The sequence below is a fragment of the Streptomyces sp. NPDC052107 genome, assembly GCF_040680215.1.
Taxonomy (GTDB): Bacteria; Actinomycetota; Actinomycetes; order Streptomycetales; family Streptomycetaceae; genus Streptomyces.
Map to the genome: position 1 here is coordinate 1 of NZ_JBFAWG010000041.1, position 57671 is coordinate 57671.

The window sequence follows — 57671 nt, forward strand, 5'->3', positions numbered from 1 at the left end:
CCCACAGTACTTCCTTACGCCCACCACGATGGCCGGTATCCATGGGGATCCGGGCCTTCGACTGCAGTAGCGGGGACAGGATTTGAACCTGCGACCTCTGGGTTATGAGCCCAGCGAGCTACCGAGCTGCTCCACCCCGCGCCGTTGCACGTCAACCGTACCACGACGCGAGGTGCCCTTGATCAAGTGCCCTTCTTGCCGGTGCCCTTGTCGGCGTTCTTGCCGCTGCCGGACTGACCGGCCTTGGCCTCCGCGTCCTGCGCCCGCTGCAACGCGTCCTTCAGGTCCTTCTGGGCCTTGGCGTACGCGGCCCAGTCCGGTCCGTTCGGCTCCTGCAGGGCCTTCTGCCCGGCGTCGTACGCCTTCTGGGCGTCGTCCAGGGCCTGCTGGACGGTCGGATTGGAGGACGTGGGCGGATTGGTGGTGCCGGTGTCCGGCGGGGTGGTCGAACCCTGCACCCCGAACACCTTGTTGAGCGCCTCGTCCAGGGTGTTCTCGAATGCCGTCTTGCCGTTGTAGGTGACCAGGACCTTGCGCAGCAAGGGGTACTTGAGCTCACCACCGCGGACGTAGACGGGCTCCGCGTACAGCAGTCCGCCGTCCAGCGGCACGGCCAGCAGATTGCCGTACTCGACCTTCGAATGTCCGCGGCTGAGCAGGCTGATGGTCTCCGCGATGTCCTGTTCGGAGTTGAACTTGCTCTGGACCTGTTTGGGACCGTCGATGGTCGTGCTCGTCGGCAGCTTCAGAATGCGGATCTTGCCGTAGTCGCCGCTGCGCGGATCGGAGTCCACCGCCATGAAGGCACTGAGGTTGTCGCGTCCGTTCGGTGTGAACGTCGTCGTCAGGGAGAACGCCTGACTGCTCTGGTCCGGCATCTTCATGCTCAGGTAGTACGGCGGCACCGCGCTGCCCGAGTCGTTGGTCGGGTCGTCGGGGACCTGCCACACCTCGCTGCCGCTGAGGAACGTCTGCGCGTCCGTCACGTGGTACCGCGAGAGCAGCTCGCGCTGCACCTTGAACAGGTCCTGCGGATAGCGCAGATGGGCCATCAGGTCCGCGGAGATGGCGATGCGCGGCTGCACCGTGCCGGGGAAGGCCTTCATCCAGGTCTTCAGCACCGGGTCCCCGGTGTCCCACTGGTAGAGCTTGACCTCGCCGGTGTACGCGTCGACGGTCGCCTTCACCGAGTTGCGGATGTAGTTGACCTGGTTCTGCTGGGCCACCACCGCGCGGTTGTTGTTGGCGGCGGTCAGCGAGTCGGCCGTCGTGTCCCCGAGGGTCGTGCGGGAGGAGTACGGGAAGCCGTTCGACGTCGTGTACGCGTCGACGATCCACTGGATACGGCCGTCGACGACCGCCGGGTAGGCGTCGCCGTCGATGGTCAGCCACGGCGCGACCGCCTCGACGCGCTCCTTGGGCGTGCGGTTGTACAGGATCCGCGAGCCCTTGCCGATCGCGCCCGAGTAGAGGATCTGGGGTTCGTTGAACGCCACCGCGTACGCGGCCCGGTTGACCGGGTTGTCGAGGTTGACCCCGCTCTTGCCGGTGTAGCTGGTGGTCTTCTCACCGCTGTCGTCGGAGTAGTCGACCTCCTTCTGGGGGCCGCCGACGATCGAGTAGGTGGTGGTCTTCTCGCCGTAGTAGATCCGCTGCTGGTACCGGGGCAGGTCGCCCTTGGACGGCAGGTCGGACTCGGTGAAGACCGGCTCGCCGTCGGTGGCCTCGGTGCCCTTGGCGGCGACCACGCCGTAGCCGTGCGTGTACCGGAAGTGGTCGTTGATCCAGTTGTTCTTCGGGACCCCGTCCAGGTTGAGCTCGCGCAGGCCGAGGACCGTGTCCTGCTCCTTGCCGTCCTTGGTGGGGTACCGGTCGACGTCCAGGTTGGTCGGGAACCCGTAGTAGTTCCGCATCTGCTGCAGCTGCTGGAACGTCGGCGAGACGATGTTCGGGTCCATGATGCGGATGCTGGCCGCGTCGTCCGCGTCGCCCCGCAGCCTGGTCTTGTCCGGGGTCGTGGACTTGCCGGCGTACTCGGTGACCTTGGTGTCGTCGATGCCGTACGCCTCGCGGGTCGCCTTGAGGTTCTTCTGGACGTACGGGGCTTCCTTGGCCTGCTCGTTGGGCTGGACCTGGAACTTCTGCACGATCGCCGGGTACAGCCCGCCGATCAGGATCGCCGAGAGGACCATCAGGCCGAAGCCGATGACCGGCAGCTGCCAGGTGCGCCGCCACAGCGTGGCGAAGAACAGCAGCGCGCAGATGACGGCGATGCAGAACAGGATGGTCTTCGCCGGCAGATACGCGTTGGCGTCGACATAGCGCAGACCGGTCCAGTTGCCGGTCGCCTTGAAGTCGCTGGACTTGACCGCGAGGCCGTACCGGTCGAGCCAGTACGCGACCGCCTTCAGGGCGACGAAGATGCCGAGCAGCACCGACAGATGCCCGGTCGCGGCGCCGGTGGCCCGCGCACCGGGGCTGGTGACGCGCAGCCCGCCGTACAGGTAGTGCGTGAGCGCGGCGGCGATCAGGCACAGGATGGCGGCGGCGAAGCCGAAGCCGAGCAGAAAGCGGTACCAGGGCAGATCGAAGGCGTAGAAGGAGACGTCGAGGTGGAACTGGGGATCCTTCTGGTGGAAGGGCACGCCGTTGACCCACATCAGCCAGGTCCGCCACTGGCCGGCCGCGGAGGCGCCGGCGATCAGCCCGACGAGCGCGGTGACGGCGAGCAGCAGCCACTTCTTGTACGGCGCGATGCCCATCCGGTAGCGGTCGAGGCTCTGCTGTTCCATGGACATGGCGCTCAGCGGGGGCCGCAGGCGGTGCGCCAGCCAGATGTTGACCCCCACCGCGACCGACATCAGCAGACCGAAGACGAAGAAGAGGCCGATCTTGGTCCACAGCATGGTCGTGAACACCGACGAGTAGTGCACCGACCGGTACCACAGCCAGTCCGTCCAGAAGCCCGCGAACATGGTGAACGCCATGCCGAGGACGGCCAGGACGCCCAGCGTCATGAGCAGGGTCCGGACACCCCGGGACGGTCGTCCCGCTCTGATCCGCGGCCCCGTCGGGCCTCCGCCGCGGTCCGGCATCTGGAAAGCCAAGGTGCGCACCTCGAAGTTCGCTGTCGATCCGTCAGGCCCTCGTGTTCGCGGACCCGCCGTGGCCCCCCGTGATCGCGGACCCACACCTATGCAACTTACTCACGCATTCCTCGGTTCCCGATTCGTCCGGGGAACGAGGCAGGATTGTGACCATGTCCAACACTCCCATGGCAGCGAGCCCGCTCACCCGGGCCGTACTCGAGATCGACGAGTACGTCTCCGGCCTCGGCTGGGACCAGCCCGCTCGCCTCTTCGCCCTTGTCGACACCGCACGGCTACGGGCCCAGGAACCCGCGCTCGCGGCCCAGCTGGGCCTTGAGGACGAGACCGCCTCCACCGGTCTCACCCCGATCGAGCAGGACGAGATCCCGTCCGGCAAGCCGCTGGACGAGTTCCTCGGCACCATCGCCTGGCCCGACGCGGTGGTCGGCTGCGCGCTCTCGGTGGAGCGCATGATGCTGCCGCCGTCCGCCGAGGCTCAGGTCCCGAAGAACCTGAGCGAGGCCAAGCTGGCCCAGTGGGTGGCCGACCACCCCGAGCGCCAGGAGGTGCGCATGACGGTCGCGGTGCTGCGCGACGGTGGCCGCGAGTCGGCGCTGCGGCTGCGTGAGAAGGACTCCTCGACGGAGGTCCTGACCGGCCCGGACCTGGTGCCAGGCCTGGCCGCGGCCCTGGCGGCGACGTTCGAGGACTGATCCCGTCCGGTTCGGTACGGCGCTGGGGGCGCCCCCGCCTCAGGGGGCGCCCCCAGCCGTGTCACGGGCCGGTCAGCTCTTGGTGCACTGGGGCAGGGCGGCGGTGTTCCCGGTGCGGATGTCCTTCAGCGCGCCGAGCGCGTCGCCGATGTTCCTCACCTTGACCAGGGTGAGCCCGCCCGGGGTGTCCTTGGCGGCGGCCGCGCAGTTGTCGGCGGGTGTCAGGAAGTACCGGGCTCCCTTCTCGCGCGCGCCGACGGTCTTCATCTCGACGCCGCCGATCGGCCCGACGGTGCCGTTGTCGTCGATGGTGCCGGTGCCGGCGACGAACTTGCCGCCGGTCAGGCTGCCCGGGGTCAGCTTGTCGTAGATGCCGAGGGCGAACATCAGACCGGCGCTGGGCCCGCCGACGTCGGCGAGCTTGATGTCGATGCCGAAGGGGAACGTGTGGTCGGTCCCGGCCGAGATCCCGACGATGGCCCGCTTGGCGCCGCTGTCGTCGGAGGTGGCCGTGGTGATGGTGACGTCCTGCGTCTTCGTCGCCGTCTTGTGCGCCTTCTCGGCGGCGGCCTGCTCCTTGACGGGGACGACGGTGAAGACGACGTTCTGCCCGGGCTTGTGCTTGGTGACGAGCTTGGCGACGTCGGAGGGCTGCTTCACGGCCGTGGCGTCGACGGCCTTGATCACGTCACCGGCGTGCAGCCTGCCCTCGGCGGGCGAGTCCTTGACGACGGTGGAGACGATCACCCAGGACTTCACCGGGATGCCCAGTTCCTTCAGGGCGGCGACCTTGGCGCTCTCCTGGGACTGGCTGAACTCCTCGGCGTTCTGCTGCGAGGACTGCTGCTCGGTCGTCCCGTTCGGGTAGAGCGTGTCGTGCGGGACGACCTTGGCGTCGTGGTCCAGCCAGCCGTAGACGGCCTCCACCAGGTTCATCCGGAAGTCCGCGCTGGTGACCCGGACGGTCGTCATGTTCAGGTTGCCGCTGGTCTTGTACGTGTCGTGCCCGGTGATCTGCAGCACCGGCTCGCCGTCGTGGTCCCCGAGCGTGTTCACGGTCGGGCCGGGAGACATCTCCGAGTACGGCACGGGGATGAGCACTCCCGCGCACAGGAGCGCGATCAGCATCAGGGTGGAGGCGAGCATCGTCGCGGTGCGGCGTGGCATGCCACGACAGTACGGGACGCCTCTGTCAGCGCACCGTCAGGGCACCCGGTCATGCACTGCCGGCACCCGTGTGGGATCTCTCCATGGCCTCGCGGAACCGGGCATAGCCGTCCAGTTCCGGGCCGTCGCCGCGCACCTTACGAGTCCGACTGGCCCAACTGCCCCACAGCCCGCCGCCGACCGCGGCCACAAGCGGAATCAGCAGCCAGACAAGCGCCCCCATGCCGACCTCCCAACGCCATGAGCGTCCGCAACTGACTGATCAGCAGATTAACCATCCGCACTGACAACGCTCACGCGAGGGTGCCGGTTACGCAACACGGGGTAGTCCGTGTGCTCCGAGTGACGTCGCTCAGCAGGCGCCGACCCACTCCTCCGTACCGTCGGAGAATTTCTGGTGCTTCCAGATGGGCACTTCGTGCTTGAGGTCGTCGATCAGCTTCCGGCAGGCGTCGAAGGCCTCGGCCCGGTGCGGACAGGCGACGCCGACGACCACGGCGAGATCCCCGACCCGCAGGTCCCCCACCCGGTGCACGGCGGCCAGCGCCCGCACCGGATACTCGGCGACCACCTTCTCGGCGATCCGCCGCATCTCGGCCTCGGCGCCGGGGTGGCAGGAGTACCCGAGGGCGTCCACGTCCGCACCCCCGTCGTGGTTGCGTACGGTCCCCACGAACAGGGCGATGCCCCCGGCCGCGTCGTCCCCGACGGCCTGGAACACCTCGTCCACGGAGAGCGCGGTCTCCCGGACACCGATCAACTTGATGGGATCCTGCGCCGCCTGCTCACCGGGGTGCTCGTTCGCGTGTGCCATGCCCCCATCGTGCCGCACGTCTGTGACACCGGGGAATACGAGATTCACCAGGTACGCGCGCGGGGCGTTTTGGAGGCTTGCACGACGCGGCTGCGTGCACGAAGCCCGGCCCGCGCGACCCAGGCCCGGTCAGGCCCGCCGCCGGGCCTTCCGAGCCCGCCGTACGACAGCCGCCGCGCCCAGCAGAGCCACCGTCGCTCCCGCGGCACCCGCGGCCGTCGCGTCCTTGCGCCCGAGCCGCCGCCCGGCCACCGTGTGCCGCCCGGAGACCTCCTCCAGCAGCTCCGCGAGCACCTCCTCGTTGGCCCACCGCGGCCGCCATCCGGCGTCGTGCAGCCGGCTCCCGCTGATCACCCACGGGTACATCGTGTACGCCAGATCCCCCGCCGGGGACGGCGTGAGCCCGATCCGGTGCAGCCGGGCCGCCGCGCCGAGCGCGACCGCCGACGGCAGCTCCATGCGCCGGATCCCGCTCAGCTCCTCGACCTCCTCCTGCTCCAGCCACCCGTCGCAGCCGACGGCCAGTTCCCCGTCGACCTTCTCCAGCACGGCGTACTCCAGGGCGCTGCACAGGTCCTCGACGTGGCAGAACTGCCACGCGGGCCGCGACCCGGCGACCACGAGCAGCCGCGGCGACTCGAAGTACCGGGTCAGCGCGGTGTCGGTACCCCCGACCAGCACCGCGGGCCGTACGACGGTGACGTTCAGGCCCGGATGCGCCCGCGGCGCACGCCGGGCCAGCCGCTCGATCTCCAGCAGGTCCCCCACGCCGGTGGCCTCGGCTGTCGCGCGCAGTTCGGCGTCCTCCGAAAGGGGCAGCTCGTTGTCCGGCAGCGCGCCGTAGACCATCGCCGAGGTGCACAGCACGACCCGGTGCACGCCAGCCGCCGCGGCGGCCGTCAGGACGGTCTGCGTCCCCCGGACGTTGTAAGCGGTGCGAGCGGCCGGATCGGTCTCCAGGTCCAGGTCGAGCGCGAGGTGGACGACCACGTCGGCGCCCCGCAGCTTGTCCGCGATGGCGGGGTCGCGCACGTCGAGGATGTGCCAGGTGGCGGCGGCGCACTCGCCGCGCCGCTCGTCGATGGCGACGACCTGCTTGATCTCCTCGGAGGCCGCGAGCCGCTCGGTGAGCAGGGCACCGACCCCGGTGGCGGCGCCGGTGACCGCCACGACGGGTCCGCGCAGGGCGGGAGGGGTTGATGGGTTTCGCGCTGCGCGAACCTGTGGATCTGGGGAACTCACCGGGCGTCTCCAGCGGTTGTCTTCAGTACGAGCGCGCGTGAGCGTGCGTACCAGGTGCATCCATCCTGCCGCAGGCCTGCCGTGGGCGAAGCATCGAGGCCCGATCGGGTCCGGGTGTCTACGCTGGGTGGTGTTGTCGGGCAGCCGCGCCGCCGGAGAGAAGCCGGTGGCCTTACCAGCCGAGGAATCCCGTGAGTGACACCCCATTCGGTTTCGGCCTTCCGCCGGAGGAGCCGGAAGACGGCGACGAGGGCAAGAAGAAGGACCAGCAGAGCGGTGGTGGGCAGGGACCGGCCAACCCGTTCGGCTTCGGCGGCCTGCCCGGAGCCGGAGGCTTTGGCGGCCCCGGCGCCGACAACCCGCTCGCAGCGATGTTCGGGTCCCTGAATCCCACCGATCTGGGCGCCGCGTTCCAGCAGCTGGGCCAGATGCTCTCCTACGAGGGCGGCCCGGTGAACTGGGACATGGCCAAGCAGATCGCCCGCCAGACGGTCGCCCAGGGCACCCCGGACGGCACGAAGGACGCAAGCGTCGGCCCGGCCGAGCGCAAGGCGGTCGAGGAGGCCGTTCGTCTGGCCGACCTGTGGCTGGACGACGTGACGTCCCTGCCGTCGGGTTCGGCCTCCGCGGTGGCCTGGTCCCGCGCGGAGTGGGTCGAGGCGACCCTGCCGGCCTGGCAGGAGCTGGTCGACCCGGTCGCCGAGCGGGTCGGCGCGGCCATGGGCGACGTCCTGCCGGAGGAGATGCAGGCCATGGCGGGCCCGTTGATCGGCATGATGCGCTCGATGGGCGGCGCCATGTTCGGCACGCAGATCGGGCAGGCCGTCGGCGTGCTCGCGGGCGAGGTCGTCGGCTCCACCGACATCGGCCTGCCGCTCGGCCCGGCCGGCAAGGCCGCGCTGCTGCCGGCCAACGTGGAGGCGTTCGGCAAGGACCTCAGCGTGCCGCAGGAAGAGGTGCGGCTGTACCTGGCCCTGCGCGAGGCGGCCCACCAGCGCCTGTTCGCGCATGTGCCGTGGCTGCGCTCGCACCTGTTCGGCGCGGTCGACGGGTACGCGCGCGGGATCAAGGTCGACACCGCCAAGCTGGAGGACGTGGTCGGCCAGTTCGACCCGCAGAACCCCGAGCAGCTCCAGGACGCGCTCCAGCAGGGCATGTTCCAGCCGGAGGACACCCCCGAACAGAAGGCCGCCCTGGCCCGTCTGGAGACCGCTCTGGCGCTCGTCGAAGGCTGGGTGGACGCGGTGGTCCACGCGGCCGCGAAGCCGCGTCTGTCGTCCGCCGACGCCCTGCGCGAGACTCTGCGCCGCCGCCGTGCCACGGGCGGCCCCGCCGAGCAGACCTTCGCCACGCTGATCGGCCTGGAGCTGCGCCCGCGCCGGCTGCGCGACGCCTCCCGCCTGTGGGCCTCGCTCACGGACGCGCGCGGGGTCGACGGCCGGGACGGACTGTGGGCCCACCCGGACATGCTGCCGACCGCGACCGACCTGGACGACCCGGACGGCTTCGTGCACCGCGAGCAGCTGGACTTCTCCGAGCTGGACAAGATGCTGGGCGAGGCGGCCGGCGGTGCGCACGGCAAGCCGGACCTGCGCACGAAGGACGACGACGTCAAGGGCGGCGACACGGAGGGTGACGACGCCGAGTGAGCCTGTACGACGACGCGGTCCTCGTGCTGAAGGGGTACGAGGGCCAGGACGTGCTGCGCCAGGCCTACCTCGACCATCTGGCGGCCCACCCGGACGGCATGTGGAAGGCCTGCCACGCGGGCCATGTCACGGCGAGCGCCCTGGTGATCGATCCCGAGCGCGGCCGGGTGCTGCTCACGCTGCACAAGAAGCTGCGGATGTGGCTGCAGATGGGCGGCCACTGCGAGCCGGGCGACGCCTCGCTCGCGGCGGCGGCCCTGCGCGAGGCCACGGAGGAGTCCGGCGTCTTCGGGCTGACCCTGCTGCCCGGCGGCCCGGTGCGCCTGGACCGGCATCCGATCCCAGCGCCGTGCCACTGTCACTACGACGTCCAGTACGCGGCCCTGGCCCCGGCGGGCGCCGAGCACGCGATCAGCGACGAGTCACTGGACCTGCGCTGGTTCGCCTACGAGGAGGTGGCGGACGTGGCCGACGAGTCGGTCGTACGTCTGCTGGCGGCGGCCCGCGCGAGGCTGTGAGCATGTAAGGGGCGCCCGCCACGGCGCCGCCCCTTACGTTTGCTTTCCGGACCCGGATCCCGAGGATCCCTGGGCTCAGCTCCAGACGTTCCCCTGGTTCTGCCCGCGCGCCCCGTGCTGCCCCATGCCGAACTGGGCGGCGAGGCCCTGACCGATCACCGCGTTCTGCGGCGGCAGCAGCTCGCTGGGCTGGACCAGCGCGAACCCGGACCCCATGAAGCTCAGCTCCCAGCCCTCACCGGTGTTGCCGCGCCGGCGCCACACGCCGGAGGAATGCGTCTGGGCCTGCATCTGCACGCGCAGCCCGGTGGACCAGGCGACGATCGCGTCCGCGTCGCAGTTGACGTACTTGTCCGGCGTGACCTGCATCAGCAGCGGCGCGCCCGAGGTCATCAGGGCGACCTTGCCGCGCCCGGTGATGTTCAGCTGGTACTTCCCGGAGCCGGAGATGCCGTAGAGGCTGTCGACGGCGACGACCTCGTAGTGCAGCGAGGAGTCCATGGCGAGGACGTAGGAGCTGTCGACGGTCAGCCCGTCCTGCTCGACGTCCATGATGTGCACGTGCTGGGCCAGGTTGGCGAGGTACACCGTGCCCTGCCCGTGACAGCGCATCAGGTCCAGGCCCTCGCCGGTGTACGCACGCGCGCGTGCCTGGTTGTTGCTCTGGTACTCGGCGTCGAACTCCATCAGCCCCTGGTAGGCGACCATGGTGCCCTTGCGGGCGAGGATGTCGTCGTGGCCCTCCAGGGTGACGCGGAGCAGCTGCGCGTTCTGCAGGCTCCAGCGCTCCTGGGTCTGGAGGTCGTTGTATGCGAAAAGCGGGCTCTGCATGACTTTCTGGCTCCCCCTCAGCCCCGGATCCGGAGGCGGTCGGTGCTGTCCTCGCTGGGCTGGACGACGACGATGCCCTGGCCGGAGAAGGCCATCTGGTAGGCCTCGCCGCTGCCCCGGCCGATCAGCGACTGCGCCTTGAAGCTGCGCTTGCCCTTCACCCTCAGGTTCGGCGACCAGGCCACGAGCGCGTCCGGGTCGACGTACGTCTCGTCCTCACCGCCGCCGCAGTCGACGACGATCGGCTTGCCCCGGGAGGTCAGCGCCACCCAGCCCTGCCCGGAGATCCTGGTGTTCCACAGGCCCTGCCCGGCGAACTTCGCGAGCCCCTTGACCCGTTCCACGCCCCAGCTGAGGTGGGCGTCGAAGGCGAGCAGGTTGGTGGCGTTGACGGAGATACCGTCGCCGTTGAGGTTGATCACGACGACGTTGGCTCCGTAGTCGGCGAGGTAGAGCAGGCCGTCCCCGGTGCACTTCATCAGGGGCGCGCCCTCGCCGGTGATCCAGTCGCGGGCGATCTGGCGGACGGCCGGCGGGTTGGGCTCGTACTGGATGAAGCCTTCGTAGGCGACCATCGAGCCCACGCGCGCGAGGAGGTCGTTCCCGGTCTGCATGGCGACCTTCAGCATGTGGCTGCCGTGGTTCTCCATGCGGGCGGTGACGGGTGCGGAGGCGTAGCCCGCGAGCGGCTGGTTCATGACGGGCTCCCTTTAGACCTCGTACGGCTGGACGACGATGAAGTTGCCGGGCGCGCCCCGGAACTGGAGGTTGACGCTCTCGCCGGTGTCGCCCGGGTAGGCGTTGCGGCGCATGCGGACCTGGCTGGAGACGATCACCTGGGAGGCGGCCGACCAGGCGACGACCGCGTTGCAGTCGGCGAAGGTGGTCGGCGTGACCGGCAGGACCACGGGCGTGCCGTGCGTCTTGACGACGATCGTGCCGGTGCCCTGGAACTGCATGGTGAACAGGGCGCCGCCGGGGATGCCGTGGCCCTCGATGCGGCGCACCTCGTACTGGAGGCTCTCGTCGAAGGCGAGGACGTTCTCCGCGGACACACAGATCGCGTCGCCCTGCAGTTCGACGGGGTGCACATGGGTGGCGTTCTCGGCGAGGAACACCTGGCCGTTGCCGGTGCAGCGCATCAGCTGCATCTCCTGGCCGGTGGCGTTGCCGACGATCCGCCCGGCGAACCCGGCGCCCTTGTAGCCGAAGTCGACCTTGCCCTGGTAGAGCACCATGCTGCCCTGCCTGGCCAGCACGGGCTGCCCGCCGATGCCGAGGTCGACGCGGATGAGCTTCTTGTTCTGCTGCGTCCAGCGCTGCCCGGTCGGCGTCTCCTTGAACGCCTGGAGCGCGGCCGTCACACCGGCGCCGCCCTGCGGGGCGCCCTGCGGCACTCCGTAGCCGGCGGGCTGCTGGCCGGGGACCTGCCCGTAGCCCGGGGGCATGGGCGGGGTGGGCTGGCCGCCGTAGGAGGGCGGCTGCTGACCGTAGCCCGGCGGCATCGACGCGGTCGGCTGACCGCCGTAGGACGGCTGCTGGGACGGCTGGCCGTACGGCTGCTGCTGGGGCTGTCCGTACGGTGCGGGGGCCGGGGCGGGCGGCGGGACGGTGCCGCCGGCGGGCGGGGTCAGGGGGGCGATGACCGTCGGCGCGGCGTGCACGTTGGGCACGGGCGCCGGGGGCGGGGTGTGGCTCTGCGGGGTCTGCCCGGGCGGCGGTGTGAAGCCCTGCGGGGGTGTGGCTCCGGACGGCGGGGCGAAGCCCTGGGCGGCGGGCTGCGGCGCGGGAGCAGGCGCAGGTGCCGGGGCGGGCGCGGGGGCCGGGGCGGAGGGGGCGGCGAACGGGGGCGGGGCCGTGGCCTGGGCGGGCGGGGCGAAGCCGGGGGCGGCACCGGGCTGCGGCTGCTGCGGGGCGGCGGGCGCCTCCTCCTCCAGCACCTCGCCGCCGAAGTTCTTCAGCAGCGCGTCCAGTCCGCCGTCGAAGCCCTGCCCGACGGCGGCGAACCGCCACACGTCCTTCAGGTAGATGTCGCCGAGCATCACGGCCCGCTCGGTGGAGAACTCCGCGCCGTTGAAGGAGTACCGCGCGACCTCCTCGCCGCCCGCCACGATCCGCAGGTAGCCGGGGGCGATCTGCGACATCTGCCCGGTGCCGTCGATGGTCGCCGTGAAGGACAGCTTGTGGATGTGCGACGGGATCCGGTCCAGGGTGACCCGGAAGGACTCGGTGTCGCCCGCCTGGGCACCCAGCAGCTGGATGGACTCCTCCGGGGACTTCGGCTGGTTGAAGAAGACGAAGTACCGGTCGTCCGAGAGGCGCTCGTCGGCGTCCAGACCGAAGCAGCTGATGTCGAAGGTCAGCCCGGGGGCGGAGATCTGCACGCCTACGTACAGATCCGTGCCCGCCGTGAGGTCACTGATCCTGGCCTTGTGGCCGCGTTGGAATTCCCTGGCCATGCGTAACGACCGTCCCCCATCCCGAATGTGAGTGCGTCGCGTCAGGCTAACGGCAAAGTCCGACAGCGGACGCAGCCGGTACAGACCCGGTACACAACCGCGCCCGGAGGCGGACGGATGCCCGGCTCACTCCCCGCGCGCCCCCGGCACATGCGGAAGCCGCTCCGCGGCGACCACCCCTTCGAGGTAACCGCGGGCGCGCTCGGTGCGCGGGTACGCCTCCAACAGCCGCCAGAAGTCCGGCCCGTGACCGGGGACCAGCAGATGGGCCAGCTCATGGCAGAGGACGTAGTCGACGACGTACTCGGGCATCCCCTGCAGCCGGTGCGAGAGCCGGATGCTGCCCTCGGCCGGGGTGCACGAGCCCCAGCGGGTGTTCTGGTTGGTGACCCAGCGCACGGAGGCGGGGCGCGCCCGGCCGTCGAAGTACTGGGCGGACAGCCGCTCGGCACGCTCGGCGAGCTCGGCGTCGCCGAGCACCCGCTTGCTCTCCTGGGCGGCGAGTTTGTCGAGCATGACGGTGATCCAGCGCTGTTCCTCCGCCTTCGACATCCGGGCGGGGATCAGTACGACGGTGCGATCGCCCTCGCGGTACGCGGAGACCGTCCGGCGGCGCCGGGAACTCCTGCGGACCTCGATCGCGCTCGCCCCCGAGCCGCCGGGCGGCTGGCTCGTCGTGCTGCGCTGTGGCTTTCCGGCGCGGTGCAGTGGGTCGGCGGGCACGCCCCGACGTTACCCGCTGGGCAGGGCCGAAGTCCCGGCTCCGGAACGGTTGGATGCCGATCTCCCACCTCGCGTTTGATTCCTGTGATTCCTACGACTGATCCGCACATCCGGTTTACGGGGCTCCGCACGTCTTGTTTGACACACTTCATCCAGCCCTCTTATGCGACGAACACCCCCAACCTGTGGATAACTCTCGGCGCCGGGCGGACCGGCACGGCATGCTGGCAGGCGTCGGGGGAGCATGACCGGTTCCACCGGCGACGAATTGTTCGGGATGCTTTCGGTTCGGGACGCTTTCAAGGGATACGGGGGGCCAGTCATGCATCCGGTGATCAAGCCCGCGCTGCGGCGCGGCTGGCGTGATCGCGACACCGTCCAGTTCGGGATGACCCCGGCGCACGCGCTGACACTGGGACCGACGGACCCGGCGACGCGCGGCTTCCTGGATCTGCTCAACGGCACCCGCGGGCTGCCGCTGCTCCGCGAGGAAGGCCACCGCATGGACCTCCCGGCCGGCCAGGTCGACACCCTGCTGGAGCAGCTGACCCGCGCGGGCCTGGTCGACGACGCGCGCGGCGGCGGACCCGCCGCCGAAGCGCTGCGCGCCAAGACGGACGTCCTGCGTCGACTGCGCCCCGACCTCGCCGCGCCGTCCCTGACCACGGCCGAGCCCGGCGGCGCGCTCTCCCGGCTCGCCGCCCGCCGCGCCCTGCGCGTGCGGGTGCGGGGCGCGGGACGGGTCGGCGCGGTGCTGGCATCAGCACTGTCGGGCGCCGGAATCGGCGAGGTCGACATGCGCGACGTGGGGTGCGTGGAGCCGTGGGACGTGGCGCCGGGCGGGCTGCCCGCCGAGTCGCTCGGCGAGCGCCGGGACACGGCCGCGCGGGCCGCCGTGCGCCGTGCGGCACCCGACCGCCCACCTCGCCACGCCCACTCCCCCGGATCCGGCGCCCAGGACCCCGGGTTCTCCCTGGTGATCCTCGCCCCCCGGGACGATGTCGCCGTGCACGCCCCTGACCCGGCCGACGTCGAGCCGCTCATGGCCTCCGGGACCCCCCACCTGTACGCCGGCGTCGTGGAGGGCACCGGAGTCGTCGGACCGCTCGTGCTGCCCGGCGAGTCGCCCTGCGCCGGCTGTCTGCACCTCGACCGCGGGGACCGGGACCCGGCCTGGCCGCGGCTGACCGCACAGTGGCGGTGCGCCAGGGCCCGCCGGGTCGCGGCCTGCGATCTGACGCTGGCCACGGCGATCGCCGGACTGGCCGCGGCGCACGCGCTCGCCTTCCTCGACGGGGAGTCGTCGTCCAGCACCGGCACCCGCTGGGAGGTGACCACGCCCGGCCTGAACTGGCACGCCCACCCCCTCCGGCCGCATCCGGCATGCGGTTGCGGCGCTGCGGACAGACCTAAAGGGGAGCACTCCTCAACCGGCGGCGAAGCACGCGAGACAATGGCGGTGCAACGGCCGTCGACCGAGCGACGACGCAAGGCAGGCGCGGCGCGGCCGACTGGGACTTGGAGGGCGCATGTCTGATCTTCCCCGGAAGGCGGTCACCCGTACCGCGAAGCTCGCCGCGCTCCCGCTCGGCTTCGCCGGCCGGGCGACCTGGGGGCTGGGCAAGCGGATCGTGGGCGAGTCCGCGGAGATCGTCGGCCGGGAACTGCAACAGCGCACGGCGGAGCAGCTGTTCAAGGTACTGGGCGAGCTGAAGGGCGGTGCGATGAAGTTCGGGCAGGCCCTGTCCGTCTTCGAGTCCGCGCTGCCCGAGGAGATCGCCGGGCCCTACCGCGCCGCGCTCACCAAGCTCCAGGAGGCGGCGCCGCCGATGCCGACCCGCACGGTGCACGGGGTGCTGGAGGAACGGCTCGGACCGGACTGGCGTGATCTGTTCGAAGAGTTCGAGGACAAGCCGGCCGCCGCGGCCTCGATCGGGCAGGTGCACCGGGCCGTGTGGCACGACGGCCGTGAGGTGGCGGTCAAGGTGCAGTACCCGGGCGCCGGCGAGGCCCTGCTCTCCGATCTGGGCCAACTGAGCCGTTTCGCCCGCCTGTTGGGGCCGCTGATTCCCGGCATGGACATCAAGCCGCTCATCGCGGAGCTGAGGGATCGCGTCTCCGAGGAGCTGGACTACGGGCTGGAGGCGCAGGCCCAGACCGTCCACGCGGAGGAGTTCGCGGGCGACCCGGACGTGGTGGTCCCGGCGGTGGTGCACCAGTGCGACCAGGTCCTGGTGACCGAGTGGATCGACGGCATCCCGCTGTCGGAGGTGATCTCGGACGGCACCCCGGAGCAGCGCGACCGCGCCGGCCAGCTCCTGGCCCGGTTCCTCTTCTCGGGCCCGGCCCGCACCGGCCTGCTGCACGCCGACCCGCATCCCGGCAATTTCCGGCTACTGCCCGGCGGCCCGGCCGGCGAGGACGACTGGCGCCTGGGCGTCCTGGACTTCGGCACGGTCGACCGGCTGCCCGGCGGTCTGCCGACACCGATCGGCATCTCGCTCCGCATGACGCTGGACGGCGAGGCCGAGCCGGTCTACGAACTCCTCTGTGAGGAAGGATTCGTCAAGGAGTCCATAGAGCTGGACCCCGACGCGGTCCTCGACTACCTGCTGCCGATCATCGAACCGGCCCGGGTCGAGGCGTTCGCCTTCAACCGCACCTGGATGCGCAACCAGGCCGCCCGCATCGCCGACCCCCGCTCACCCGCCTACCAGCTGGGCAAGCGGCTCAACCTGCCGCCCGCCTACCTGCTGATCCACCGGGTGACCCTGAGCACCATCGGCGTCCTGTGCCAACTCGGAGCCACGGTACGGCTCCGCGAGGAACTGGAGGACTGGCTGCCGGGCTTTGTGCTCGAAGAAGACCAGGTCGAGGCGGAGGAGACGGCAGCGGAGGCCTGACCGGGACTCCCGGCCAGGGCACGAACCAGGGTGCCTCCGGGTCCCAGGTGCCTTGAGCGGGGGCAGAGCCGGCCGGATGGCGCCGATCCGGATGCGGTTGATGCCCCAAGGTTGGACGCCGCTGCATCTCGCGGCGCGGGTGAGCGGACTCACCACCAGGACGAGTCCAGCCGCCCCTCGATAGCCCTCAGGTTCTCCCTGGAGCAGCGGTCGCAGAAGTACTGGCGGACGCCGTTCTCCACGGAACAGGTCCAGGTGGTCGGCTGGGTGCCGTGGGCGGGGGTGCCGCAGCGGGCGCACACGAGCACGCGGCGCTCCGGGGTGGAGCCGCCCTGATCACTTCCTCCGGGAAGACTCGTCACCTGGCGACGATAACCCCGTCGGCCGCGGATCGCCTGCGCAACGCACCGCGGGGGCCGGTCCGTTCGGCCGGACCGGCCCCCGCTTCAGAAGGCTCGCCTCCCGGGCGGGGAGGCCACCGCTTCTGCAGGTGTGATCGTTACTGCATGACCGCCATGGCGAGCGCGCGCCGGGCGCGCAGCGAGGCACGCTCGGCCCGGCGCTGCATCCGCTGGGCGACCGCCAGGCGCACGGCCCGGCGTTCCCGCACGGCGTCATGGAGTCGCTCGTGCATATGCGCACGAGCCAGGGCTTCTTGCATGAGTTGCATCTCTCGGGTCCTGTTCTGGCGCGCTTCGGTCGCGCCGGAGGTGGTGACGTCTGGAGTCGCGGAGCCTGCGGGCTCGCTGGTGGACGGCTTCATCGGGGCCTGCTTCTGGGGGTCGTGCGTGAGGGGACGGTCGATCGTTCCTGCGATGTTCATGCCGTGACCGGGTTCTTCCGCGGGCGGCCACGCGGCCGCTTCCGGGCGACGACGACACCCTGGACGAACAACTCGCCACCCCAGACGCCCCAGGGCTCACGCCGCTCCCTGGCGCCGGCGAGGCAGGCCTCGATCAGCGGGCAGGTCCGGCAGAGGGACTTGGCGTACTCGACGTCCGTCGGCGACTCGGCGAAGAAGACCTCCGGGTCGTAGGAGCGGCAGGGGACGGGTACGCCGAGGTTCTCGATGGCGTCGTCGAGCGCGGTGAGCGCGGTGAGGGGGATCAAGGTGGAGTCCTCCGTGAGGCCGGGCGGGGGGATCGTTTGCGAAGGCGGTACGGACGGGGCGTGCGCTTCGAGTTGCACGGTTGGTCTTCCTCGTCTGGTCGGTCCGGCCGGTTGACCGGGTGTCGGCTTGGTACCGGGTTCTTTTGTTCCCGAGGCCCCTTCGCTCCGTCGTCCCCGTTCGGGGAAAACAGAAGGGCCGCGGATCCCGGATGGGGTTCCGCGGCCCTGAAGGCGCCGGCCTGATCGGATCAGGCTGGATCACTCCAGGGTTTTGGCCCACGGAAGGCCCACATCAGGTGGTGCTGCGTCGTCTGCTTCCGGAATCCGGCACCGGCCGCCGCAAAGGCATAGGCCTGCGCCTGTGCCGCTACCGCTTCCAGTGCCTTGGTCGGTCGCTCATTGCGCTCGCGGGCGGGGAGGCCTGCGAGAGCGAGGGAGGACGCCGGACGGTCGGCACGAATGCCGGACAGACCGGTGCCCTGGTGGGAGGCGCCGAGCATGCACAGGGAGACGGTCGAGCGATCGGTCAGTTTGGCCGTGCTGATGGTGCTGGTGTTGATGCTGATCACTGGACTCGCCTCCTCTCGGCGTCTCAAGGGACTGGGGTGAACCAGTCCGTTCGGATATGCAAGTACATCACGGAGCAGGGCCCTTCGAGAAGGCCGCTGCTTCCGTGCCTAGAACCTATGGGGATTGGTGGGCATGCGCAAACTATTTTTTCGACGAGTTCGCATCAGTCGGCCTCGTCGCCTTCGCCGACCTCGCGGCCTGCGCAGATCGCCAGAACGTCGGTTCCGTAGCTGCGCAGCTTGCGGCTGAGGACGCCGGGGATGCGGGAGAGCTCGGCGGGACTCCCGGGCCGCGCCTCGGCAATGGCCATCAGGGTGCGGTCGGTGAAGACACAGAAGTCCGGTTGCCCGCTGCGCTCGGCCTGGACGGCCCGCCACTCCCGCAGCCGTTCGTAGAGCCCTTCGTCCATGTCCGAGGGGCATTCCTCACAGCGCATCAGCTTCATCTCGCCCGCGTCGGTGAGCGTGCGGCCGCAGACCCGGCAGCGGGCGGGGGTGCGCTGGGCGCGCCGGGGAGCGGCGATGGTGCCGGTGACGGTCCCGCGCTCGATGCCTCCGGTGACGGCGCTGCCGGTGCGGCCGACGGTGGGCGTGGTGCCGGGACGCAGACCGTCGAGGAAGTGGCTGGGCCTGCGGTTGGGGCGGGTGCCGGGTGACCGGGACAGCGCCCAGGAGAGGTGGAGCCGTTCCCGCGCCCGCGTGACACCCACGTAGAGCAGACGGCGTTCCTCCTCGATCTGCTCGTCGGTTCTGGCGTAGGTGATGGGCAGCATGCCCTCGGCGATGCCGACCAGGAAGACGACGTCCCACTCCAGGCCCTTGGCGGCGTGCAGGGAGGCGAGGGTGACGCCCTGGACGGTCGGGGCGTGCTGGGCGTTCGCCCGCTCGTCGAGTTCCGCCACAAAGTCGCCGAGGGTGGCGCCGGGTCGGGCGGCGGCGAGGTCGTGGGCGAGGCTGACCAGGGCGGCGAGGGATTCCCAGCGCTCCCTGACGGCGCCGGAGCCGGCCGGGGGCTCGGTGGTCCAGCCCTCTCCCGACAGGACGGCACGGACCTGGGAAGGCAGGTCCACGACGTCGTCCAGCAGGGAGTCGTTGCCGCCGAAGCGGGCAGCGCCGCGCAGGGCGATGCCGGCCTTGCGCACCTCGGGCCGGTCGAAGAAGCGCTCCGCACCGCGCAGCTGGTAGGGCACGCCGGCGTCGGCGAGGGCCTGCTCGTAGGTCTCGGACTGGGCGTTCGTACGGAACAGCACGGCGATCTCGGCGGCCGGGACGCCCGCGTCGATCAGCTCGCGGATGCGGCGGGCGGCGCCCTCGGCCTCGGCCGGCTCGTCGGTGTACTCGGTGTGGACGGGCTCGGGGCCGGGGGCGCGCTGGGAGACCAGTTCCAGCCGGTGGTCGGCGGCGCGGCCGCGGGCCTGGGCGAGCAGGCCGTTGGCGAGGTGGACCACCTGGGGGGTGGAGCGGTAGTCGCGGACGAGTTTGACGACGGTGGCGCCGGGGTGCCGGGCGCGGAAGTCGAGGAGGTGGTCGGGCGTTGCTCCCGTGAACGAGTAGATCGTCTGGCTGGCGTCACCGACGACACACAGGTTGTCGCGGTCGCCGAGCCAGAGCTCCAGCAGCCGCTGCTGCAGGGGGCTGACGTCCTGGTACTCGTCGACGACGAAGTGCTGGTACTGCGCGCGGACCTGTTCGGCGATGTCGTGCCGGTCCTGGAGGATGGCGACGGTCAGCAGCAGGACGTCCTCGAAGTCGATCACGGCGCGGTCGCGCTTGAGGTCTTCGTAGGCCGCGTAGAGGTGGGCGATCTCAGCGGGGTCGCGCGGGGCCTCGCGGCCCGCCTTCGCGGCCGTGTACGGGTAGTCGGCGGGGATGGTCTGGGTGACCTTGGACCATTCGATCTCGGCGGTGACGTCGCGCAGCTCGCCCCGGTCGAGCCGGGTGCCCAGGCTTGCGGCGGCGTCGGCGACAAGCTGGATCTTGCGGTCGACGAGCCGGGGCATGCCGCCACCGATCGCTTTCGGCCAGAAGTACTGGAGCTGGCGCAGGGCGGCGGAGTGGAAGGTGCGGGCCTGGACGCCGTGGGCGCCGAGCTGGCGCAGCCGGCCGCGCATCTCCCCGGCGGCGCGGTTGGTGAAGGTGACGGCGAGCACGCTGGAGGGCTGCAGGATGCCGGCGCGCACGCCGTAGGCGATGCGGTGTGTGATCGCCCGCGTCTTGCCCGTGCCCGCTCCGGCCAGGACGCACACCGGGCCGTGCAGGGCGGTGGCCACCGCGCGCTGCTCGGGGTCGAGCCCTTCGAGCACCGCGTCGGCAGAGTCCGGTGCCTGCGGGAAGAGGGTGGAGTGCGTTGCTGCTGTCACACCGCCATGCTGCCAGGTCGCCCGGGACTGCCGTGCCGGTTGTCCACAGGCGGGCACACATCGTCGTATGAATGCGGCAGGCGTCACAGCCACCTGTGGATACCCCGGGTGGGAATGGCGGGCGGCTCGCGTATGTTCTCCCCCCGGACGATTTTCCGACCTGCCTGAGGAGCGCGAGAGACATGCAGGGCACTGTGACGATGTACAGCACGACTTGGTGCGGCTACTGCCGGCGGCTGAAGAGCCAGCTGGACCGGGAGGGCATCGCCTACACCGAGATCAACATCGAGCAGGACCCCGAGTCCGCCGCCTTCGTGGAGAAGGCGAATGGCGGAAACCAGACTGTCCCGACGGTGCTCTTTGCGGACGGCTCCACGCTGACGAACCCGTCGCTCGCCCAGGTGAAGCAGAAGCTCGTCGCCTGACGCTCCGCGGTTTTCCGCGGTGACCACACAGCAGGGCGGCCCCTGAAGGATCAGGGACCGCCCTGTTGTGTGTCTCAGATGAAGCTGCGCGTCGGCAGCGGCTTGCCGTACCACATCTCGATCAGGCGGGCCGCGATGGAGATGCCGTAGGGCGGCAGCACTTCGCCGGACTCGAAGGCGTCGTGCAGTTCCTCGCGGGAGAACCAGCGGGCCTCGTGGATCTCGTCGCCGTCGACGTCGATCTCGGTCGAGGTGGCGCGGGCCATGAAGCCGAGCATCAGGCTGGACGGGAAGGGCCAGGGCTGGCTGGCCACGTACTCCACTGGACCGACGGTGACGCCGACCTCCTCGGACACCTCGCGGCGCACCGCCTGCTCGATGGACTCGCCGGGTTCGACGAAGCCGGCGAGCGTGGAGAAGCGGCCCTCGGGCCAGTGGACCTGGCGGCCGAGCAGGATGCGGTCGTCCGCGTCGGTCACGGCCATGATCACGGCCGGGTCGGTGCGCGGGTAGTGCTCGGCGCCGCAGGCCGGACAGCGGCGGATGTGACCGGCGGCGGCGATGACCGTGCGTTCGCCGCAGCGGGAGCAGAAGCGATGGGTGCGCTGCCAGTTCTCCAGGCCGACCGCGTGCACCATCAGCCCGACGTCGCGCGGCGAGAGCAGCAGGCCGGCCTCCCGCAGCCCGGCGGGGCGTGCGGACTGGTCGATACGGCCGGGCAGCGCGTCCTTCTGGAGCGCGAAGTAGCTGACGCCGTCCTCGTCGATGCCGAGGAAGTAGCGGTGCGCCTCGGTGAGCGGGGCCTCGAAGGAGGGCGTCATGACGAGTTCGGTCCGGCCGTCCGGTGTCTCGTCGATGAGCACCTGGCCGCCGGAGACCACGAAGCAGCGCGTCGTGGGGTGGCTCCACGCCGCCGCGAGCCAGGCCTCGTCGAGCCGGTGGTGCGCGGCGCGGTCGATGCCGCTCGAAGCGGTCAGCGAGATGGGTCGATCGGCTGTGTCGTCGGTCCAGGTGGTCACGGGTGCTTCCAACTCCCCCAGTGCAGCGGTTCGTTCGGCGGGCGGTTCGGCGGGACGCGGGCGGGAGGGCACCGGGCCGGGCGCGGGCGGGACGGGCGGGACGGTCCTTCCAGTGTGCCCCGCGCGCGATGCCCTCCCGTACGGCGCCGGCCGGTCAGGGCGTGTGACGCCAGTGCTCGGCCAGGTCACCCCACAGGTAGGCGCTGGTCTCGACACCCTTGAGGAGGAGGTCCAGCTCGACCTTTTCGTTCGGGGCGTGCCAGCCGTCGGAGGGGACGGAGATACCCAGGAAGAGCACGGGGGCGCCGAGGACCTCCTGGAGGTCGGCGGCGGGTCCGGAGCCACCCTCGCGGGTGAAACGGACCGACTTCTCGAAGGCGTGGCCCATGGCGCGGACCACGGACTGCAGCGCGGGGTGGTCGAGCGGGGTCAGGCACGGGCGCGTGGCCGAGCCGAAGACGATCTCGTACCGGATCCCGGCGGGCACCTGGGTCTCGGCCCAGGCGCGGACAGCCTTCTCGAGGTGGTCGGGGTCCTGGCCGGCGACCAGCCGGAAGGACAGCTTCACCATGGCCGAGGACGGGATGATCGTCTTGCTGCCGGGGCCCTGGTAGCCGCCGCCGATGCCGTTGACCTCGGCGGTCGGGCGGGCCCAGATGCGTTCGAGGGTGCTGTAGCCGGCCTCGCCGCGGGTGGCCCGGGACTTCGCGGTGTGCAGCCAGCGCTGTTCGTCGAAGGGGAGCTCGGCGAAGAGTTCACGCTCGCGGTCGGTCAGCTCCACGATGCCGTCGTAGAAGCCGGGGATCGCCACGCGCGCGTGCTCGTCGTGCAGGGCGGCGACCAGGCGGGCGGCGGCGGTGGCTGGGTTGGGTACGGCGCCGCCGAAGGAGCCGGAGTGGATGTCCTGGTCGGGGCCGTACAGCCGGATCTCGCACTCGGCGAGGCCGCGCATGCCGGTGCAGACGGTCGGGGTGTCCTCGGACCACATGCCGGTGTCGGAGACGATCACGGCGTCGGCGGCGAGCTGTCCCGCGTGCTCCTCGACCAGGGCCCGGAAGTGCGGGGAGCCGGACTCCTCCTCGCCCTCGATCAGCAGCTTCAGGTTGACCGCGGGGGCGGTGCGGCCGGTGGCGGCGAGGTGGGCGCGGACGCCGAGTGTGTGGAAGAACACCTGGCCCTTGTCGTCGGCCGCCCCGCGCGCGTAGAGACGGTTACCGCGGACGACCGGCTCGAAGGGGTCGCTGTCCCAGCCGTCCTCGCGGGCGGCGGGCTGCACGTCGTGGTGGCCGTAGACCAGGACGGTGGGCGCCTCGGGATCGCCGGAGGGCCACTCGGCGAAGACGGCCGGGGCGCCGGCGGTCTGCCAGACCTCGACGGTCGGGAAGCCCGTCTCCTTGAGCTTGGTGGCGAGCCAGTCGGCGCTGCGTCGTACGTCGGACGCGTGGTCGGGCTGGGCCGACACGGAGGGGATGCGCAGCCATGCCGCGAGGTCGTCGAGGAAGGCGGCGCGGTGCTGCTCGATGTACGTGCGGACGGCGCTGTCCGGGGTCTGGCTCATGCTCACGAGCCTATCGGCCCGCACCGACATCCTCGGCGGGCGGTTCGTCACACTCAGCTTGCCCGGTGTGCCGTTTCGGCGTCTTCCGTGAGGAGCCGTTCCAGGGCGGCCCGGTCCGGCAGGTCCCGCGGCCGCACGACCTCGCCGGTGCGCACGTACAGGAAGGCGGCCGTGACCGACTCGGGCGGCACGCCCTGCTGCTCGGCCCACGCCAGCCGGTACACGGCGAGCTGGAGCGGGTCGGCGGTACGGGTGCGGCTGGTCTTCCAGTCGACGATCTCGTACGTCGCCCCATCGCCGTCGCCGTGTTTGTAGACCGCGTCGATGCGGCCCCGTACGACGCGGCCGGCGAGGGTGAGCTGGAAGGGCGCTTCGACCCGGTAGGGGGTGCGACGGGCGTACTCGGTGCGTTCGAAGGCCTCCTTCAGGGCTTCCAGGTCTTGTTCGTCGGCGATCTCGGCGTCGCTGCCCGGCAGCTCGTCCGGTTCCAGCAGGGGCAGCGTGAGCTCCTCGAAGCGGGCTTCGACCCAGGCGTGGAACCGGGTACCCCGGCGTGCGGCCGGTTGCGGAGGGCGTGGCATGGGGCGCGCGAGTTCCTGCGCGAGCCCGTCCGGGTCCTCGGCCAGGCGCAACAGCTGGGAGGCGGTGAGCGCGGCGGGCAGCGGGACGTCGGTAACGGTCTGCCGGGCGCGCAGCAACTCTCCGGTGAGCGCGTCCAGGTCACGGTCCCAGGAGGCGATGGTGCGGGCCTCCTCGGGAGTGAGAGAGGTCTCGGGCGCGGCATCGGTGGTGCGCGGAGCGCGTGCGCCGGGCGCGGGCGCCTGGTGGGGAACGGTCGGCCGCTCGGCGCTCCAGGAGTCCCAGCTGTCGGGATCCTGCGCATCGGGGCCGCCGCCGTCGTACGGAAGCTCGTCCCCGTACGGATCCTCGGGCATGCCCTCGTACGGTCGCTCGCCGTACGGGTCCTGGTCGTGCCCGTCCTCTTCGTCCGGGGGCGGGGGCCAGTCCGGGTCGTCGAGGGCGGCGGGGTCGTGGGCGGCCGGCGGGTGGGTGGCGTCCTGGGCGGCGAGGGCGTCCAGGTGGGCGAGGACGGTCTCGGCGGCCGCGCGGCGGCGGGCCAGGGCCGCGGCATCCAGCGGGAGCGGCCACACCTGGTCGACGCCGGCCGTGTGCAGGGCGGGATTCTCCTCGTCCTCGGCGGGCTCCTCGGCCCAGGCCTCGATCTCGCCGTGTCCGGCGGCGCAGTGGTCGTGAAGGGCCTGGAGGAAGTCGGAGGGACCGCGCGGCTTCTTCTGGCTGGGCCCCCACCAGTGGCCGGATCCGAGCAGGAGGGAGCGGGGGCGGGTGAAGGTGACGTAGCCGAGGCGGAGCTCCTCTGTGTGCTGGTGGTCCTTCATGGCCTCGTGGAACGCCTTCATGCCGCGCGCGTCCCAGCTGTCGACGTCGGGCAGGGTGTCGGTGTCCCCGCGCAGGGCGTGCGGCACCACCTTGGCCTGCGCCGTCCACTTCTCGCGGCCCTGTGCGCTGGGGAAGGTGCCCTTGACCAGTCCGGGGACGGCCACGACGTCCCACTCCAGGCCCTTGGACTTGTGCGCGGTGAGCACCTTGACGGTGTTCTCGCCGCCGGGCAGGGCGTTGTCGAGGCCCTTCTCGTACTGCGCTGCGGTGCGCAGGAAGCCGAGGAAGGCGAGCAGGGTGGCCTCGCCGTCGCTCGCCGCGAAGGACGCGGCGACGTCCAGGAAGTTGGACAGGGTCTCGCGGCGGCGGGCGGCCAGGGCGTGCGGGGACGCCGACAGCTCCACCTCCAGACCGGTGACGGCGAGGACGCGGTGCAGGACGTCCATCAGCGGGTCGGACAGCGAGCGGCGCAGGTCGCGCAGTTCGGCGGCCAGGCGGGCGAAGCGCACGCGCGCGTCCGGCGAGAACGGCAGCCCGTCGTCATCCGCCTCGGCGTCCATGGGTGCTTCGAGGAAGGTGTCGAGGGCGTCCGCGAGCGATATCACCTCGGCCGGGTCGACCCCTTCGACGGCGGCGGCGAGCCTGCCGTCGGGGTCGTCGGCGTCGTCCACGCGTGCGTGGGCGACCAGCAGGCGGGCGCGGCGGCCCAGCAGGGCGAGGTCGCGGGGGCCGATGCGCCAGCGCGGGCCGGTCAGCAGGCGCACCAGGGAGGCGTTGGCGCCGGGGTCCTGCAGGACCTCGCAGACGGCCACGAGGTCGGCGACCTCGGGCAGATGCAGCAGCCCGGACAGGCCAACCACCTCGACGGGGACGTCCCGCGCCACGAGGGCGCCCTGGATCTCGGCGAAGTCGGTCGCCGTACGGCACAGTACGGCGACCTCGCCGGGTGCCGTGCCGGTGTGCACGAGGTGGGCGATCGAGTCGGCGATCCAGTCGAGCTCCTCGGCGTGGGTGGGCAGCAGGGCGCAACGGACCGTGCCGTCGTACTCGGCGCCGGGGGCCGGGCGCAGGGCCTCCACGCCCGCGTGCATGGCGCGCAGGGGTTCGGCGAGGCCGTTGGCGAGGTCGAGGAGGCGGCCGCCACTGCGGCGGTTCTCGCTGAGGGCCTGCCGGGTGGCTCGGCGGCCGTCGGCGTGCGCGAAGTGCGCGGGGAAGTCGTCCAGGTTGGCGACGGAGGCGCCGCGCCAGCCGTAGATGGCCTGACAGGGGTCGCCGACCGCGGTCACGGGATGGCCCGTACCTCCACCGAACAGGCCCGCGAGCAGGACGCGTTGGGCCACAGAGGTGTCCTGGTACTCGTCCAGGAGCACCACGCGGAACTCCTCGCGCAGCAGCCGGCCCACCTCGGGAATGCGGGCGAGGCGGGCGGAAAGGGCGATCTGGTCGCCGAAGTCGAGCAGGTCGCGTTCGCGCTTGGCCGTCCGGTAGCGGCGGACGAGGTCGGCCAGTTCGCGGCGGGCGGCGGCCGTCTCGGGCACCTTGCGCAGGTCGGCGTTGGTGAGCTTGGCGCTCTGGAGGGTGCGCAGCAGGTCCGCGTCCCAGGAGCGCAGTTCCTCGGGGTCGACGAGGTGTTCGGCGAGTTCGGAGTCGAGGGCGAGCAGGTCGCTGACGAGGTCGGCGAAGGAGCGGGTCAGCGCGGGGTAGGGGCCGGGGGCCTCGCGCAGCACGCGCGCGGCGAGCTGGTAGCGGGTGGCGTCGGCGAGCAGCCGGGAGGTGGGCTCCAGACCGAGGCGCAGACCGTGGTCGGTGAGGAGGCGGCCGGCGAAGGCGTGGTACGTCGAGATCACGGGCTCGCCGGGCGGGTTGTCGGGATCGATGACGTCCGGGTCGGTGACGCCGGCGTTGATCAGTGCCTTGCGGACGCGTTCGGCCAGCTCGCCGGCGGCCTTGTTGGTGAAGGTCAGGCCGAGGACCTGTTCGGGGGCGACCTGGCCGGTGCCGACCAGCCAGACCACGCGGGCGGCCATGACGGTGGTCTTGCCCGACCCGGCTCCGGCCACGATCACCTGCGGGGCGGGCGGCGCGATGATGCAGGCCGTCTGCTCCGGGGTGAACGGGATGCCGAGGAGCTCCTTGAGCTGCTCGGGGTCGCTGATACGGGCGGGCATGTCGGAAGGCTAGCGGCGGGCACTGACAGTCGAGCGCGGATCTGCCCTCCGGGGAGGAAGAAGCGCAGGTCAGCGTATGTGGTGCCGTGCGTCACCCCGGCACCTGGCGGTGGCTCAGTCGACCACGTGCCGCCCCTCCGGCCGGGCGCTGCACGAAGCGCGGAACGCGCAGTGGGTGCAGTGCTGGCCGGTGTTCGGCGCGAACCGCTCGTCGAGGACCTTGCCGGCAGCAGTGGCCAGCAGTTCGCCGACCCACTCCCCCGCCAGCGGCTCCTGAGTCTGCACCTTGGGCAGGGTGTCGCCTCCGTCGCGCTTGGCGGCGCCCTGCCTGAGGTGCACCAGTTCGGCGCCCCCGGGCTCGGGACGTACGCCGTCGAAGGCCTCGTCGACGGCGCCTTCGTGGACGGCGAGCTGGTAGACGGCGAGCTGGGGATGGCGGGCCACCTCGGCGGCGCTGGGTGCCTGCTTGCCGGTCTTGAAGTCCACCACGTAGGCACGGCCCTCGCCGTCCGTCTCCACGCGGTCCATCTGGCCGCGGATGCGGACCTGGTAGTCACCGGCTTCGAGGGTGACGTCGAAGTCCTGCTCGCTCGCCACCGGGGTGCGGCCGGTGTGGTCCAGCACATGCCAGTTCAGGAAGCGTTCGAGCGCCACGCGCGCGTTGTCCTTCTCCTGCTGCGACTTCCAGGGTGCGTCGAAGGCGAGCGCGTTCCACACCGAGTCCAGGCGCTCCATGAGGACGTCGAGGTCGGCCGGGCTGCGGCCGGAGGCGACCTCGTCGGCGAGGACGTGGACGACGTTGCCGAAGCCCTGTGCGGTGGTGGCCGGGGCGTCGGCCTTCACCTCTCTGCCGAGGAACCACTGGAGCGCACAGGTGTTGGCGAGCTGGTCGAGGGCGCTGCCGGAGAGCACGACCGGCCGGTCGCGGTGGCGCAGCGGCACCTTGCTCTCCGTGGGGTCGTACATGCCCCACCAGCGGTAGGGGTGCGCGGACGGGACCAGCGGGCGGCCGTCCTCGTCGGCGAGGACGGCGAGCCGGGCCAGGCGGCGTGCGGCGGCCTCCCGCAGAGCGGCGGACGCGCGCGGGTCGACCGTGGTGGCTCGCAGCTCGGCGACGAGCGCGGCCACGGACAGCGGGCGGCGGGGGCGGCCGGTGACGTCCCGGGGCTCGACGCCGAGCTCGGTCAGGAAGCGGGACGGCTGGTCGCCGTCGTCGGCCGGTGCCTTCACCGCGGTGACGACGAGGCGGTCACGCGCGCGTGTGGCGGCCACGTAGAACAGGCGGCGCTCCTCGGCGAGCAGTGCGCCGGGGGTGAGCGGTTCGGCGAGTCCGTCGCGGCCGATGCGGTCGGCCTCCAGGAGGGAGCCGCGGCGGCGCAGGTCGGGCCACAGGCCCTCCTGGACACCGGCGACGACGACGAGCCGCCACTGAAGGCCCTTGGCGCGGTGCGCGGTCATCAGACGGACGGCGTCGGGGCGTACCGCGCGGCGCGTGAGCGTGTCGGCGGCGATGTCCTCGGCCGCGATCTCCTCCAGGAAGTTCAGCGCGCCGCGGCCTCCGGTGCGCTCCTCCGCGCGCGCGGCGGCGGCGAACAGCGCGCAGACGGCGTCCAGGTCCCGGTCGGCGTTGCGGCCGGCCGCGCCGCCGCGCCGCGCGGCTCGTTCCAGGCGCGTGGGCCACGGCGTGCCCTCCCACAGGTCCCACAGCGCCTCCTCGGCCGTACCGCCGTCCGCGAGGCGTTCGCGGGCCTTGCGGAGCAGCGCACCGAGGCGCTGCGCCCCGCGTGCGTACGCCGGGTCGTGCACGGCCAGGCGCTCGGGTTCGGCGAGCGCCTGTGCGAGCAGTGCGTCGGAGGGGGGCGGCAGCGGGTTGCCGGCCGCCCGCTCCTCCTCGCGCAGGGCACGGCCGAGGCGGCGCAGGTCGGCCGGGTCCATGCCGGCGAGGGGGGAGGCGAGCAGGGTGAGCGCGGACTCGGTGTCGAGCCAGGAGATGTCGGGGGCCGGCTGCGCGGTGTCTTCGAGGGCAGCGTCTTCGGGAGCGACGTCCGCGGCGACAGCCTCTTCAGAGGCGGTCTCCTCAGGTTCCTCGGAAGGGGCGAGCGCGCCTGCGTTCTCCTCGTGGCTCCGGGCCTCCGCCGTGGCCACCGCGCGCAGGGCCGTCAGCAGGGGGGCCACCGCCGGCTCGTGGCGCAGGGGCAGGTCGTCGCCGTCGATGTCCAGCGGGACGCCGGCCGCGGTGAGGGCGCGGCGGAGGGTGGGCAGGGTGCGGGAACCGGCCCGGACCAGGACGGCCATGTCGCTCCAGGCGACGCCGTCCTCCAGGTGCGCGCGGCGCAGGATGTCCGCGATGTTGTCCAGTTCTGTACCGGCCGTCGGGTACGTGTAGACCTCAACGCGACCCCCGTCCCGCAGGGCGGCCGGCTCACGGTGGGCGCGGACCTTGTCGGCGGGCAGCCGGGGCAGCGGCATGCGCTGGGTGATCAGGCGTGTGGCGGCCAGCAGAGCGGCGCCGGAGCGGCGGGAGGTGCGCAGCACCTCGACGGGGGCGGGGCGGCCGTCCGCGCGCAGGAAGGCCGCCGGGAAGTCGAGGATGCCGTTCACGTCCGCGCCCCGGAAGGCGTAGATCGACTGGTCGGGGTCGCCGAAGGCGAACAGGGTCCGTCCGCCGCCGGCCAGCGCGTGCAGGAGCCGTACCTGGGCGGGGTCGGTGTCCTGGTACTCGTCGACGTACACGGCGTCGTACTGGGCGGCGAGCCGTGCGGCGGTGTCGGGGCGGCGGGCGAGCAGGACCGCGCGATGGACCAGTTCCGCGTAGTCGATCACGCCCTGCATGTCGAGCACGTCCAGGTACTCGGCGAGGAACGCGGCCGCGGCGCGCCAGTCGGGGCGGCCGATACGGCGGGCGAAGGCGTCCAGCGCATGGGGGCCGAGGCCCAGCTCGCGACTGCGGGCGAGGACCGCGCGAACCTCGTCGGCGAAGCCACGTGTGGTCAGGCAGGCGCGCAGTTCGTCGGGCCAGCGCACATGCGCCAGTCCGAGCCGCTGCAGTTCGGGCTGCCCGGCGAGCAGCTCGCGGACGGTGACGTCCTGCTCTGGGCCGGAGAGCAGCCGCAGCGGCTCGGTGAACACACCGCTGTCCTGGTGGGCGCGCACCAGTGCGTAGCAGAACGAGTGGAACGTGGTCGCGCGGGGCGCCCGGGCGGCGCCGATGCGCAGGGCCATACGGTCGCGCAGGTCGACGGCGGCCTTGCGGCTGAAGGTCAGCACCAGGATGCGCTCTGGATCGTCGCCGCGGGCGATCCGGGCGGCCACGGACTCGACGAGGGTGGTGGTCTTGCCGGTGCCGGGACCGGCGAGGACGAGCAGGGGGCCGGCGCGGTGGTCAACCACGGCGCGCTGTGCTGCGTCCAGACGAGGGGGGTCGACGGCGGCCGGCGGGGTACGGACCAGTCGGTAAGCGCCACGGCCCCCCTGCCGCACCGGTGGGTGCGGCAGGCGCCTGGTGGAGGAAGAGGAGCTCACGTGATCGGCCGGTCCTGGTGTTCGTGCTGATGGGCGGGCGGTCACGCGTGCGGGGCGGTGGCCGCGGGGTGCGGGGGACGCGTGCAGCCGACGCTACGCCGCCGCACCGGACGGAAGCATGGCTTCCGCTTCTTCCCTCGCGGCGCTGGTGCCACGTGCGTCCCACATCCCACGAACGTACGTCATGCCACGGATGTCCCCCGAGTCACCCGTACGGGCGACGGGCTCTCCCCGAGGGCATCGGATGGCGGAAGCTGTCAGGTGTGACCCACCGCGTCCGCCCCGCCGTCCCACCGGGCCCGCCGCATGTCGATCCGCGGCAGATGGCCCTCGGCGCTCCTGGCCGCCACCTTCAGCGGCGTGCCCTCCGCGCGGTAGTGGGCGAGCGCGCGCAGTTCGTGGCCGGGCAGCAGCGCCCCGTCGGCGCGCACCACACGCCACCACGGGACGGCGCCTCCGTAGAGCGACATCACCCGGCCGACCTGGCGCGGTCCCCCTTCCTCGAGCCACTCGGCGACATCGCCGTACGTCATGACCCGCCCCGGCGGGATCCGCTCGGCGACCTCGAGGACCCGCTCGGCGTACTCCGGCAGCGCGTCCGCGTACTCCTCGTGGGTGTCCTCGGCAGGGCTCTGCTCGCTCATTCGACCCATCCTGCCGCACCCCACCGACATCGCGGCGCGGACCGCGCGGAACGGCCCTCTCGCCCCCGGGCGGCGCTTCCGACAGACTGTGCGCCCGCGCATCCACACCCTGATGCCCCCGTGTGTCGGTGGGGCATGCCACCATCGTGCGGGCGGTGACTGGTGATACGAGACCAAGAAGAGACCATGAAGCAGCAGGGCGTGCACCCCGAAGGCGCGGCAGGCACCCCTGACGCCGCCGCGCGCCCCGACACCGCCGGCGGCACGGAGGACGACGGCACGCGCGCACGTGAAATCGACGACAGCACGCGCGCACGTGAAATCGACGACAGCACGCGCGCACGTGAAATCGACGACAGCACGCACGCGCGTGAGGCCAGCGCAGACGACGGCACGCGTGCGCGGAAGAAGAGCGCGGCCGACGGAAACGACGACACCGAGGGAGCGCACGTCCCGGAGAACACGCCTCCCGGTCACGGTCCGGGCGCAGACGACGATCCGCACGCCGAGGCCGTGGAGGGCGACGAACCGCTGCTCCCCGCGCGCGTGCACCGCCCCTCGGACCTCATGCGGCTCCTGGTGGGCGTGCTCGCCATCGTGGTGCTGCTCGCGATCGCCGCGTTCGCGCACGGCACCACCTCGGGCTTCGAGCAAGACATCAACAAGGGCACCGGTCAGGCCCCCGACCTGCTCATCAAGATCGCGGGGCTGGCGTCCAGCATCGCCATCCTGCTGGTGCCGGTCGCCTTCGCGATCGAACGGCTGATCAAACGCGACGGACTGCGCATCGCCGACGGCGTCCTCGCGGCGGTCCTCGCCCACGGAGTGACCCTCGCCACCGACCTGTGGGTCGCGCGGGCCGCCCCGGACTCGATCCAGGAGGCGCTCACCCAGCCCTCCCCGGGCGACATCCACGCCCTGACCGACCCCGTGCACGGATATCTGGCACCCGTCATCGCCTACATGACGGCCGTCGGCATGTCCCGCAGACCCAGATGGCGCGCGGTGCTGTGGATCGTGCTGCTGCTCGACGCGTTCTCGATGCTGGTCACCGGCTACACGACCCCGTTCTCGATCATCCTGACGGTGCTGATCGGCTGGACCATCGCCTACGGCACGCTGTACGCGGTCGGCTCCCCCAACGTTCGGCCCACCGGGCAGACCCTGATGGCCGGCCTCAGGCACGTGGGCTTCCATCCCGTCAGCGCGGCCCGCGAGGAGGCCGTGGAGACGGAGAACGGCGACCGCGGCCGACGCTATTTCGTCACCCTGGAGGACGGCCCGCCGCTGGACGTGACGGTCGTGGACCGGGAACAGCAGGCCCAGGGCTTCTTCTACCGCGCGTGGCGCAATCTCACCCTGCGCGGCTTCGCCACCCGCTCCAGCCTCCAGTCGCTGCGCCAGGCGCTGGAACAGGAGGCACTGCTGGCGTACGCGGCGATCGCGGCCGGCGCCAACGCGCCCAAGCTGATCGCCACCTCCGAACTCGGTCCCGACGCCGTCATGCTCGTCTACGAGCACACCGGCGGGCGCACCCTCGACTCGCTGGCCGACGAGGAGATCACCGACGAGCTGCTGCGCAACACCTGGCACCAGGTGCAGGCGCTGCAGTCGCGGCGCATCGCTCACCGCCGACTCGCAGGTGACGCGATTCTGGTGGATCGTTCCGGCAGGGTGATCCTCGCCGAACTGCGCGGCGGTGAGATCGCGGCCGGCGAGCTGCTGCTGCGCATGGACGTGGCCCAGTTGCTCACGACGCTCGGTCTGCGGGTGGGCGCCGAGCGCACGGTGGCCTCGGCGGTGAGGGTGCTCGGACCCGACGCGGTCGCTGACTGTCTGCCGCTGCTCCAGCCGATCGCCCTGACCCGCTCCACGCGCGCGACGCTGCGCAAACTGGCCCGGGAGCAGGCCCAGCGCGAGCGCGAGGCGGTCCTGGAGGCATCCCGGCAGGCCAAGCAGGTGCGGGCGGAGGAAGCCGCAGCGGAGGGCACGGAGGCCGTCGGCAAAGCCGACAAGAAAGCCGTACGCGCCCAGGCGCGGGCGGAGAAGCGGGCCATCGACGAGGCCCTCGAGGAAGCGCGTGAGGAGGATCTGCTCACGCAGATCCGCCATGAGGTGCTGCGGATCAGGCCGCAGGCGCCGGTGGAGCCGGCCCGGCTGGAGCGGGTGCGGCCGCGCACGCTGATCAGCGTCATCGCCGGTGCCATCGGGGCGTACTTCCTGCTGACGCAGCTCACGCACATCGAGTTCGGGCCGCTCGTGGCCCACGCCCAGTGGGGCTGGGTCGCCGCCGCCGTGCTGTTCTCGGCGGTCAGCTATGTCGCGGCGGCGATGCAGCTTCTGGGGTTCGTGCCGGAGCGGGTGCCCTTCCTGCGGGCCGTGGCGGCCCAGGTGGCCGGCTCGTTCGTGAAGATCGTGGCACCGGCCGCGGTCGGCGGAGTGGCCCTCAACACGCGGTATCTGCAGCGCTCGGGGGTCCGGCCGGGGCTCGCGGTGGCCAGCGTGGGCGCCTCGCAGCTGGCCGGACTGGGCTTCCACATCCTGATGCTGCTGTCCTTCGGCTATCTCACCGGCACCGAGAAGACGCCGTCGCTGTCGCCGTCCCGGACGGTCATCGCAGGCCTCCTGACGGTCGCGGTGCTGGTGCTGGTGGTGACCTCGGTGCCGTTCCTGCGGAAATTCGTCGTCACGCGCGTGCGGTCACTGTTCGCGGGTGTCGTGCCCCGCATGCTCGATGTGGTGCAGCGGCCGCAGAAGCTGATCACCGGCATCGGCGGCATCCTGCTGCTGACATTCTGCTTCGTGATGTGCCTGGACGCCTCCATCCGGGCGTTCGGCGACGGCTCGACCTCACTCAGCATCGCCAGCGTCGCCGTGGTCTTCCTCGCCGGCAACGCGCTCGGCTCCGCGGCGCCCACCCCGGGCGGCGTCGGCGCCGTGGAGGCGACCCTGACGGTCGGCCTGATCGCCGTCGGCCTGCCCAAGGAGGTCGCCGCCCCGGCCGTCCTGCTGTACCGACTGCTCACGCTGTGGCTGCCGGTGCTGCCGGGCTGGCTGGCCTTCAACCAGCTCACCCGCAAGGGAGCCCTGTAGGGGCACGCGCGTACCTCGCCGGCGCGGGTGTGCCTGTACCTCGTACGGCTCGCGCCCCGCGCGCCCCGGCGTGCGCGCATCCAGGATGGAAACATGGCGAACCCCACCCGGCTGCGCGCCGCCGCCCTGACCACCACTGCCCTGCTGCTCTCGACCCTGCTGGCCGGGTGCGGCGACGACGCCGAGGCCGGTGACCCCACCGCGCAGGAGCTGGACTGGAAGGACTGCCCGGCTCCGTCCGAGGCCGAGGGCGGCGGCAGCGCCCCGTCTCCGCTGCCGAACGGCGGCACATGGCAGTGCGCCACCATGAAGGCACCCCTGGACTGGAGCAAGCCGAAGGGCGACACCATCGGCATCGCCCTGATCCGCGCCAGGGCCAGCGGCCCGGCGAGCAGGCGGATCGGCTCGCTCGTGTTCAACTTCGGCGGCCCCGGCGGCAGCGGCGTCAGCACGCTGCCCGCGTTCGGCTCGGACTACGCCGCCCTGCGCACCCGCTACGACCTGGTCAGCTTCGACCCGCGCGGGGTGGGCCGCAGCGCGCCGGTGGAGTGCGAGACCAACGCCCAGCTGGACACGTACTTCCAGCAGGACGGGACCCCCGACGACAGCGCCGAGCGGACCCAACTCCTCAACCGTACGAAGCAGTTCAACGCCGCCTGTGAGAAGAACTCCAAGAAGGTCCTGCCCCATGTGGCGACCACCGACGCGGCCCGCGACATGGACCTGATGCGCCAGGTCCTCGGCGACGACAAGCTGCACTACTTCGGCATCTCCTACGGCACCGAACTCGGCGGCGTGTACGCCCACCTGTTCCCCAAGAACGTCGGCCGGGCCGTGCTCGACGCCGTCGTCGACCCCACGCAGAACCCCGAACAGAGCTCGCTCGGACAGGCCAAGGGCTTCCAGCTCGCGTTGGACAACTACGCCAAGGACTGCACCTCGAAAACCACGGAGTGCCCGATCGGCACCACCCCGCAGGACGTGAAGAACCGCATCGCGAAACTGCTGAACGACCTGGAGAAGAAGCCGATCCCCGGCATCGCGCCGCGCGAGCTCACCCAGACCGCCGCGACGAACGGCATCGCGCAGTCCCTGTACTCCAAGGACTTCTGGGAGTACCTCACCGAGGGCCTGGAGCAGGCGTACGCGGGCGACGGCAAGATCCTCATGCTGCTGTCCGACTCGATGAACGGCCGCAGCCAGAACGGCGAGTACAGCAACATCACCGCGGCGAACATCGCCATCAACTGCGCCGACGAGAAGCCGCGGTACACCGCCGACTACGTCCAGCAGAAGCTGCCCGAGTTCCGTGCCGCCTCCCCGCTGTTCGGGGACTACCTGGCCTGGGGCATGCTCAGCTGTACCGACTGGCCCGTGGCGGGTGCCGCCGACCATCCCGACGTCAGCGCGCCCGGCTCGGCGCCCATCCTCGTCGTCGGCAACACCGGCGACCCGGCCACCCCGTACGAGGGCGCGAAGAAGATGGTGGACGCGCTCGGCAAGGGCGTCGCCGTCGAGCTGACGTACAAGGGCCAGGGTCACGGCGCGTACGACAGCAAGAACCGGTGCGTGCAGAGTGCGGTGAACGGCTATCTGCTGGAGGGGCGGGAACCGAAGGCCGGCGCGGTCTGCTCCTGAAACACCCCGGGGCCTGAAACGTCCCATAGCCTGAAAACCCCGCAGCTGCGAAGAACTAGCTGGTCAGAGCGTTATCCACAGGCCGCCACGGGATCGGCCGGGTGTGCCTACCATGGCCTGGACGCCCGGCGCGGCACGACGCGAAGGGCCTGTGAGGGGGGTGCGCATGAGGCGATTCCTGCGCTGGACGGCCGCGGTGGCCGCGGCGCTGCTGGTGGCCGGCTGCGGCGGCTCGTCGGACAGGGGCGGCAACGGGAAGGGGCACGAGGGCGGCGAGGACAAGGGCACGAGCGCGGCTCCCCCGTCGGCTCCGGCGACGGACCTGCCCGCCTCCCTCACTTCCCAGCACCTCGACTGGCACGGGTGCAAGGCCACGGGGGACGCCCCCGCGCCGAGCGGCGACTGGCGGTGCGCGATGCTCAAGGTGCCGCTGGACTGGTCCGAGCCGGACGGTACGACGATCGACCTGGCGCTGATCCGCGCGCGGGCGACGGGCGGGAACCGTATCGGCTCGCTGCTGTTCAACTTCGGCGGCCCCGGCGGCTCGGGGCTGGAGATGATGCCGTACTACGCGGACACCGTCTCGAAACTCCGTGAGCGCTACGACCTGGTGAGCTGGGACCCGCGCGGGGTCGGCGCCAGTGAGGGCGTCCGCTGTCGCGGCGACCGGCAGATCGAGGCCGCCGAGGACGTAGACGGCACACCGGACACCGCACAGGAGGAGAAGGTGTTCCTCCAGGACGCCGCCGACTTCGGCAAGGGCTGCCAGAAGGCCGCCGGCAAGCTGCTGGCCCATGTGTCCACCACCGACACCGCACGCGACATGGACCTGATGCGCCAGGTCCTCGGCGATACGCGGATGCACTACTTCGGCATCTCCTACGGCACCGAACTGGGAGGTGTGTACGCCCACTTGTTCCCGAAGCGGGTGGGACGGATGATCCTCGACGCGGTGGTCGACCCGACCGCGGACACGGTGGGCCAGGCCGAGAACCAGACCCGCGGCTTCCAGCGGGCACTGGACGACTACCTGAAGTCGACCGGCCAGGACCCGGAACAGGGCAGCCGGAAGATCGCGACCCTGCTGAAGCGGATCGACGCGAATCCGCTGCCGGCCACGTCCGGACGCAAGCTGACCGAGACCCTCGCGCTCACCGGAATCATCGTGCCGCTGTACAGCGAGGCCGGCTGGCCGAGGCTGACCGCTGCTCTCAACTCGGCGGAGAAGGGCGACGGCTCACCACTGCTGGCGCTCGCGGACCAATACGACGAGCGGGACTCCTCGGGCCACTACGGCACCACGACCCACTCCCAGCGGGTCATATCGTGCCTGGACGAGAAGGAGCGGCCGACGCCCGCCGAGACGAAGAAGCGGCTGGCGGAGTTCGAACGGATCTCGCCGGTGTTCGGGGACTTCCTGGGCTGGGACACGGCCGGCTGGTGCCACGACTGGCCGGTGCCGGGCCAGTACACGACTCCGGAGGCCAGCGCACCGGGAGCGGCGCCGATCCTGCTGGTCGGCAACACCGGCGACCCGGCCACGCCCTACGAGGGCGCCCGCAGAATGGCCGACGAGCTGGGCAAGGACGTCGGCGTCGAACTCACCTGGAAGGGCGAGGGACACGGGGCGTACGGCAACGGCAGCGACTGCGTCGACTCGACGGTGAACACCTACCTGTTGAACGGGACGGCGCCGAAGGACGGCAAGGTCTGCTCCTGACGCGGACGGGGACCCCGGGCGCCGTACACACCCGAGGCCCCCCAACCGCGCCGCGGAACCCGCTCAGTAGGCCGGCAGGTCAGGCAATGTGCCCCGTGCCCGCTGATCCCTCGTGATCAATCGACCTGGCGACGGCCCCAAACCGCGCCTACCACCTCAAGAAGCGAGCCGAGGGCCACAAACACATCCCCGTCATCGCCCTCGCCCGCCGCCGCGTCCACGGCGGGGATACAGTCCGTGCATGAAGCCAACCGACGCCAACGCCGCACAGCAACCAGGGAGGTTCACCGGCATCCTGCGCCACCTCGCTCGGCGGCCCTTGCTGCTCGCCTGGCTTGTGGCCCTGGCAGCCCTGTCGATCGCGCTTCAGTCCGAGATCCCTCAGCCGTGGTCCGGTCTGATCTACCTGGTGGTCACGCCTGCTGCCGTAATCCCGGCCACGCGCAGCTTCGAACGCGCTCACCAGAACCGAGAAGATCCCTCCAACACGTGACGCCGTGCCCCTTGCATGCCCGATCGAGCCGCACTCGACGGGAAGAGCAGGCAACGTCGGCCAACGCCTCGGCAGCGGAACGGTCAGCGTCTCCCCCAGCTCAGGCCCAAGGCGCCCCTTTGAACAGCGCCAAGCGGCTTCCGTGCCGCTGCTGTACAGCAGACGAGTACTGACCACCGCGACCACAGGCAACCGTCAACAACCCCGGACGGCCCACTGCCCTTGGTGGTCGTCAGCCGGCCGCCTTGGCGACGATGCGCTCCATCTCCTCTCGGCCGAAGGCCCGCAGCGTCGTGGAACGGACGTTGCCCACCCCACCGAGCTGCAGGAGCGCTGCGGCGCCAGTTTCGTCGTCGGGTGCCTCGACCACGGCCACGAGGTCGTACAGACCGACGGTCCAGTAGATGCTCAAGAGCTTCGCCCCGAGATTCTGTACCGCTGAGCCGAAGGTCTCGGCGCGCTTCGCAGTGTCCTTGTAGTTTCGGACTCCTTGATCAGTCCAGCTCAGCAAGGCGACGTACGTCGGCATGTCCTTCCACCTTCATGAGGAGAAACATCGCGAGGTCAATCCTGGGTACCTGGGGCATAACCTGCACGAGATACGCACCCGAACGAGCGGAACGACCGACGATGTCGTCCACGTTCATCGGGTGAGCACGCCGGCGGACGAAGCGCAGCACGTCCTCGCAGTGAGCGCGGTAGACATCGGTGAACTCGTCCTCACTGTCGATGGCCATGGCTTCCTCTCGCTGCTTCCGTCCCTACGTGTCCACCACCTGTGAAGGTGGCAACGCGAGAGTTCGAAGAAATCTGTGCCGGCCCCCAGCAGCTCGGACAGGGCACACGGCAGAGCCGAACGACAGAGGTCGTCGCAGGTCACCGCAGGTCTCCGGGTGTGACAGCCCAAGGCTCGTGATCACGAAGGGGTTCCGGGGGTGGAATCCGTGCTGGGCGGGGACCACACGTGCGAGCTTCCGGGTGACCGGTGGACGGCACCCGGGGCGGACCAGGCAGCAGCACCAGCGATGTCGAGTGCCCCGGCCGGCTCGCTCGGACACCTGTATCACCGCTGTGCATGGCGTGCAGGCTGGCCACGGACCCCAGCGGGTACGGGAAGGCAACGCCGATCGTGGCAGCGCACCTCGCGACGATCGAGCGGGCGGTTGACCGGACCCGCGCCTCACACGCGGGGCAGCCGTTCGCGGCGATCCATCAGCGCTGGGCCATGAGGAGCGACGGTGTGAGTGTCTGGCTGCGTGACAACGCCAACGAACAGCGGCGGACGACCACGGACGTCTGCGGACCATCAGCACAGGTGAAGGGCACCCCAGCCCAATGCAGCGCCCTCGCCCGAGTTGCTTCGGCAAGAAGCGGTCGCTCCGTGGGTTGCGGCCCATGGCCCAGCCGCGTGCCGTCGCGGTGTGCTGCAACAAGGACGAGGGGGCGGTCGACGCGCCGGTGCGGCGGGCCCGGCCTGGGGGGCGGCTGCAGAGGCACTGGGGCGGAACAGCGGGTACGAGCATTCGCTCCGGAGTGCCGCTACTGGCTCTGGCCACCTCAGGCAGACGCGGTGCGGCAGTGGGACAACGCCTGCTCAGGGGTTTCCCCCTTCCCTCAAGGGCACTCGGCCAGTGAGCGCGGAGGTACTGAGATGAGTACCGGAGAGAAGGCCAAAGCAAAGGCCGAACAGGTTGTAGGAAAGACCGTGCGAACGCTGGCTCACGCGGTACACAAAGATGCTCTCGCAGCAAAGGGTGCCGCCCTCGAAGCGCGGGGCAAGATGCGAGGCGCGAAAGAGGGGGCTAAGGGTTCCTTCAAGCACTGACAATGCGGTGGGCCGTCCAAGGTCACCCCACGCCAACCGACAACGACAGAAGCCCACGGCATCTGAGCAGCTCGGAGCCGTGGGCTTCGTCAGTCCCGCTGGTCGGCGAGACCCTTGATCAGTAGACCGGCAAGTCAGGCAATATGCCCCGTGACCTGCTGCTTTCTCGCATCGCAACTCCCCTGGGCCGTCGTGGGGCCGTCATCGGTGTCAGGGCCGTACGCGAAGGCTCGGTTCACTGCCTCGCGGGTCCGCTTCTCGCTGCGAGGCGGCTCGCTCCGCTCCCCGCACGCGGCCCGGGCGCCGGCCCGCTCCTAATGGCGCGGTAAGACGCCAGGCGGTTTCTCACCCGAGCGTCTTTGGGCGGGTCGGCATGTGGTGATCCGTAGCCGCTCCTGAGGCCTTACCTCTCAAGACAGAGCCGGCCCCACGTGCCTGCCCGCCTAGTGAAACAGCGCCGGGGGGCCGGCCCGCGCTCCTGCCCGGCCGGCGCCCGGGCCGCGCGCGCAGCAATCAGCCGCCTGCCGTTAGAGAAGGGGGACGCGGCGTTACGGACCCACTTTGGCGCGAGACTCGAAGATCATGGCCCCAACGTCGTGCTTTACCGGGCAGGTCCACTACCTGCCCGACGCGCCGGAAGCTTACGGGGCCATGATCACTCGCGCCAAAGCAGCGCCCCCCCCCAAAGCCGCTGCACCGACCTCGTGTGAGGCGGTCCGGCCCGTGACGCTTGGTAGAAGCGTGCCGAGGCCGGCACGGGGCCGCTGGAAACACACGTGACGGGTGCCCATTCGGCGCACCCGCCGTCGTAGCTGACTTTCGGCGGCTCAGGTCACACCGTCTCCAACCCGACCCCACGTCACCACTCGATCCGCCGGCTTCACTCGCGGACGGCATCGCCAAGGCCTCGGTTCTGGACCGTGGACCAGCCCCCCAACGCCCTGCGCACGACACCCCGTCAGCCGCTCACCAGAGCCGACGAGGGCTTACGACATGGGGCAATAGGGCACCCGAACGAGGCAGAACTCCTGGCCGTAAGGGCCAAAAGTGGCGTTGTGCACCTTTATGCCCCTTTGATCCTTGTCATTCATTTCCAATATGCCTAGCTTTGGGGCAAATACCTCCGGACCGTGCAGTGTCGGGCCGCCGTGGGGCAAAGTGCGATGCGGACCTGAAGCACCGTCAGCAACGGTCCGCGCCGCCGCTTTCCCCCTTGGTGGAATTCCGCCTGTCTCGGTCGTGCCCTCCCGGGCCCGGCCGCTCGGCAATGCACCGCAGGAGGCAGTGACCCGGGCTTTCTCGGCCGATTCGAGGAACCTGGCAGACAAGAGGAAGAAAGAATGAGACGCATCGCGCTCGGACTCATCTCGGCTGCGTGCAGCACCGTGCTGGTTGCCACACCGGCACTCGCCGACAACCCGCACTTCATCTTCGCTACCAACACAGTGAGCAACACCACCGGGGCCCTCACGACCTCGTTCAAGGACGCCGGCCTTGGAACCGGCACGACCAGCGTCCGCATCACGCTCACGGCGACCGGGACGGCTCTCTACCAGTGCTTCAACAATGGCGGCAAGCACCCGAGGGCAGCGAACAAGGAGACGGTGACGAGCGATCTGATCACCTCCGGCGACTTCCCCGTGAGCAACGGGCAGACCACCGGGAGCCTGACCGTGGGCCCGCCCGGAGCGGGTGACTTCAGCTGCCCATCGGGACAGTCGCTGTTCCTGGAGAAGGTGACCTACACCAACACCTTCGTCATGGATGAGAGCGGTAACACGAGGCACGCCACGCCCGACCCGATCTCGACCGGTACGATCCACATCCCAGTCTGACCGGCTGCGACACCGGCCCTTCGTGCAGCATCACGCGCAGGGGCACAAGCACCCGTGCCGTCGATGCCGTATCCGCCACTCAGTCGCCGCGGGAATCCAGCGGTCTGGTGATCATCATCGCCAGCCATCAACCCGGAAGAGGATGTACGCCCCGCCCAACGCCCTGCCAGATCTTACGGATCGGAAGGTCGCTGACATCCACGGCTGACATCGACGACGCCGGACGGGGACACAGGCCGGCGTCTCCGTCCGGCTGTCACACCAGCCGAGCGACCGCAGCCGGAGCAGGCTCGGACAGAACTCCTCATGCGGTGCTCAGACGGCGTCGCAGTCAACGGCATTGGGTTGGCTTGCAGCCATGGCCAATGACGTTGTTCTCCGCCTGGACCGCGCCAGCGCTGAGGACCTGTACGAGGTGCTGTGGCTCGTGGGCGAGCACCTTGCCGCCGGCGCCCCCCTCCCGGCCTTGCCCGCCGAAGCCAACGCACGCCTAGGCAGGGTGATCAGCACCTTGGGTCACTCGCTGGGCAAGGCCGCACCTCTGTAATGGCTACACCTGGGCCGTCCTGGGGCCGTCCAAGGTCACCCCACGCCAACCGACAACGACCGAAGCCCACGGCACCTGAGCAGCTCAGAGCCGTGGGCTTCGTCAGTCCCGCTGGTCGGCGAGACCCTTGATCAGTAGACCGGCTTGTGCGGTTCGATCTGGTTGACCCAGCCGATGACGCCGCCGCCGACGTGAACGGCGTCGGCGAAGCCCGCGGACTTCAGGACGGCGAGGACTTCCGCACTGCGGACACCCGTCTTGCAGTGCAGGACGATCTTCTTGTCCTGCGGGAGGCCCTCAAGGGCGGTGCCCATGAGGAACTCGTTCTTCGGGATCAGCCGGGCGCCCGGGATGGAGACGATCTCGTACTCGTTCGGCTCGCGTACGTCGATGATCTCGATGTTCTCGCCGTCGTCGATCCACTCCTTGAGCTGCTTCGGAGTGATCGTGGAGCCGGCGGCCGCCGCCTGGGCCTCCTCGGACACGACGCCGCAGAAGGCCTCGTAGTCGATGAGCTCGGTGACGGTCGGGTTCTCGCCGCAGACCGCGCAGTTCGGGTCCTTGCGGACCTTGACCTGGCGGTACGTCATCTCCAGGGCGTCGTAGATCATCAGGCGGCCGACCAGCGGCTCGCCGATGCCCGCGAGGAGCTTGATGGCCTCGTTGACCTGGATGGAGCCGATGGACGCGCAGAGCACGCCGAGGACGCCGCCCTCGGCGCAGGAGGGGACCATGCCGGGGGGCGGGGGCTCCGGGTAGAGGCAGCGGTAGCAGGGACCGTGCTCGGACCAGAAGACGGAGGCCTGGCCGTCGAAGCGGTAGATCGACCCCCACACGTACGGCTTGTTCAGCAGCACGCACGCGTCGTTGACCAGGTAGCGCGTGGCGAAGTTGTCGGTGCCGTCGATGATCAGGTCGTACTGGCTGAAGATGTCCATCACGTTGTCGGCCTCGAGCCGCTCCTCGTGAAGGACCACGTTCACGTACGGGTTGATGCCCTTGACGGTGTCACGGGCGGACTCGGCCTTGGAGCGGCCGATGTCGGACTGGCTGTGGATGATCTGGCGCTGCAGGTTCGACTCGTCGACCTCGTCGAACTCCACGATGCCGAGGGTGCCCACGCCCGCGGCGGCCAGGTACATCAGCGCCGGCGAGCCCAGGCCGCCGGCGCCCACACAGAGCACCTTGGCGTTCTTCAGCCGCTTCTGCCCGTCCATGCCCACGTCGGGGATGATCAGGTGGCGGGAGTACCTGCGGACCTCGTCTACGGTGAGCTCAGAGGCTGGCTCAACCAGGGGTGGCAGCGACACGGGGACTCCGTTGGTCGGTCAATCACTACAGTTGTTCTCCTCGTAACACTGCCACGGCCTTCTTCATTCCGAGACACCTGTTCCGATACGCGAGACGATTTCGTCCCAGTAGCCGGGCATGGTCTCCCAGGGGTCGGTGCGGCCGCCGCGGTCCGTGCGGTCGGTGAAGTAGATCGTCGCCGCACCCTGCCAGCGGGCGATGCGCAGCGCCTCCTCCAGGTGGCCGCGGGGCACGCCGTGTACGAAGTGGCAGAAGCGGTCGGGCGGGTAGTCGGCGGTCCACTCGGCGACCTGCGACCAGCGGTAGTCGGCCCAGGGGCCGGAGAAGGTCACCAGTTGATCGGCGTTCTCCGCGTACCCGGGGTGCGGATGGCTGCCGTGGCCGAGGACGATGTGGGCAGTGTCACTGATCGTCCGGAGGGTGGTGACGGCGCGGCGGACCTCGGGAAGCGCGGCGCGGTCGGTGGGGCAGCGGTCCAGCAGGAAGCCGTCGACCCGGTACCAGTCGAGGTGGCGGTGGGCGTCGGAGAGCAGGTCGGCGAAGGCACGGGCCCCGTGGGCGAGGTCGAGGTGGCCGAGGACGCGGACGCCCGCTCCCCGCAGCCGGCCCGCCGCCTCCAGGCAGTGCGGGTCCGGGCGGGTGCCAGGGCCGGTGGCCACGTTCAGGACCACCCAGTCCAGCGGGGTGCCCGGGCGGGCGAGCTCGGCCCACTGGGCGGGGGCGACGAGCGGGTGGGCGTAGCCGGGTACGCCGATGGCGGTGCGCAGGCCGGTGCTCGTGGCGCCTGCTGTGGTGCTGGTCAGATGCGGCATGCCGCCTCCATCCAGATGTCGGCCAGGGATTCTTCGAGGTTGATGCGGGGCCGCCAGCCGAGCCGGTCGCGCGCGGTGCGCACGTCGGCCTGCTGCCAGCTGCCACAGCCGTCCGGATACGGGTACGCCACCGCGGACGCGTGGTCGGAGTCGGCACGGGGGTGGCCGATGGCGCTGCGCAGCGGGCCGGGCGGGGCGTCGAGTTCGTGCAGGGCGCCGCCGTATCCCGCCACACGCGCGAGGACTGCTGCGGCGTCACGGAGGCGGACGGCGCGGCCGGAGCCGATGTTGATGACACCCTGCGCGGCGGAGAGCGAGGCGGCGTGCACGGCGCGGGCGACGTCGCGTACGTCGACGAAGTCGCGCTGCACGCCGAGGCCGCCCAGCTTGAGCTCGCCGTCGCCGGACTGCATCGCGCGCCGCATCGCCTCGGCGAGCCGGCCCAGCGGGGAGCCGGCCGGGGTGCCAGGGCCGGCCGGGGAGAAGACCCGCAGCACGACGGCGTCCAGTCCGGAACCGAGAACCAGCTCGGTCGCGGCGAGCTTGCTCACGCCGTACGGGCCTCCGGGACGCGGTACGGCGTCCTCGGCGGTGGAGGAGCCGGGCTGGCTCGGCCCGTACTCGGAGCTGCACCCGATCTGCACCAGACGGGCCCCGCAGCCGCTGCGGCGCAGGGCCTCGCAGATGGTGGCTACGGCCACGGTGTTGTGCCGGGTCAGTTCGCGGGCGCCGCCGCGGATGGCGCCGGCGCAGTTGATGACGACCCCGGGGTGGACCGCGTCCAGGAAGCGGGTGAGTGCGCCGGGGCTGCCGGTGGCGAGGTCGAAGCGGACGTCGGCGTCGTCGCCGCGGCCGAGCGCGGTGAGCTGGACGGCCGGGTCGGCGAGCAGGCGGTCGGCGACGAAGCGGCCGATGTATCCGTTGGCTCCGATCAGCAGGACTCTCATCGCGCGGCTCCCGTGGTGTGGACGCCGGCGTGACCGGCGGGGCCGATGTGACTGGCGTTGCTGCGACCGGCGGGGCGGACAGGTGCCGTGGGCCACTGGTGTGCGCTGGGCCAGGAGGGTGCGGTGGGTCCGCCCGCGCTCACGGTGACGGCCGATCCGGTGGTTTCCCGGACTCCGGCTCCGGCGGTCCCGCCTTGTGCATCCGCGGCTGCGACTGCTGCGGACGCGCCGGAGGTTCCGGGGGCTCCGGACGCTCCGGGTCGGGAGGTGGTCATCTGGTGGTCTCCTTCAAAAAGAGGTGGTGCGTTCGCCTCCGGCGGCGGTTCGGGCCGGCGGCGGAAGATTCACTCGGGGGCTCCCGTGGGCGCGTGCGCCGAGGCCTGGGTGAGGGTGCGGCCGGCGTGGAAAAACAGGGCCAGCGCGGCCGTGCCGCAGGCGAGGGCCGGGACGGCGGCCTCGCCCCAGGCCGCCACGAGGGCCCGTACGGGCGCCGACAGGACGGCACAGCCCGGCAGCCTTCCGGCCAGCGGCAGGGCGAGGGACACCGCCTCCGTTGCCGCCGCGGCACCGAGCGCCACGGCCGGGGCGTGCCGATGGCCGTGCACGGTGAGCAGGCGGGCGAACAGCAGCAGGGCGCCCAGGGCGAGGGCCTGTGGATAGGCCACGGAGTCGTGCAGGACGGTGCCGCACACCAGGAGCAGGGCGGTGAGCGCGCCCAGGAACAGGGCGGACGTGGCGAACAGCAACGGTTTGGCGGCGGCCGTGAAGTCCTCCAGACCCCGGCTGCCGGCGAGCCTGCGGCGGGCGCCCGCGCCGAGCAGGTGGGCGCACCAGGCCGCCGGGGCGCAGGCCACGGTGAGGGCCAGGACGGGCGCGACGGCCGTGGGCCAGGGGCCGTCCGGGGCGCCGGTCGGCAGGGCATCGGGGCCACCGGTCACGACGGCGTGGAGCAGACCGTCGCCGAGGAGGGCGTACCCGAGCAGCCACAGGGTCCACGCGCGCGTGCCGTTCGTGCGCCACGCGTGCGTGCCGGGCGGACCGGCGAGGGGCCCGCGGCGCAGTGCGGCACGCGTGGCGAGGGCTACGGCGAGGATGCCGACGGCGGCGACCACGAGGCGGGGTTGGCCGTGAGTGAGGCGCAGTCCGGCCACGGTGGCCGCACCGAGGGTGCCGGGCAGGAGGGTGAGCAGGACCCAGTCCGCGCGCACGCGGGGGACGGGCGGGGGCGCGGACTCCGGGCCCCGCTCACCGCCTCGCGGCACGCGCGCGTACAGCTCCTCGGCGAGGGAGAAGACATCGCGGTGGCGGAAGCGGGCGGCGGTCCGCTCGGTGACGCCGTGCGCCTCCAGCCCGGCTGCGATCTCCAACGGGTCCACGGCCCGCTCGCACAGCTCACGGTGCCGGTGCAGCAGGGCTTTCACGGGGTCGGCGGCTCCACGCCGAGGCGCGGCGACGCGCCCCTTGCCCGACTCCCCTTCGCCGGACCGGGAGTTGTCCGGCGCCGCCTGGGTCAAGGCCCCCGCGGCGAGCGCTACGGGGCGCCCCGGCCCCCCGTCCGGCTCGGCGACGTCGGCTGAGCCTGACACACCGCGCACGGAGGCGGACGGCGCCGACGAGTCCTCGCCGAACAGGCCCTGCGCACCGCCCCGCTCTGCCTCGAACCACTCCCCCGACCGCGAGTCCCAAGGCTCAGCGGCGCTGGGCATCCCGGGCCGATCCAGCCCGCCCACCGCACTCGCCACCAGACCACCGTCATCAGAAGCCCCCGCCACGACAGCCGAACCCGAGCCGGCCGCCCCTTCCGACACGCCGGTGCCCAGCCCGCCCGGCTCCCTCGAACTCCCGGCAGCCGAGCCCGGCCGCGCGCCCAGCCCACTCAGCCCCTCCGGCGCCCCGGCGGCCGAACCCAGGCCCTCCGCCTCCCCAGACCCCCCGACGCCCCGCACGCCCAACCCGCTCAGCGCCTTCGGCACCCCCGCAGCAGAATCCTCGTCTCCCAGCCCACCCGGCACCCCCGTGCCCGATGAGCCGAGGTCCCCCGGCGTGCTCCGTTCGGTCAGCTCGTCCCTCACCCCGGTGCCGTCTCCGCCCGTGCGGTCCGCACCCGTGCGGTCGTCCCGTGTGGTCATCACGCCCCCTCCGCGGCGGCCAGTCGTGTCGCGCGTACCGGTGGGGCCGTGGCCCAGTTGGGGGCGGTCCGGGGCAGGACGCGGGCCGTGGTGCCGGTCCAGCGGCCGGGGACGTGGGACTCGGCGGGCGTGGCGAACGGCAGGGGTTCGCCGGCCTCGTCGAGGACGACGCGGCGGACCGGGCAGCGCGAGACGATCTGCAGGTAAATGCCGTGAAATGCCGCGATGTTCTGCTCGACGGTGAACAGTTCGAGCGCGCGGGCGCGCGCGGCGGCGCCGAGGCGCTCACGGCGCTCGGTATCGCGCAGCAGCGCCACGCACGCCTCGGCGAGTGCCCGTGGATTGCGCGGGGGCACGACGAGCCCCGTGCCGCCGATGACCTCCACCACCGCGCCGACGTCGGTGGACACCGTGGCCCGGCCGCAGAACATGGCCTCGATCAGGCCGATCGGGAAGCCCTCGACCACGCTCGACAGCACGACGACCGCGCCGGCCGCGTACACCTCGGGCAGCGTGGGGGCCTCCGGGTCGCCGATCTCCTCGAAGGAGACGGGGTTGTCGCCGACGGCGTGCACACCCTCCGCCTCGTCCGGGAAGAGCTGCGCGGCGAGCGCCCGGCAGTGACCGAGGTAGGCCGCGCCCTCGGGTCCGGAGGGCGCGCCGACGATCCTGAGGCGCGCCTTGGGCTCCTCCTTGCGGACCTCGGCGAAGGCGTGCAGCAGCGAGATCAGGTCCTTGGCGGGTTCGACGCGCCCGACCCAGACCAGAGTGCCGGGATCGGCGCGGTCCGGGGCCTCGCCGACCTCCGCGAAGCGGGTGGCCTCCATGCCCGGGTAGACCGTGCGGATCCGGGCCCGGTCGGCGCCGCACCGTTCCTGCCAGCGACGGGCGTGGGCGTTGCCGGGGGTGAGGACCTCGGCGCGCTGGTAGACCTCGGCGGCGAGCCTGCCGTGAAAGGCGCCGAGCAGCGCGCGTACGGCGGGGGTGGCGGTGTCGGGGCCGAGGGCCAGGTAGTGCGAGCGGAGCTGCACGCCGTACTCGGTGACGAGCAGCGGCACCTCGCAGAAGTGCCGGGCGAGCAGCCCGGGGAGGGCGGCGGGGCCGCCGGCGGCGGCGTGGCAGAGGTCGGCCGCGCCGAGGTCCTCGTCGCCGTACCAGTCGAGGGAGAGCGGGCGCAGGGCGCGTTCGAGGTGTGCGGTGACGGTGAGCAGATCGGGTACGCGCGCCTCGCGCGCCGTGCGCAGCGCGCCGGGGGCGCGGCAAGCACGTTCGAGGGTGCGTACGGCGGCGTCCGAGCGCAGCGCGCCGACCAGTCCGCCCTCCTCGCGGGCGAGTTCGGCGAGTTCGTACAGCGCGCTGCCGAAACGGTCCGCCATGTCGGTGGACCCGCCCCCGGACACCGGGTCGGCTCCGGCGCACGTAGCGGCGACCAGTTCGCCGTAGCACTCGGTGAAGCGCCGGCGCGTGCGCCGTCCGTAGGCGACCCCGTCGTCCTCGGCCGTCCACACCGGCGCCGTACGCACCCGGCTGACCTGCGGTGGGAGCGCGACCCAGCCGTCGTCCTCCTGGTGCCGGCTGCGGCTGAGCGCGTAGATGTCGAACTCGTGCTGGTCGAGCCCGCGCACGAGCCGGTCGCACCAGAGTCCGGCGTCACCGCTCACATACGGGTAGCCACCTTCCGTAAGCAGTCCGATGCGCACGCGTGCACCCCCGATCTCCGTCCGGTGAGCCGCCGTTCGGCGGCTCGCAGCGGGACGAACGTAAGGGGACAAGGCGGTGGCGCGACGGACGGTTGTCCATCGCGCCACCAAAAGGGGTGAACGGCCGTAACTTTCGCGTGCGGGTAGCGTTCGGCCGCGCTAAGGCCTCACAGGGCGATCAACCGTGCACGAAACGTTACGCCACGGCCGGTTCGCCTCGCGCCTCGCGCCGCTGTGCCGCCAACTCCGGGTCGAGCGCCGGTACGGCGGCCAGGAGCTGCCTGGTGTACGGCTCGCGCGGGCTGTCGTACACCTCGTCGGCGGGCCCGTACTCGACGACCCGGCCCTGGCGCATCACCGCGACCCGGTCGCTGACCTGCCGTACGACGGCGAGGTCGTGGGCGATGAAGACCAGCGCGAGGCCGAGTTCCCGCTGGAGTTCGCCGAGCAGTTCGACCACCTGGGCCTGTGTGGTGACGTCGAGCGCGGAGACCGGCTCGTCGCAGACGATGACGCGCGGGTCGGCGGCGAGCGCCCGGGCGATGCCGATGCGCTGGCGCTGGCCGCCGCTGAACTCGTGCGGGTAGCGGTCGTAGTGCGCCCTTTCAAGCCCCACGCGCTCCAGCAGTTCCGTCACGCGTCCCCGGATGCGCTCCTCGTCGTGGTCCCCACGCGCGCGGAGCGGGTCGGCGATGGACTCGCCCACGCTGCGACGCGGGTTGAGGGAGGAGACGGGATCCTGGAAGACCATCTGGACGGCCGGGTTCACGCCGGTGTGCGGGCGCCCCTGGGAGCGGATCGCGCCGGCGGTCGGCTCCAGCAGCCCGACCAGCATCCGGCCGAGCGTGGTCTTGCCGCTGCCGCTCTCGCCGACCACGCCGAGCGTCTCGCCTCGGCGAACGGTCAGCGAGACGTCGTCCACGGCCGCGAACGCCCGCTTGCCTCGCCCGAACTCACGCCGCACCCCGTTGGCCTCCAGCACGACCTCGTCGGAGGCCCGGGAGCCGGTGCGGCGGGTGTCCACACGCGGGACGGCGTCGAGGAGTTGCCGGGTGTACGTCGCGGTGGGCGCCGCGAGGACCGTGCCGACCGGGCCCTGCTCGACGACCCTGCCGTGCCGCATGACGAGGATGTCGTCCACGCTCTCGGCGGCCACGCCCACGTCATGGGTGACGAGCAGCAGGCCCATGCCGGTCTCCTCGCGCAGCGTGTGCAGCAGGTCGAGGATCTGGGCCTGGACGGTGACGTCGAGAGCGGTGGTCGGCTCGTCGGCGATCAGCAGGTCCGGCTCGCAGGCGAGGGCCATGGCGATGAGGGCGCGCTGCCGCATGCCGCCGCTGAACTCGTGCGGGCGCGACCGGGACCGCCGTGCCGCGTCCGGAATTCCCACCCGGTCCAGCACCTCCACGGCACGCGCGCGTGCGGCACGACGCGACACGCGCGTGTGCACGCGGTGGACCTCGGCGATCTGGTCGCCGATCGCGTAGTACGGGTCCAGCGAGGACAGCGGGTCCTGGAAGACCATGGCGGCCTTGGCGCCGCGCAGCCGCCGCAGCTCCTCGTCCGGGGCCGCCTGTACGTCGGTGCCGGCGACGCGGACCGAGCCGGTGACCCGGGCTCCGGTGCCGCGGTGCAGGCCCAGCAGGGCGCCCGCGACCGTGGACTTGCCGGAGCCGGATTCGCCGACCAAGGCCAGCGCGGCACCCTTCGGCAGGCTGAAGGAGAGTCCGTCCACGGCCCGCAGCGCGCCGAACTCGACGGTCAGGTCCGTGACTTCCACCAGGCTCATTGGAGTACCACCCGTCGGTCGGCCACGGCGTACAGGACGTCCGCGACGGCGTTGGCGAGGACCACGAAGAAGCCGATGACCAGGACCATGCCGACGACCACCGGCAGGTCCACGACCTTCACCGCGTGCACCAGCTCCTGGCCGATGCCGGGCAGCCCGAAGAGGGTCTCGGTGAGGACGGCACCGCCGACGGCCGAGCCGACGTTGTTGGCGTTCAGCGCGATCACGGGTGCCAGGGCGCCGCGCAGGGCGTGCCGGCCGACGATGGAGCGCTCCGCGACGCCGTACGCCCGGAAGGTGCGGATGTGGTCCTCGGCGAGGGTCTCCAGCATGGCGGCGCGGGTGAGGCGGGCGAAGGCCGCCGCCTCGATCAGGGCGAGCGAGAGCCAGGGCAGCAGCAGATTCCACGCCCATTGCTCGGGATCGTCCGAGAAGTTCACGTACTGCGGGAAGGGCAGCAGCTGCAGTTCGCCGCAGACGACGATCATCAGCACCAGGCCGATGACGAAGACGGGCGTGGCCGTGCCCGCGAGGGTGATCGCGGTCAGCACGCGCTCGGAGATACGGCCGCGCCGCCATGCGGACAGCACTCCGCTGCCGATGCCGAGGACGAGCCACACCACCATCGCGCCGAGGACCAGTGACAGGCTGACCGGCAGCTTGGTCAGGATGATGTCCAGGACCTGCTGATCGGTCTGGTACGACTGCCCCAGGCAGGGCGCGGCGCAGTGCTCGACCGCGGTGCCCGTGGAGAAGTCCTGGCCGACGAAGAGCCCTTCCAGGAAGTGCCAGTAGCGCAGGTAGAGGGGGTCGCCGAGCTTCAGTTGCTGGGCGACCTGGTGCACCTGTTCCGGTGAGCAGCGCGGGCCGCAGGTGATCTGGGCGACGTTGCCGGGGGTGACGTAGAAGACGACGTAGACGATCAACGAGATGGCGAGCAGGGTGATCACCACGCCGACGGCGCGGCGCAGCAGGAAGCCGCCGAGGCCGCTCATGCGGTCGCCTCCTTGTCGCTCTTGGCGCTTTTGGCGTCCTCGGCGCCCCTGTCGTCCTTGCGGCCGGTGCCGACGCGCAGGCGGGAGGCGGCGCGCGGGTCGAGGGCGGTGCGCACGCCGTCGCCGAGGACGGTGAGGGCCAGGACGGTGATGAACAGGGCGCCGGCCGGCAGCAGCAGGTACTGGGGCGCGGCCTGGTACCAGACGTCAGCGGCGGTCAGCATCTGTCCCCAGGACGGGGTGGGCGGCTTCACGCCGACGCCGAGGAAGGACAGCGCCGCCTCGACGGAGATGTTCGTGGGTACCAGCAGCGCGGCGTACGTGATGACGGGCGCGGCGAGGCCGGGCAGCAGTTCGCGACGGGCGATCCGCCAGGCGCCCCAGCCGCTCAGCCGGGCGGCGGCGACGTAGTCGAGCCCCTTGAGGGAGAGTGTCTGGGCCCGCACGATCTTCGCGATGTTGCCCCAGGCGATCAGGCCGATGACCAGGGTGACCAGCACGGGCCGCGGGAAGCTCGACGGCACGATCGCCAGCAGGGCCAACGACATGATCATCAACGGCATCGAGACGATGATGTCCGTGGCGCGGCTCAACAGCTGATCAACCCATCGGTTGCCGAGCGCGGCGCCCACACCGACCGCCACCCCGATGGCGACCTGCACCACCGTGGCCGCGAGCGCGACGCCCAGCGACACCCGCGCCCCGTACACCAGGCGGGCGAACAGGTCGCGGCCGGTCTGCGGTTCGACGCCCAGCCAGTGGTCGGCGCTGATACCGCCGATGGAGCCGGTGGGCACGCCCCCGCGCGCGGAGTCGATCAGGGACGGGTGGTACGTGGTGGGGTCCTGGCCCTCCAGAGCGGTGAGCAGCGGCGCGGCGAGCGCGACCAGGACGAGCAGCGCGACGACGGCCGCGGCGACCAGGGCGGCGCGCTGCGCGCGCAGCCTCCGCCAGAACTGACGGGCCCCCGAGGCCTCCGGGACGGAAGCGTCCGTCCCGGCGGCCTCGACGGCGACGAGTGCCTCGCTCACGTCGCTACTTCACCGCGACCTGGGAGATGTCCAGCACGCCGGTCCAGTCGCTGATGACGATGTTCTTGACGTCCTTGCCGTACAGGCGCTTGTAGACCGGGTGGAACAGCGGCACGACGAGGGCCTTCTCGCCGATCTTCTCGTCCAGTGCACCCCAGCGCTTGGCGGCGGCGCCGAGGTCGGTCAACTTGTTGATCGCGTCAATCTCGGCATTGACCGACTTGTCGTTGAGCAGGCCCGTGTTGAAGTTCGCGCCGTCCTTGACGATCTGCCGGCCATCGAAGATCGGGGCCAGGAAGGGACCGCCGGAGGGCCAGTCGGCACCCCAGTGCGCGAGGAAGAAGCCGGGCTCGGTCTTCACACCGTGGATCTTGTCCCGGTAGTCGTTGTCCTCCAGGCCCTGCAGCTTGACCGTGATGCCGGCCTTCTTGAGCGCGTCCTGGATGGCGGTGGCGATCTCCGGGCTGGTCTCGAAGTCCTTGGCGTTGGAGTGGGTCAGCGTGATGGTGAGCCCGTTCTTGTAGCCGGCCTGGGCGAGCAGCTCCTTGGCCTTGGCCGGGTTGCCGGACGCACCGGCCGGGAACGGGTCGTACGGCGTGTAGCCAAAGGACTTCTGGTTGGGCAGGAAGGTGGTGGCGGACTCGGCGAGCGCGCTGCCGCCTGCCGCGTTGACCACCGAGGACCGGTCGACGGCGTAGGCGATCGCCTGCCGCACCTTCGGATTGTCGAAGGGCTTCACGGTCGGGTTGAAGGCGATGTAGTTGGTGTAGCCGAAGTGGCCGGTGCCGACGCGCGCGGCCAGTTCCTTGTCGCCGCTGACCTTGGCGAGCTCGGCCGGACCGAGGTTGGTGTCCGTGGTGACCGCGGCCGCGTCCGTACCCTGAGACGCGGACAGCCGCTGGTTGATCACGGACGAGTCGAGCCCGGAACGGACGTCGATCGTGTCCGGGTAGGCCTTGCGCTGGTCGTCGACACCCGCCGACCAGTACTTGTTGCGCGTAAGGACCACGTGCTCGCCGTCGTTCTCGTTCTTGACGACCTTGTACGGGCCGGACGAGATCGGGTGCTCCTCGTACTTGGTGCCGTTGTCCTTGCTCTTGGGCACCGGGGTGAACTGCGTCTGCGTGGCGAGGAACGGGAACTCGCCCTCGGGCTTGTTCAGGTGGAAGACGATGGTCCGCGCGTCCGGCGTCTCGATCGCCGAGAGCCCCTTCTTGTCCTTGTAGGGCCCCTGGTAGTCGGCCGCGCCGACCAGCCAGTCCCTCAGGTAGGGCGCGCCACCGGAGAGTTCGGGGGCGAAGGAGCGCTCGATGCCGTACTTGATGTCGGCCGAGGTGATCGGGGTGCCGTCCTCGTACTTGAGGCCCTCCTTCAGGGTGTACGTCCACACGGTCGCGTCCTTGTTGGGGCGCCCGGTGTCGGTGGCGAGGTCGGGGACGACCTTGGCGCCGGCCGCGCCGTTCTCACGGTTGCGCGTGGTGAGGGTGCGGAAGACCAGCGAAGGGACGTTTCCGCCGCCGGAGGTGTAGAGGCGGGCCGGGTCGAAGTCGGTCTGCGGCTCGGAGTTCAGCACCGTGAGGGTGCCGCCCTTGTGGGGCGTGGAGTCGCCACCGGAGCCCTTGGCATCGTTGTCCTTCGGGCCGCAGGCGGCGGCGCCCGCTGCCACGACCAGGCTGACGGATGCCGCTGCCACGCGGCGCGCTATGACGGACGGTTGACGCATCGGAATGACGACCTCTCGAATGCTGAGACTGATAGACAAGAAGTGAGACGATTACGGGCAAACGTCAGCCCTGGCGTCGGGTCGTCGAAAATCCATGACTCGATCCGTGACTCACGCACGGACGCAATAAGGAGGAAAAGGGTCGCGACGCGAACGCCAGAGGGCGGCGTCAGTGACAGTGGATGTCGGCCACGCAGAGTGCGGTCACGCCGATGAGCGCCAGCTCGATGGCTGCGCTCTCACGGACGGCATGACTAGACCACATGGGCAGAAATATGAACGAACTTGCAGCTCATGTCAATGTGACATAAGCGGCACCTGTCAACTCGCGGGATAGGGCCAAGGGTTGGGCAGGCAGTGGATTCCGTCATGGTCGAGGAACTTGGTCTGCTGCTGCATGACGGGGGCGAGTTCGCCGTCTTTCTGGCACGTCACGTGGCCGTGGCCGAGCCGGTGACCGACCTCGTGATTGATCAACATCTGCCGGTAGGCGTGGATTTTGTCCCCATATGTCTTGCTGCCCTCGGCCCACCTGTATGCATTGATCATCACTCGTTCGGTGGCGGCCGAGTCGCAGGAGACGTTGTCCTCGGCGGTGTCGAGCCCGGACTTGGCGCACCACTTGGCGGTCGTACCGGGGCTGGCCAGCGTGATCACGAAGTCGGGCTTGCCGGAGGAGATCCGCTCGAAGGTACGGGCGCCGTCGTGGGCCCAACTGCGGTCGTCGTTCAAGGTCTTCTGCACGGCCTCGGCGAACAGTTCGCCGTCCAGGCCGAGTCCCTGCTCGATGTCCACACGGTAGGTGTACTTCTGCCCCTTGCCGGGCGCCTTGGCGAAACCGGGCACGGTCTCGAACTTCCCCGAGCCCTTCAGCGTGGCGCTGAGCGGGTACGTCCGGTCCATCTTCTGCTCGTACGACAGCGTGACCGTGCCGGGCGAGGCGGACGGGGCCTCGGCTCCGGGGGTGCGTGCGTCCCGGGCCTGGTCGGTGGCGGAGCTCGACTGTTCGCCGTCGCGGTGCGCCCCGCTCACCTGACCGGCGACGACCACCGCGAGCACGGTGGTGACGGCGGCCGCCGCGATTCCGGTGAAGGCCCGCCCCTTGCCGCCGGAGCGCTGCGCGGGCAGGCCGACGGGGTGCTGCGCGGGCGGGCCGGCCGGGGGTGCGTCGTCGGCGTCCGCCTCCGGCGCCTCGGCCGGGTGTTCTTCGGCGGGGCGAGGCTTCCCCGTGCGGGGCGCGAAGACGTCGATGTCGTCATCGAGGCCGACGCCACCGGCGCGCCCGACGGCGAAGGCGTCGAGGTACTCCTGCCGGGGCCCGGACCCGGCCCCCGGGCCGCCCGGCCGCTGCCGCGGAAGCACGGCACCGGGCCCGGCCGCCCCCGCGAACTCACCCCAACCCCCACCGGCTTCCCGCTGCTCGGGGTGCCCACCACGAGCGGGAGCGCCCTCACGAAGTCGGGGGACACCGTGCGCGGGGGTCCCATCGGGCAGACGGGGCACACCGTGCGCAGGGGTGCCGTCGGGAAGCCTGGGAACGCCGCGCGCGGGCGTCCCGTCGGGAAACCGGGGCACACCGTGCACAGGCGTGCCGTCCGGAAGTCTGAGGAAACCGTGCGCAGGCGCGCCGTCCGGAAGCCCAGGGACACCGCGCACCGGCGTCCCATCGGGCAGGCGGGGCACACCGCGCGCCGGAGTCCCCTCGCCGAACCGCGGCACACCCTGGGCCGGCGTCCCGTCAGGGAACCTCGGGACACCACGCGCAGGCGGGCCGTCCGGAAGCCGAGGGCCACCGCGCACCGGCGTCCCATCGGGCAGGCGGGGCACACCACGCGCAGGCGTGCCGTCCGGAAGTCTGAGGAAACCGTGCGCAGGCGCGCCGTCCGGAAGCCCAGGGACGCCCCGCGCGGGCGTCCCATCGGGCAGGCGGGGCACACCACGCGCCGGAGTCCCCTCCGCGAACGGCGGCACACCATGCACCAGACTCCCCTCCGCGAACCGCGGCTCACCATGCGCAGGCGGGCTGGAGGGGACGAACGTCGGCGGTTCTTGCGGGTCGGGCGGCGGGAACCCGGCACCGGAGCCGGTCTCGCTCGGCGGTGCCTGGCGCTGGCCGGGCAGCAGTGGCTGCACGCCTCGGGTACTGCTCGTCCGCCTGGCGGCGGTTGCGTCCGCGGAGTCGCCCTTGGGAGACGGGCCGCGGCGGCTGTGGCGTCCCACGCCGGCCTCAGCTCCCCGTGCCCGAGTCGGTGCCGGCGTCCCCGGTCTCCGCGAGGAGTTCCCGGAACGCGGTGGCCACCACGTCCGGGTACTCCATCATCGCCACGTGCCCGGCGTCCGGCAGGGACAGCAGGCGCGAGTCGCGGAAGGCGCGGGCGGCCCGGCGGGCCATGCGGAAGCCGACCAGCTGGTCGCGCCCGCCGTAGATCAGCAGGGTCGGCGCGAGCACCCGCTCGGCCTGGCGCCACAGACCGTGCTGTCCGCCGAGCGTGTAGGCGTTGACGATGCCACGCGCGGAACGGGCCATCGCGTCCCAGAAGTACGGCAGCTGCAGCCGCCGCTCCAGTTCCTCCACGGCGTGCTGGAACGCCTCGGGCGACACCTGCCCGGGGTCGCCGTAGCAGAGCGCCAGGACACCGCGCACTCGCTGCTCGGCCGTCCACTCCTTGGTGAGCCGGGTGAACAGGGCGGCGACACCGGGCATGCCGAGCAGTGCGGTCGGCGCCGCGGTGCGCTGGATGCGTAGCTCGGGCAGGGCAGGCGACACGAGCGTGAGTGTACGGACGAGGTCGGGGCGTACGGCCGCCACGCGTGTGGTGACCGCGCCGCCGAGCGAGTTGCCGAACAGATGGACGGGGCCGCGGCCGGCGGCGTCGAGATAGCGGATCACCGCGCGCGCGTGCCCGGTGACGGAGTAGTTCCCGTCGTCCGGGGGCGGGGAGTCGCCGAAGCCCGGCAGGTCGACCGCCTCGCTGTCGACGACGCCGTCCAGCTCGGCCATCAGCGACGACCAGTTCTGCGAGGATCCGCCGAGCCCGTGGATGTACAGCGCGGACGGCAGGCCCTCGCGCGTGGGACGGCGGGACCGGATCGAGAGGGTGACCCCGGGCAGCCCCACGGACCGCAGCCGCTCGCCCTCGCCGACCCGGACGGGCGCCACCCTCGGAAGCACACTGGCGGCCGGCACAGACGGCGACTCGGT

The 57671-nt window shown here is 71.4% G+C and carries 45 protein-coding genes and 1 tRNA gene (1 of these 46 running past the window's edge); 12 read left to right on the forward strand and 34 right to left on the reverse strand.

The window, feature by feature from the left end; genetic code table 11:
- Nucleotides 1-67: 67 nt before the first annotated feature.
- Together AB0M27_RS30930 and AB0M27_RS30935 are read right to left on the reverse strand one after the other, a co-directional pair.
- Nucleotides 68-141, reverse strand: a tRNA-Met gene (locus AB0M27_RS30930).
- A 41-nt stretch (nt 142-182) separates the two neighbouring features.
- The gene (locus tag AB0M27_RS30935; protein ID WP_365726574.1) at nt 183-3095 is read right to left on the reverse strand and encodes a UPF0182 family protein; all 2913 of its coding nucleotides are present in this window, start codon (nt 3093-3095) and stop codon (nt 183-185) included.
- A gap of 164 nt (nt 3096-3259) precedes the next feature.
- On the opposite strand from AB0M27_RS30935, the gene AB0M27_RS30940 reads away from it, so the two are divergent.
- Nucleotides 3260-3802 carry a PPA1309 family protein gene (locus AB0M27_RS30940; RefSeq protein ID WP_365726461.1) on the forward strand — a complete coding sequence of 181 codons (543 nt, stop codon included), beginning with the start codon at nt 3260-3262 and terminating at the stop codon, nt 3800-3802.
- A 72-nt stretch (nt 3803-3874) separates the two neighbouring features.
- On the opposite strand, the gene AB0M27_RS30945 is transcribed toward AB0M27_RS30940, so the two are convergent.
- From AB0M27_RS30945 to AB0M27_RS30960, 4 genes are all read right to left on the reverse strand, one after another.
- Complete coding sequence (locus tag AB0M27_RS30945; RefSeq protein WP_365726463.1) at nt 3875-4969, reverse strand: PDZ domain-containing protein; 1095 nt, start codon at nt 4967-4969, stop codon at nt 3875-3877.
- A 49-nt stretch (nt 4970-5018) separates the two neighbouring features.
- Nucleotides 5019-5192 (reverse strand): hypothetical protein, encoded by a 174-nt coding sequence (locus tag AB0M27_RS30950; RefSeq protein WP_365726464.1) that lies wholly within the window; start codon nt 5190-5192, stop codon nt 5019-5021.
- Nucleotides 5193-5321: 129 nt separating this feature from the next.
- Nucleotides 5322-5783 carry a molybdenum cofactor biosynthesis protein MoaE gene (locus AB0M27_RS30955; protein WP_365726466.1) on the reverse strand — a complete coding sequence of 154 codons (462 nt, stop codon included), beginning with the start codon at nt 5781-5783 and terminating at the stop codon, nt 5322-5324.
- A gap of 129 nt (nt 5784-5912) precedes the next feature.
- Nucleotides 5913-7025, reverse strand: coding sequence for an SDR family oxidoreductase (locus AB0M27_RS30960; RefSeq protein ID WP_365726469.1), 1113 nt, complete (start codon nt 7023-7025; stop codon nt 5913-5915).
- A 191-nt stretch (nt 7026-7216) separates the two neighbouring features.
- Here AB0M27_RS30960 and AB0M27_RS30965 point away from each other — a divergent pair, with 191 nt between their 5' ends.
- Both AB0M27_RS30965 and AB0M27_RS30970 read left to right on the forward strand, forming a co-directional pair.
- Nucleotides 7217-8674: a zinc-dependent metalloprotease gene (locus AB0M27_RS30965; protein ID WP_365726471.1), complete on the forward strand. Its 1458-nt coding sequence runs from the start codon at nt 7217-7219 to the stop codon at nt 8672-8674.
- Nucleotides 8671-9192: an NUDIX hydrolase gene (locus AB0M27_RS30970; RefSeq protein WP_365726473.1), complete on the forward strand. Its 522-nt coding sequence runs from the start codon at nt 8671-8673 to the stop codon at nt 9190-9192. The genes AB0M27_RS30965 and AB0M27_RS30970 overlap by 4 nt, the downstream gene beginning before the upstream one ends.
- A 75-nt stretch (nt 9193-9267) precedes the next feature.
- Here AB0M27_RS30970 and AB0M27_RS30975 read toward each other — a convergent pair whose 3' ends face one another.
- The 4 genes from AB0M27_RS30975 to AB0M27_RS30990 form a co-directional block, all read right to left on the reverse strand.
- Nucleotides 9268-10023 (reverse strand): AIM24 family protein, encoded by a 756-nt coding sequence (locus AB0M27_RS30975; RefSeq protein WP_365726476.1) that lies wholly within the window; start codon nt 10021-10023, stop codon nt 9268-9270.
- 17 nt (nt 10024-10040) lie between these two features.
- A complete protein-coding gene (locus tag AB0M27_RS30980) occupies nt 10041-10721 on the reverse strand; it encodes an AIM24 family protein (RefSeq protein ID WP_365726479.1) in 681 nt (226 codons plus the stop codon).
- A 12-nt stretch (nt 10722-10733) separates the two neighbouring features.
- Nucleotides 10734-12482 (reverse strand): TerD family protein, encoded by a 1749-nt coding sequence (locus AB0M27_RS30985; RefSeq protein ID WP_365726480.1) that lies wholly within the window; start codon nt 12480-12482, stop codon nt 10734-10736.
- A gap of 126 nt (nt 12483-12608) precedes the next feature.
- Entirely contained in the window at nt 12609-13205 is a 597-nt protein-coding gene (locus AB0M27_RS30990; RefSeq protein WP_365726482.1) for a M48 family metallopeptidase, read from the reverse strand.
- Between the two features lie 322 nt (nt 13206-13527).
- On the opposite strand from AB0M27_RS30990, the gene AB0M27_RS30995 reads away from it, so the two are divergent.
- Nucleotides 13528-14742: a TOMM precursor leader peptide-binding protein gene (locus AB0M27_RS30995; protein ID WP_365726484.1), complete on the forward strand. Its 1215-nt coding sequence runs from the start codon at nt 13528-13530 to the stop codon at nt 14740-14742.
- On the forward strand, nt 14735-16108 hold the full coding sequence (locus tag AB0M27_RS31000; RefSeq protein ID WP_365726486.1) for an AarF/ABC1/UbiB kinase family protein: 1374 nt from the start codon (nt 14735-14737) through the stop codon (nt 16106-16108). Before AB0M27_RS30995 ends, AB0M27_RS31000 begins: the two co-directional genes overlap by 8 nt.
- Before the next feature lie 149 nt (nt 16109-16257).
- Here the strand turns inward: AB0M27_RS31000 and AB0M27_RS31005 are convergent, their stop codons facing one another.
- The 5 genes from AB0M27_RS31005 to AB0M27_RS31025 form a co-directional block, all read right to left on the reverse strand.
- Nucleotides 16258-16470 carry a hypothetical protein gene (locus AB0M27_RS31005; RefSeq protein WP_365726488.1) on the reverse strand — a complete coding sequence of 71 codons (213 nt, stop codon included), beginning with the start codon at nt 16468-16470 and terminating at the stop codon, nt 16258-16260.
- Between the two features lie 137 nt (nt 16471-16607).
- A complete protein-coding gene (locus AB0M27_RS31010) occupies nt 16608-16931 on the reverse strand; it encodes a hypothetical protein (protein WP_365726490.1) in 324 nt (107 codons plus the stop codon).
- Nucleotides 16928-17296, reverse strand: coding sequence for a WhiB family transcriptional regulator (locus AB0M27_RS31015; protein ID WP_365726495.1), 369 nt, complete (start codon nt 17294-17296; stop codon nt 16928-16930). The genes AB0M27_RS31010 and AB0M27_RS31015 overlap by 4 nt, the downstream gene beginning before the upstream one ends.
- 170 nt (nt 17297-17466) lie before the next feature.
- Nucleotides 17467-17787, reverse strand: a complete 321-nt coding sequence (locus AB0M27_RS31020; RefSeq protein ID WP_365726497.1) for a hypothetical protein — start codon at nt 17785-17787, stop codon at nt 17467-17469.
- Nucleotides 17788-17951: 164 nt separating this feature from the next.
- Entirely contained in the window at nt 17952-20147 is a 2196-nt protein-coding gene (locus AB0M27_RS31025; protein ID WP_365726500.1) for an ATP-dependent DNA helicase UvrD2, read from the reverse strand.
- 182 nt (nt 20148-20329) lie between these two features.
- Between AB0M27_RS31025 and AB0M27_RS31030 the strand changes: the two genes are divergently transcribed.
- Nucleotides 20330-20572, forward strand: coding sequence for a mycoredoxin (locus AB0M27_RS31030; protein ID WP_365726502.1), 243 nt, complete (start codon nt 20330-20332; stop codon nt 20570-20572).
- Between the two features lie 74 nt (nt 20573-20646).
- On the opposite strand, the gene nudC is transcribed toward AB0M27_RS31030, so the two are convergent.
- The 5 genes from nudC to AB0M27_RS31055 all read right to left on the reverse strand — a co-directional run bounded on the left by nudC (nt 20647) and on the right by AB0M27_RS31055 (nt 30881).
- Nucleotides 20647-21591, reverse strand: coding sequence for an NAD(+) diphosphatase (gene nudC, locus AB0M27_RS31035; RefSeq protein ID WP_365726504.1), 945 nt, complete (start codon nt 21589-21591; stop codon nt 20647-20649).
- 154 nt (nt 21592-21745) lie between these two features.
- Nucleotides 21746-23149, reverse strand: coding sequence for a dipeptidase (locus tag AB0M27_RS31040; RefSeq protein WP_365726506.1), 1404 nt, complete (start codon nt 23147-23149; stop codon nt 21746-21748).
- Between the two features lie 53 nt (nt 23150-23202).
- Nucleotides 23203-26715, reverse strand: coding sequence for a UvrD-helicase domain-containing protein (locus tag AB0M27_RS31045; protein WP_365726508.1), 3513 nt, complete (start codon nt 26713-26715; stop codon nt 23203-23205).
- Between the two features lie 114 nt (nt 26716-26829).
- Nucleotides 26830-30237, reverse strand: coding sequence for an ATP-dependent DNA helicase (locus AB0M27_RS31050; protein WP_365726510.1), 3408 nt, complete (start codon nt 30235-30237; stop codon nt 26830-26832).
- 257 nt (nt 30238-30494) lie between these two features.
- On the reverse strand, nt 30495-30881 hold the full coding sequence (locus AB0M27_RS31055; protein ID WP_365726513.1) for an MGMT family protein: 387 nt from the start codon (nt 30879-30881) through the stop codon (nt 30495-30497).
- A gap of 186 nt (nt 30882-31067) precedes the next feature.
- Here AB0M27_RS31055 and AB0M27_RS31060 point away from each other — a divergent pair, with 186 nt between their 5' ends.
- The 4 genes from AB0M27_RS31060 to AB0M27_RS31075 all read left to right on the forward strand — a co-directional run bounded on the left by AB0M27_RS31060 (nt 31068) and on the right by AB0M27_RS31075 (nt 37825).
- Nucleotides 31068-33974: a lysylphosphatidylglycerol synthase transmembrane domain-containing protein gene (locus AB0M27_RS31060; protein ID WP_365726515.1), complete on the forward strand. Its 2907-nt coding sequence runs from the start codon at nt 31068-31070 to the stop codon at nt 33972-33974.
- Between the two features lie 93 nt (nt 33975-34067).
- The gene (locus tag AB0M27_RS31065) at nt 34068-35612 is read left to right on the forward strand and encodes an alpha/beta hydrolase (RefSeq protein ID WP_365726517.1); all 1545 of its coding nucleotides are present in this window, start codon (nt 34068-34070) and stop codon (nt 35610-35612) included.
- 166 nt (nt 35613-35778) lie between these two features.
- Nucleotides 35779-37332 (forward strand): alpha/beta hydrolase, encoded by a 1554-nt coding sequence (locus tag AB0M27_RS31070; RefSeq protein ID WP_365726519.1) that lies wholly within the window; start codon nt 35779-35781, stop codon nt 37330-37332.
- A 241-nt stretch (nt 37333-37573) separates the two neighbouring features.
- Nucleotides 37574-37825, forward strand: coding sequence for a hypothetical protein (locus tag AB0M27_RS31075; RefSeq protein ID WP_365726521.1), 252 nt, complete (start codon nt 37574-37576; stop codon nt 37823-37825).
- Between the two features lie 232 nt (nt 37826-38057).
- On the opposite strand, the gene AB0M27_RS31080 is transcribed toward AB0M27_RS31075, so the two are convergent.
- Both AB0M27_RS31080 and AB0M27_RS31085 read right to left on the reverse strand, forming a co-directional pair.
- Entirely contained in the window at nt 38058-38354 is a 297-nt protein-coding gene (locus AB0M27_RS31080) for a GYD domain-containing protein (protein ID WP_365726523.1), read from the reverse strand.
- The gene (locus AB0M27_RS31085; RefSeq protein WP_365726524.1) at nt 38320-38562 is read right to left on the reverse strand and encodes a hypothetical protein; all 243 of its coding nucleotides are present in this window, start codon (nt 38560-38562) and stop codon (nt 38320-38322) included. The genes AB0M27_RS31080 and AB0M27_RS31085 overlap by 35 nt, the downstream gene beginning before the upstream one ends.
- A gap of 2428 nt (nt 38563-40990) precedes the next feature.
- On the opposite strand from AB0M27_RS31085, the gene AB0M27_RS31090 reads away from it, so the two are divergent.
- Together AB0M27_RS31090 and AB0M27_RS31095 are read left to right on the forward strand one after the other, a co-directional pair.
- A complete protein-coding gene (locus AB0M27_RS31090; RefSeq protein WP_365726526.1) occupies nt 40991-41485 on the forward strand; it encodes a hypothetical protein in 495 nt (164 codons plus the stop codon).
- 358 nt (nt 41486-41843) lie between these two features.
- Nucleotides 41844-42032, forward strand: coding sequence for a hypothetical protein (locus AB0M27_RS31095; protein ID WP_365726528.1), 189 nt, complete (start codon nt 41844-41846; stop codon nt 42030-42032).
- A gap of 131 nt (nt 42033-42163) precedes the next feature.
- Here AB0M27_RS31095 and moeZ read toward each other — a convergent pair whose 3' ends face one another.
- From moeZ to AB0M27_RS31155, 12 genes are all read right to left on the reverse strand, one after another.
- Complete coding sequence (gene moeZ / locus AB0M27_RS31100; protein ID WP_365726530.1) at nt 42164-43342, reverse strand: adenylyltransferase/sulfurtransferase MoeZ; 1179 nt, start codon at nt 43340-43342, stop codon at nt 42164-42166.
- Nucleotides 43343-43405: 63 nt separating this feature from the next.
- On the reverse strand, nt 43406-44155 hold the full coding sequence (locus AB0M27_RS31105) for a spherulation-specific family 4 protein (RefSeq protein ID WP_365726532.1): 750 nt from the start codon (nt 44153-44155) through the stop codon (nt 43406-43408).
- Nucleotides 44143-45102 carry an NAD-dependent epimerase/dehydratase family protein gene (locus AB0M27_RS31110; protein ID WP_365726534.1) on the reverse strand — a complete coding sequence of 320 codons (960 nt, stop codon included), beginning with the start codon at nt 45100-45102 and terminating at the stop codon, nt 44143-44145. The genes AB0M27_RS31105 and AB0M27_RS31110 overlap by 13 nt, the downstream gene beginning before the upstream one ends.
- 344 nt (nt 45103-45446) lie before the next feature.
- Nucleotides 45447-46808 carry a hypothetical protein gene (locus tag AB0M27_RS31115; protein ID WP_365726576.1) on the reverse strand — a complete coding sequence of 454 codons (1362 nt, stop codon included), beginning with the start codon at nt 46806-46808 and terminating at the stop codon, nt 45447-45449.
- A gap of 422 nt (nt 46809-47230) precedes the next feature.
- Entirely contained in the window at nt 47231-48931 is a 1701-nt protein-coding gene (locus AB0M27_RS31120; RefSeq protein ID WP_365726536.1) for a DUF3492 domain-containing protein, read from the reverse strand.
- A 196-nt stretch (nt 48932-49127) separates the two neighbouring features.
- The gene (locus tag AB0M27_RS31125; protein WP_365726539.1) at nt 49128-50720 is read right to left on the reverse strand and encodes an ABC transporter ATP-binding protein; all 1593 of its coding nucleotides are present in this window, start codon (nt 50718-50720) and stop codon (nt 49128-49130) included.
- Nucleotides 50717-51715: an ABC transporter permease gene (locus AB0M27_RS31130; RefSeq protein ID WP_365726541.1), complete on the reverse strand. Its 999-nt coding sequence runs from the start codon at nt 51713-51715 to the stop codon at nt 50717-50719. The genes AB0M27_RS31125 and AB0M27_RS31130 overlap by 4 nt, the downstream gene beginning before the upstream one ends.
- Complete coding sequence (locus tag AB0M27_RS31135) at nt 51712-52746, reverse strand: ABC transporter permease (RefSeq protein WP_365726543.1); 1035 nt, start codon at nt 52744-52746, stop codon at nt 51712-51714. The genes AB0M27_RS31130 and AB0M27_RS31135 overlap by 4 nt, the downstream gene beginning before the upstream one ends.
- Nucleotides 52747-52750: 4 nt before the next feature.
- Nucleotides 52751-54469, reverse strand: coding sequence for an ABC transporter substrate-binding protein (locus AB0M27_RS31140; RefSeq protein ID WP_365726545.1), 1719 nt, complete (start codon nt 54467-54469; stop codon nt 52751-52753).
- A gap of 169 nt (nt 54470-54638) precedes the next feature.
- Nucleotides 54639-54734, reverse strand: coding sequence for an Ms4533A family Cys-rich leader peptide (locus AB0M27_RS31145; protein ID WP_365726546.1), 96 nt, complete (start codon nt 54732-54734; stop codon nt 54639-54641).
- A gap of 56 nt (nt 54735-54790) precedes the next feature.
- A complete protein-coding gene (locus AB0M27_RS31150) occupies nt 54791-56125 on the reverse strand; it encodes a DUF3152 domain-containing protein (RefSeq protein ID WP_365726548.1) in 1335 nt (444 codons plus the stop codon).
- A gap of 571 nt (nt 56126-56696) precedes the next feature.
- A protein-coding gene (locus tag AB0M27_RS31155; RefSeq protein WP_365726550.1) for an alpha/beta hydrolase crosses the window boundary here: on the reverse strand, nt 56697-57671 show its 3' portion. The gene runs 9 nt beyond the window's last position; only the last 975 of its 984 coding nucleotides appear in the window; its start codon lies off the right edge, out of view; its stop codon occupies nt 56697-56699.

Excerpts from the sequence above, each read along its gene's own strand:
- AB0M27_RS31130 (WP_365726541.1), bottom strand. The coding sequence starts at position 51,715 with ATGAGCGGCCTCGGCGGCTTCCTGCTGCGCCGCGCCGTCGGCGTGGTG.
- AB0M27_RS31040 (WP_365726506.1), bottom strand. The coding sequence starts at position 23,149 with ATGAGCCAGACCCCGGACAGCGCCGTCCGCACGTACATCGAGCAGCAC.
- AB0M27_RS30935 (WP_365726574.1), bottom strand. The coding sequence starts at position 3,095 with ATGCCGGACCGCGGCGGAGGCCCGACGGGGCCGCGGATCAGAGCGGGA.
- AB0M27_RS31010 (WP_365726490.1), bottom strand. The coding sequence starts at position 16,931 with ATGAACATCGCAGGAACGATCGACCGTCCCCTCACGCACGACCCCCAG.
- AB0M27_RS30995 (WP_365726484.1), top strand. The coding sequence starts at position 13,528 with ATGCATCCGGTGATCAAGCCCGCGCTGCGGCGCGGCTGGCGTGATCGC.
- AB0M27_RS31090 (WP_365726526.1), top strand. The coding sequence starts at position 40,991 with ATGAGACGCATCGCGCTCGGACTCATCTCGGCTGCGTGCAGCACCGTG.
- AB0M27_RS31070 (WP_365726519.1), top strand. The coding sequence starts at position 35,779 with ATGAGGCGATTCCTGCGCTGGACGGCCGCGGTGGCCGCGGCGCTGCTG.
- AB0M27_RS31085 (WP_365726524.1), bottom strand. The coding sequence starts at position 38,562 with ATGGCCATCGACAGTGAGGACGAGTTCACCGATGTCTACCGCGCTCAC.
- AB0M27_RS30980 (WP_365726479.1), bottom strand. The coding sequence starts at position 10,721 with ATGAACCAGCCGCTCGCGGGCTACGCCTCCGCACCCGTCACCGCCCGC.
- AB0M27_RS31060 (WP_365726515.1), top strand. The coding sequence starts at position 31,068 with ATGAAGCAGCAGGGCGTGCACCCCGAAGGCGCGGCAGGCACCCCTGAC.
- AB0M27_RS31055 (WP_365726513.1), bottom strand. The coding sequence starts at position 30,881 with ATGAGCGAGCAGAGCCCTGCCGAGGACACCCACGAGGAGTACGCGGAC.
- AB0M27_RS31110 (WP_365726534.1), bottom strand. The coding sequence starts at position 45,102 with ATGAGAGTCCTGCTGATCGGAGCCAACGGATACATCGGCCGCTTCGTC.
- AB0M27_RS31065 (WP_365726517.1), top strand. The coding sequence starts at position 34,068 with ATGGCGAACCCCACCCGGCTGCGCGCCGCCGCCCTGACCACCACTGCC.
- AB0M27_RS30940 (WP_365726461.1), top strand. The coding sequence starts at position 3,260 with ATGTCCAACACTCCCATGGCAGCGAGCCCGCTCACCCGGGCCGTACTC.
- AB0M27_RS31105 (WP_365726532.1), bottom strand. The coding sequence starts at position 44,155 with ATGCCGCATCTGACCAGCACCACAGCAGGCGCCACGAGCACCGGCCTG.
- AB0M27_RS31095 (WP_365726528.1), top strand. The coding sequence starts at position 41,844 with ATGGCCAATGACGTTGTTCTCCGCCTGGACCGCGCCAGCGCTGAGGAC.
- AB0M27_RS31030 (WP_365726502.1), top strand. The coding sequence starts at position 20,330 with ATGCAGGGCACTGTGACGATGTACAGCACGACTTGGTGCGGCTACTGC.
- AB0M27_RS31075 (WP_365726521.1), top strand. The coding sequence starts at position 37,574 with ATGAAGCCAACCGACGCCAACGCCGCACAGCAACCAGGGAGGTTCACC.
- AB0M27_RS30955 (WP_365726466.1), bottom strand. The coding sequence starts at position 5,783 with ATGGCACACGCGAACGAGCACCCCGGTGAGCAGGCGGCGCAGGATCCC.
- AB0M27_RS31115 (WP_365726576.1), bottom strand. The coding sequence starts at position 46,808 with ATGCCCAGCGCCGCTGAGCCTTGGGACTCGCGGTCGGGGGAGTGGTTC.
- AB0M27_RS31000 (WP_365726486.1), top strand. The coding sequence starts at position 14,735 with ATGTCTGATCTTCCCCGGAAGGCGGTCACCCGTACCGCGAAGCTCGCC.
- AB0M27_RS31080 (WP_365726523.1), bottom strand. The coding sequence starts at position 38,354 with ATGCCGACGTACGTCGCCTTGCTGAGCTGGACTGATCAAGGAGTCCGA.
- AB0M27_RS31145 (WP_365726546.1), bottom strand. The coding sequence starts at position 54,734 with ATGTGGTCTAGTCATGCCGTCCGTGAGAGCGCAGCCATCGAGCTGGCG.
- AB0M27_RS31045 (WP_365726508.1), bottom strand. The coding sequence starts at position 26,715 with ATGCCCGCCCGTATCAGCGACCCCGAGCAGCTCAAGGAGCTCCTCGGC.
- AB0M27_RS30945 (WP_365726463.1), bottom strand. The coding sequence starts at position 4,969 with ATGCCACGCCGCACCGCGACGATGCTCGCCTCCACCCTGATGCTGATC.
- AB0M27_RS31140 (WP_365726545.1), bottom strand. The coding sequence starts at position 54,469 with ATGCGTCAACCGTCCGTCATAGCGCGCCGCGTGGCAGCGGCATCCGTC.
- AB0M27_RS31125 (WP_365726539.1), bottom strand. The coding sequence starts at position 50,720 with ATGAGCCTGGTGGAAGTCACGGACCTGACCGTCGAGTTCGGCGCGCTG.
- AB0M27_RS30985 (WP_365726480.1), bottom strand. The coding sequence starts at position 12,482 with ATGGCCAGGGAATTCCAACGCGGCCACAAGGCCAGGATCAGTGACCTC.
- AB0M27_RS30950 (WP_365726464.1), bottom strand. The coding sequence starts at position 5,192 with ATGGGGGCGCTTGTCTGGCTGCTGATTCCGCTTGTGGCCGCGGTCGGC.
- AB0M27_RS30975 (WP_365726476.1), bottom strand. The coding sequence starts at position 10,023 with ATGCAGAGCCCGCTTTTCGCATACAACGACCTCCAGACCCAGGAGCGC.